This window comes from Sedimenticola selenatireducens DSM 17993, from assembly GCF_000428045.1.
Taxonomy (GTDB): domain Bacteria; phylum Pseudomonadota; class Gammaproteobacteria; order Chromatiales; family Chromatiaceae; genus Sedimenticola; species Sedimenticola selenatireducens.
Window position 1 is genome coordinate 115,344 of sequence record NZ_ATZE01000011.1, and the last position, 57,671, is coordinate 173,014.

At 58.8% G+C, this 57,671-nt stretch carries 55 protein-coding genes and 1 riboswitch (1 of these 56 only partly in view); of the genes, 30 read left to right on the top strand and 25 right to left on the bottom strand.

Annotation, left to right across the window (positions count from 1 at the left end; all coding sequences use genetic code 11):
* Positions 1-30 precede the first annotated feature (30 nt).
* From A3GO_RS0110435 to A3GO_RS0110495, 13 genes are all read right to left on the bottom strand, one after another.
* A complete protein-coding gene (locus A3GO_RS0110435; RefSeq protein ID WP_029133346.1) occupies positions 31-1,335 on the bottom strand; it encodes a DUF58 domain-containing protein in 1,305 nt (434 codons plus the stop codon).
* Positions 1,332-2,330 carry an AAA family ATPase gene (locus A3GO_RS0110440; protein WP_084609995.1) on the bottom strand — a complete coding sequence of 333 codons (999 nt, stop codon included), beginning with the start codon at positions 2,328-2,330 and terminating at the stop codon, positions 1,332-1,334. Before A3GO_RS0110440 ends, A3GO_RS0110435 begins: the two co-directional genes overlap by 4 nt.
* The gene (locus A3GO_RS0110445; protein ID WP_029133348.1) at positions 2,323-3,549 is read right to left on the bottom strand and encodes a DUF4350 domain-containing protein; all 1,227 of its coding nucleotides are present in this window, start codon (positions 3,547-3,549) and stop codon (positions 2,323-2,325) included. Before A3GO_RS0110445 ends, A3GO_RS0110440 begins: the two co-directional genes overlap by 8 nt.
* The gene (locus tag A3GO_RS0110450) at positions 3,536-5,056 is read right to left on the bottom strand and encodes a DUF4129 domain-containing protein (protein WP_029133349.1); all 1,521 of its coding nucleotides are present in this window, start codon (positions 5,054-5,056) and stop codon (positions 3,536-3,538) included. Before A3GO_RS0110450 ends, A3GO_RS0110445 begins: the two co-directional genes overlap by 14 nt.
* Complete coding sequence (locus A3GO_RS0110455; protein WP_029133350.1) at positions 5,043-6,032, bottom strand: stage II sporulation protein M; 990 nt, start codon at positions 6,030-6,032, stop codon at positions 5,043-5,045. The genes A3GO_RS0110450 and A3GO_RS0110455 overlap by 14 nt, the downstream gene beginning before the upstream one ends.
* A 1-nt stretch (position 6,033) precedes the next feature.
* Complete coding sequence (locus A3GO_RS0110460; protein ID WP_051302157.1) at positions 6,034-6,717, bottom strand: RDD family protein; 684 nt, start codon at positions 6,715-6,717, stop codon at positions 6,034-6,036.
* A 10-nt stretch (positions 6,718-6,727) separates the two neighbouring features.
* Positions 6,728-7,999: a BPSS1780 family membrane protein gene (locus tag A3GO_RS25335; protein ID WP_051302158.1), complete on the bottom strand. Its 1,272-nt coding sequence runs from the start codon at positions 7,997-7,999 to the stop codon at positions 6,728-6,730.
* Positions 8,000-8,218: 219 nt separating this feature from the next.
* Entirely contained in the window at positions 8,219-9,283 is a 1,065-nt protein-coding gene (gene fba, locus A3GO_RS0110470) for a class II fructose-bisphosphate aldolase (protein WP_029133353.1), read from the bottom strand.
* Positions 9,284-9,422: 139 nt separating this feature from the next.
* Positions 9,423-10,856, bottom strand: a complete 1,434-nt coding sequence (gene pyk / locus A3GO_RS0110475) for a pyruvate kinase (protein ID WP_029133354.1) — start codon at positions 10,854-10,856, stop codon at positions 9,423-9,425.
* A gap of 52 nt (positions 10,857-10,908) precedes the next feature.
* The gene (locus A3GO_RS0110480) at positions 10,909-12,090 is read right to left on the bottom strand and encodes a phosphoglycerate kinase (protein ID WP_029133355.1); all 1,182 of its coding nucleotides are present in this window, start codon (positions 12,088-12,090) and stop codon (positions 10,909-10,911) included.
* Positions 12,091-12,260: 170 nt separating this feature from the next.
* Positions 12,261-13,259 carry a type I glyceraldehyde-3-phosphate dehydrogenase gene (gene gap, locus A3GO_RS0110485; RefSeq protein WP_029133356.1) on the bottom strand — a complete coding sequence of 333 codons (999 nt, stop codon included), beginning with the start codon at positions 13,257-13,259 and terminating at the stop codon, positions 12,261-12,263.
* An 84-nt stretch (positions 13,260-13,343) separates the two neighbouring features.
* A complete protein-coding gene (gene tkt, locus A3GO_RS0110490) occupies positions 13,344-15,329 on the bottom strand; it encodes a transketolase (protein ID WP_029133357.1) in 1,986 nt (661 codons plus the stop codon).
* 344 nt (positions 15,330-15,673) lie between these two features.
* Positions 15,674-16,231, bottom strand: a complete 558-nt coding sequence (locus A3GO_RS0110495) for a thioredoxin family protein (RefSeq protein ID WP_029133358.1) — start codon at positions 16,229-16,231, stop codon at positions 15,674-15,676.
* Positions 16,232-16,504: 273 nt separating this feature from the next.
* Here A3GO_RS0110495 and metK point away from each other — a divergent pair, with 273 nt between their 5' ends.
* The 6 genes from metK (at position 16,505) to A3GO_RS0110525 (ending at position 23,561) form a co-directional block, all read left to right on the top strand.
* On the top strand, positions 16,505-17,677 hold the full coding sequence (metK, locus tag A3GO_RS0110500; protein WP_037375137.1) for a methionine adenosyltransferase: 1,173 nt from the start codon (positions 16,505-16,507) through the stop codon (positions 17,675-17,677).
* 19 nt (positions 17,678-17,696) lie between these two features.
* Positions 17,697-17,778, top strand: a riboswitch (S-adenosyl-L-homocysteine riboswitch).
* Positions 17,779-17,791: 13 nt separating this feature from the next.
* Positions 17,792-19,207 carry an adenosylhomocysteinase gene (ahcY, locus tag A3GO_RS0110505; protein WP_029133360.1) on the top strand — a complete coding sequence of 472 codons (1,416 nt, stop codon included), beginning with the start codon at positions 17,792-17,794 and terminating at the stop codon, positions 19,205-19,207.
* 121 nt (positions 19,208-19,328) lie between these two features.
* Positions 19,329-20,186, top strand: a complete 858-nt coding sequence (metF, locus tag A3GO_RS0110510; protein ID WP_029133361.1) for a methylenetetrahydrofolate reductase [NAD(P)H] — start codon at positions 19,329-19,331, stop codon at positions 20,184-20,186.
* Between the two features lie 113 nt (positions 20,187-20,299).
* Positions 20,300-21,424 carry a hypothetical protein gene (locus tag A3GO_RS0110515; protein WP_051302159.1) on the top strand — a complete coding sequence of 375 codons (1,125 nt, stop codon included), beginning with the start codon at positions 20,300-20,302 and terminating at the stop codon, positions 21,422-21,424.
* A 48-nt stretch (positions 21,425-21,472) separates the two neighbouring features.
* Positions 21,473-22,825 (top strand): adenosylmethionine--8-amino-7-oxononanoate transaminase, encoded by a 1,353-nt coding sequence (locus tag A3GO_RS0110520; protein WP_029133363.1) that lies wholly within the window; start codon positions 21,473-21,475, stop codon positions 22,823-22,825.
* 1 nt (position 22,826) lies between these two features.
* A complete protein-coding gene (locus tag A3GO_RS0110525) occupies positions 22,827-23,561 on the top strand; it encodes a 16S rRNA (uracil(1498)-N(3))-methyltransferase (RefSeq protein ID WP_029133364.1) in 735 nt (244 codons plus the stop codon).
* A gap of 579 nt (positions 23,562-24,140) precedes the next feature.
* On the opposite strand, the gene ttcA is transcribed toward A3GO_RS0110525, so the two are convergent.
* From ttcA to A3GO_RS25740, 3 genes are all read right to left on the bottom strand, one after another.
* The gene (gene ttcA / locus A3GO_RS0110535) at positions 24,141-25,016 is read right to left on the bottom strand and encodes a tRNA 2-thiocytidine(32) synthetase TtcA (RefSeq protein WP_029133366.1); all 876 of its coding nucleotides are present in this window, start codon (positions 25,014-25,016) and stop codon (positions 24,141-24,143) included.
* 107 nt (positions 25,017-25,123) lie between these two features.
* Complete coding sequence (locus A3GO_RS0110540; RefSeq protein WP_029133367.1) at positions 25,124-25,594, bottom strand: chemotaxis protein CheW; 471 nt, start codon at positions 25,592-25,594, stop codon at positions 25,124-25,126.
* A complete protein-coding gene (locus A3GO_RS25740; RefSeq protein WP_084609999.1) occupies positions 25,591-30,444 on the bottom strand; it encodes a hybrid sensor histidine kinase/response regulator in 4,854 nt (1,617 codons plus the stop codon). Before A3GO_RS25740 ends, A3GO_RS0110540 begins: the two co-directional genes overlap by 4 nt.
* On the opposite strand from A3GO_RS25740, the gene A3GO_RS26110 reads away from it, so the two are divergent.
* Complete coding sequence (locus A3GO_RS26110; RefSeq protein WP_157606781.1) at positions 30,403-30,705, top strand: hypothetical protein; 303 nt, start codon at positions 30,403-30,405, stop codon at positions 30,703-30,705. The two genes, A3GO_RS25740 and A3GO_RS26110, sit on opposite strands and share 42 nt — an antisense overlap.
* Here A3GO_RS26110 and A3GO_RS0110550 read toward each other — a convergent pair.
* From A3GO_RS0110550 to A3GO_RS0110580, 7 genes are all read right to left on the bottom strand, one after another.
* Positions 30,640-31,527, bottom strand: a complete 888-nt coding sequence (locus tag A3GO_RS0110550; protein ID WP_029133369.1) for a FimL-related protein — start codon at positions 31,525-31,527, stop codon at positions 30,640-30,642. The two genes, A3GO_RS26110 and A3GO_RS0110550, sit on opposite strands and share 66 nt — an antisense overlap.
* An 82-nt stretch (positions 31,528-31,609) precedes the next feature.
* Complete coding sequence (locus tag A3GO_RS23540) at positions 31,610-33,664, bottom strand: methyl-accepting chemotaxis protein (RefSeq protein WP_037375138.1); 2,055 nt, start codon at positions 33,662-33,664, stop codon at positions 31,610-31,612.
* A gap of 118 nt (positions 33,665-33,782) precedes the next feature.
* A complete protein-coding gene (locus tag A3GO_RS0110560; protein WP_029133370.1) occupies positions 33,783-34,325 on the bottom strand; it encodes a chemotaxis protein CheW in 543 nt (180 codons plus the stop codon).
* A 10-nt stretch (positions 34,326-34,335) separates the two neighbouring features.
* Positions 34,336-34,758 (bottom strand): response regulator, encoded by a 423-nt coding sequence (locus A3GO_RS0110565; RefSeq protein ID WP_051302160.1) that lies wholly within the window; start codon positions 34,756-34,758, stop codon positions 34,336-34,338.
* A 48-nt stretch (positions 34,759-34,806) separates the two neighbouring features.
* The gene (gene pilG / locus A3GO_RS0110570) at positions 34,807-35,202 is read right to left on the bottom strand and encodes a twitching motility response regulator PilG (RefSeq protein WP_029133372.1); all 396 of its coding nucleotides are present in this window, start codon (positions 35,200-35,202) and stop codon (positions 34,807-34,809) included.
* A 109-nt stretch (positions 35,203-35,311) separates the two neighbouring features.
* Positions 35,312-36,040, bottom strand: coding sequence for a rhodanese-like domain-containing protein (locus A3GO_RS0110575; RefSeq protein ID WP_029133373.1), 729 nt, complete (start codon positions 36,038-36,040; stop codon positions 35,312-35,314).
* Between the two features lie 119 nt (positions 36,041-36,159).
* On the bottom strand, positions 36,160-36,534 hold the full coding sequence (locus tag A3GO_RS0110580) for a hypothetical protein (protein WP_157606782.1): 375 nt from the start codon (positions 36,532-36,534) through the stop codon (positions 36,160-36,162).
* 267 nt (positions 36,535-36,801) lie between these two features.
* Between A3GO_RS0110580 and gshB the strand changes: the two genes are divergently transcribed.
* The 9 genes from gshB (at position 36,802) to A3GO_RS0110630 (ending at position 44,569) form a co-directional block, all read left to right on the top strand.
* Positions 36,802-37,752 (top strand): glutathione synthase, encoded by a 951-nt coding sequence (gshB, locus tag A3GO_RS0110585; RefSeq protein WP_029133375.1) that lies wholly within the window; start codon positions 36,802-36,804, stop codon positions 37,750-37,752.
* Positions 37,749-38,804, top strand: coding sequence for an FAD:protein FMN transferase (locus A3GO_RS0110590; RefSeq protein ID WP_029133376.1), 1,056 nt, complete (start codon positions 37,749-37,751; stop codon positions 38,802-38,804). Before gshB ends, A3GO_RS0110590 begins: the two co-directional genes overlap by 4 nt.
* A 14-nt stretch (positions 38,805-38,818) precedes the next feature.
* Positions 38,819-39,718 carry an energy transducer TonB gene (locus A3GO_RS0110595; protein WP_029133377.1) on the top strand — a complete coding sequence of 300 codons (900 nt, stop codon included), beginning with the start codon at positions 38,819-38,821 and terminating at the stop codon, positions 39,716-39,718.
* A 50-nt stretch (positions 39,719-39,768) separates the two neighbouring features.
* On the top strand, positions 39,769-40,332 hold the full coding sequence (locus A3GO_RS0110600; RefSeq protein ID WP_029133378.1) for a YqgE/AlgH family protein: 564 nt from the start codon (positions 39,769-39,771) through the stop codon (positions 40,330-40,332).
* Between the two features lie 138 nt (positions 40,333-40,470).
* Positions 40,471-40,872 (top strand): Holliday junction resolvase RuvX, encoded by a 402-nt coding sequence (gene ruvX / locus A3GO_RS0110605; protein WP_029133379.1) that lies wholly within the window; start codon positions 40,471-40,473, stop codon positions 40,870-40,872.
* 7 nt (positions 40,873-40,879) lie between these two features.
* Complete coding sequence (gene pyrR / locus A3GO_RS0110610) at positions 40,880-41,404, top strand: bifunctional pyr operon transcriptional regulator/uracil phosphoribosyltransferase PyrR (RefSeq protein WP_029133380.1); 525 nt, start codon at positions 40,880-40,882, stop codon at positions 41,402-41,404.
* Positions 41,401-42,378, top strand: coding sequence for an aspartate carbamoyltransferase catalytic subunit (locus tag A3GO_RS23545; protein ID WP_037375139.1), 978 nt, complete (start codon positions 41,401-41,403; stop codon positions 42,376-42,378). The genes pyrR and A3GO_RS23545 overlap by 4 nt, the downstream gene beginning before the upstream one ends.
* On the top strand, positions 42,375-43,679 hold the full coding sequence (locus tag A3GO_RS0110625; protein ID WP_029133382.1) for a dihydroorotase: 1,305 nt from the start codon (positions 42,375-42,377) through the stop codon (positions 43,677-43,679). The genes A3GO_RS23545 and A3GO_RS0110625 overlap by 4 nt, the downstream gene beginning before the upstream one ends.
* Positions 43,680-43,687: 8 nt before the next feature.
* A complete protein-coding gene (locus tag A3GO_RS0110630) occupies positions 43,688-44,569 on the top strand; it encodes a dihydroorotate dehydrogenase electron transfer subunit (protein WP_029133383.1) in 882 nt (293 codons plus the stop codon).
* A 147-nt stretch (positions 44,570-44,716) separates the two neighbouring features.
* Here the strand turns inward: A3GO_RS0110630 and A3GO_RS0110635 are convergent, their stop codons facing one another.
* Complete coding sequence (locus A3GO_RS0110635) at positions 44,717-45,874, bottom strand: PilT/PilU family type 4a pilus ATPase (RefSeq protein WP_418064555.1); 1,158 nt, start codon at positions 45,872-45,874, stop codon at positions 44,717-44,719.
* Between the two features lie 14 nt (positions 45,875-45,888).
* The gene (locus A3GO_RS0110640) at positions 45,889-46,929 is read right to left on the bottom strand and encodes a type IV pilus twitching motility protein PilT (protein ID WP_029133385.1); all 1,041 of its coding nucleotides are present in this window, start codon (positions 46,927-46,929) and stop codon (positions 45,889-45,891) included.
* A 189-nt stretch (positions 46,930-47,118) separates the two neighbouring features.
* On the opposite strand from A3GO_RS0110640, the gene A3GO_RS0110645 reads away from it, so the two are divergent.
* The 14 genes from A3GO_RS0110645 to A3GO_RS0110710 form a co-directional block, all read left to right on the top strand.
* Positions 47,119-47,817: a YggS family pyridoxal phosphate-dependent enzyme gene (locus A3GO_RS0110645; protein WP_029133386.1), complete on the top strand. Its 699-nt coding sequence runs from the start codon at positions 47,119-47,121 to the stop codon at positions 47,815-47,817.
* 78 nt (positions 47,818-47,895) lie between these two features.
* Complete coding sequence (gene proC, locus A3GO_RS0110650) at positions 47,896-48,723, top strand: pyrroline-5-carboxylate reductase (RefSeq protein ID WP_029133387.1); 828 nt, start codon at positions 47,896-47,898, stop codon at positions 48,721-48,723.
* Positions 48,723-49,301 (top strand): YggT family protein, encoded by a 579-nt coding sequence (locus A3GO_RS0110655; RefSeq protein WP_211245090.1) that lies wholly within the window; start codon positions 48,723-48,725, stop codon positions 49,299-49,301. Before proC ends, A3GO_RS0110655 begins: the two co-directional genes overlap by 1 nt.
* A gap of 18 nt (positions 49,302-49,319) precedes the next feature.
* Positions 49,320-49,610, top strand: coding sequence for a DUF167 family protein (locus A3GO_RS0110660; protein ID WP_029133389.1), 291 nt, complete (start codon positions 49,320-49,322; stop codon positions 49,608-49,610).
* A 118-nt stretch (positions 49,611-49,728) separates the two neighbouring features.
* Entirely contained in the window at positions 49,729-51,711 is a 1,983-nt protein-coding gene (locus A3GO_RS23550; RefSeq protein WP_037375142.1) for a dynamin family protein, read from the top strand.
* Positions 51,712-51,831: 120 nt separating this feature from the next.
* Positions 51,832-52,278 carry a DUF4426 domain-containing protein gene (locus A3GO_RS0110670; protein ID WP_029133390.1) on the top strand — a complete coding sequence of 149 codons (447 nt, stop codon included), beginning with the start codon at positions 51,832-51,834 and terminating at the stop codon, positions 52,276-52,278.
* A 1-nt stretch (position 52,279) separates the two neighbouring features.
* The gene (locus tag A3GO_RS0110675; protein ID WP_029133391.1) at positions 52,280-52,465 is read left to right on the top strand and encodes a hypothetical protein; all 186 of its coding nucleotides are present in this window, start codon (positions 52,280-52,282) and stop codon (positions 52,463-52,465) included.
* Positions 52,466-52,610: 145 nt separating this feature from the next.
* Positions 52,611-53,633, top strand: coding sequence for a calcium/sodium antiporter (locus A3GO_RS23555; protein WP_051302164.1), 1,023 nt, complete (start codon positions 52,611-52,613; stop codon positions 53,631-53,633).
* Positions 53,630-54,628: a KpsF/GutQ family sugar-phosphate isomerase gene (locus tag A3GO_RS0110685; protein ID WP_029133392.1), complete on the top strand. Its 999-nt coding sequence runs from the start codon at positions 53,630-53,632 to the stop codon at positions 54,626-54,628. Before A3GO_RS23555 ends, A3GO_RS0110685 begins: the two co-directional genes overlap by 4 nt.
* A 52-nt stretch (positions 54,629-54,680) precedes the next feature.
* On the top strand, positions 54,681-55,205 hold the full coding sequence (gene kdsC / locus A3GO_RS0110690) for a 3-deoxy-manno-octulosonate-8-phosphatase KdsC (protein WP_029133393.1): 525 nt from the start codon (positions 54,681-54,683) through the stop codon (positions 55,203-55,205).
* 42 nt (positions 55,206-55,247) lie between these two features.
* On the top strand, positions 55,248-55,817 hold the full coding sequence (gene lptC, locus A3GO_RS0110695; RefSeq protein WP_051302166.1) for an LPS export ABC transporter periplasmic protein LptC: 570 nt from the start codon (positions 55,248-55,250) through the stop codon (positions 55,815-55,817).
* On the top strand, positions 55,801-56,316 hold the full coding sequence (gene lptA / locus A3GO_RS0110700; protein WP_051302168.1) for a lipopolysaccharide transport periplasmic protein LptA: 516 nt from the start codon (positions 55,801-55,803) through the stop codon (positions 56,314-56,316). The genes lptC and lptA overlap by 17 nt, the downstream gene beginning before the upstream one ends.
* Before the next feature lie 7 nt (positions 56,317-56,323).
* On the top strand, positions 56,324-57,049 hold the full coding sequence (lptB, locus tag A3GO_RS0110705; RefSeq protein ID WP_029133396.1) for an LPS export ABC transporter ATP-binding protein: 726 nt from the start codon (positions 56,324-56,326) through the stop codon (positions 57,047-57,049).
* A 120-nt stretch (positions 57,050-57,169) separates the two neighbouring features.
* A protein-coding gene (locus tag A3GO_RS0110710) for an RNA polymerase factor sigma-54 (protein WP_029133397.1) crosses the window boundary here: on the top strand, positions 57,170-57,671 show its 5' end (the start). It continues 1,001 nt past the right edge of the window; the window shows 502 of its 1,503 coding nt (coding positions 1-502); it begins with the start codon at positions 57,170-57,172; the stop codon falls past the right edge of the window.

Sequence of the window (57,671 nt, forward strand, 5' to 3'; positions counted from 1 at the left end):
GGTAATCTGTAGTTTGTTCCCGTAACCTGATCAGAGTGAACCCGACGCCTTGATCATCAGATAGCCATTCACCAGGGCCACCGGCAACTGGGGCGCCTGCAGGTCCAGGGTCAATACCCCCTGGTGGCGCAGATTCTCCAGACTCTTCCGCCGACTCTCCAGATACTCGTTGACCGTATGAAACTCCAGCGCCCCGTCCAGATCACTCACCGGTCGTTCCAGGACCTCGTCCAGTATCGACTCGCGCAGATTGGCCACTACCACCAGATGGCGCCGTTTCAGCAGCTGAATCGCTCCAATCAGGTCGGCATGCTCTTCATCCCGGGTGTTGGTCAGCAGCACCACCAGCGCCCGGCGCTGCTGCAGCGACATCAGCTGTTTTGCGGCCAACAGGAAATCGGCCGCGTCCTGCCCCGCCATCAGGTCATAGGTACGCGACAGCAGTTCCCTGACCACTCCAGCCCCTTTGCGTGGCGGCAGCCAGCGGTCGGTGCCACCAAAGGTGAGCAGACCCACCGCGTCCCCCTGCTGTGCTGCCACATGGGCCAGCAACAGCATGGCGTTCAGCGCCTGATCCAGATGTACCCGGCCGGACTCCTCGTGATGCATGCGACGACCACAATCGAGCAGAAACAGCACCTGCTGATCACGCTCGTCCTGGTACTCCTTGGAGATCAGCTTGCGATAGCGCGAACTGGCCTTCCAGTCGATCTGACGCAGGGCATCGCCGGCACGGTATTCGCGCAACTGATGAAAATCGTTACCCTGCCCGCGCCGCTGGCGCCGCCGTACGCCCATCTGGCTGAGCCGATGATCGGTTGCCAGCAGGGCATAACGCCCGATCTCCTGGAAATCGGGGAACACCTTGACCCGTTCGGCCAATGGATAGAAGTGCCGTTTACGCCAGAATCCCAGTGGAGACACGGCGATTACATCACACCCGTTGAACTCGGCATCGCCGCGCCGGAGCGGCTTGACCCGATACTCGACCCGCCCCGTGCAGTGCGCCGGGAGATCCAGTGAACAGGGCATGGATTGGCTGTCGAATCCGGGCGGATAATGGTCATGCAGCGACAGCCTGAGGGGGCGCGAGTCCACATTCTCCAGGGTCAGGCCCACTTTCGACCAGACTCCGACCGGAATACTGTGTCGCAGGGTACGACTGACCGTCATCCCCGGGGTCTTTCGTGCCAGCACGGCATCCAGCAGCAGCACGCCGCCAATTACCCAGCACAGCACCTGCCAGGGGTCATACAGTGCCGGGTAAAAGACCGCCAGCAGGGCCGTCAGGCTGACGGCGAGAGCGGTCCAGAGCAGTGACCGGCTGGGGGTCATACCCGGGGCGCATCCACGTTAACCAGGATATCGGCCAGTACATCATCGGGACGGTAGCCTTCGATCTCCAGATCGGTGGCCAGCTTCATGCGATGGCGCAACACCGCGGTCGCGACCCCCTTCACATCGTCCGGGGTGACGAAGTTGTTTCCCGCCAACAGGGCATGGGCACGGGCGGCGCGCAGCAGGGAGATACTCCCCCGCGGTCCCGGCCCCACCTCCACGCCGCTCCAGTCCCGTGCCGTGCGCACAATCCGCACCGCGTAGGCGACAATCTGCTCATCCACCCGCAGTCCCGCCGCCGCCCGCTGCAGGTTCAGTACCTGGTCCGGTTGCAGTAGCGTCTGCACTTGCGAGATATCCAGCTGATCACCCACCGCGCCGTTGGTAACATGCTGCACCAGCGCCTGCTCTTCTTCCTGAGCGGGATAATCGATGAACACCTTGAGCAGGAAACGGTCCAGCTGGGCCTGTGGCAGGGGATAGGTGCCCTCCTGCTCGATCGGGTTTTGTGTCGCCAACACCAGAAACGGCAGTTGTAGCGGATAAGAGTTGCCCTCAATGGTGACCTGCTGCTCCTGCATCACTTCCAGCAGGGCGGACTGGGTCTTGGCCGGCGCGCGGTTGATCTCGTCCGCCAGCAGGAAATTACAGAATACCGGCCCCTTGCGCACCCGAAAGGCATCCCGCTTCATATCGAACATCACATGTCCGCTGATATCGCTGGGCATCAGATCCGGGGTGAACTGTACCCGGCTGAAATGGCCACCCACGGCGGCCGCAAGCGCCCGCACCAGCAGTGTCTTGCCCAGTCCCGGGACCCCTTCCACCAACACATGCCCGGCCGCCAGCAGACCGACAATGACCTCCCGGATCACCCGGATCTGGCCGATAACGGCGCGTTGCACCTCACGCTCCAGCCCCTGGACCTGGTCCTGTATTTCCTGAGACAAACCGCCGGCTGTCTGATCGGTCCCGTTCGTTTCCTCATCCACTGTCCTTCTCCCCGTTTGAAGTCTGTTCTTTCTGTATCCGCAGCTGTGCCGCCAGCCTCTGTTGTATGGCCGTCACCTGGATAAATCCCTGCTCCCCCTGGTATTCGCCATAGAGCGCCTGCTCCACCTGCTGCGTGGGCAGCCCGACATGTCGCGCAATCCATTGACAGCGCGCGGCCTGTTCCATCGCCCCCAGCACCGGATGGCGCCGTCGCCATGCCTGCTCCAGCGCCGCCTGGGAATGCAGGAAGGCCCCGGCTGCCTGATCGGTGCGCCAGAGGTAGCCCCCCACTGCCGCCAGGTGTTCCATCAGGTTACGCCGGACCGGCCGCCCTACCGACCTGACCGGCCCGCTGCGCAGGGTCAGCGACCAGACCAGCAGCACCCCCAGCGCGAGCAGCGATATAACCAGGCCGGGGGCCCGTCGCCAGAGCAGTATCGGCAGGGCCGGCATGGCGCTGCTGTATAGCAGCCAGGCATGTTGCTGATCACCCACCAGCAGGGCAAGCAGCAGGGCGTGATCATGCTCACCAATCGACGGATTGGAAAACGGCTGCAGATCACTGATCACCGTGATCCTTCCCTGTCCAAGCGCGTATTGCAGCAGATGCCCACCCTCGTTGGTCTCAACCTTCCAGTCCGCGTGCCCTAGGCTGTCAAACAGCACGCGCCGCTCGCTAAAAGCCACGGCAATCGGCTCGTCTACCCCGGGCATCTCGAAGCGTAGCGGCGCTGGTTTGTCCGAACCATCGGCGGACGACTCCGCATCCGGCTCATCGGACTGATCCTGCCCGCTGTCCCGTAAAACCAGCTGGACGCCCAGCGTATCCAGCAGGCTGTTGCCACTGGTTTCCGCCTCTTCGTCCCAGGCATCCTGTGGCGTGATCAACAGATGACCGCCCTGCCTCACCCACGCCAGCAGTGTCTGCTCGCGCTCGGCCGGCAGGCTCACGCCCAGCCGGTAGACCAGCAGCAGGCCCGGTTCCGCCGGTGGATTCAGCAGCCGATCCCGGCCACTGACACTCTCGGTCACCACATGGATGCGATTCAGGAAACGCTCGGCCGCCAGCAGCGGGTTTCTTTTTGCCGCCGGCGACATCCCTTCAACCACCTCCCGGGTACGCTGTTCAAAGTTGGCGGAAAACCACCGCATTCCCCAGCCTGCGAGCAGTAACAGCAGCGCGGCAATCGACGTCCATATCAGCTTATTCCGCACCATCAGTCACCCGGCCAAACAGCCGCTCCCATTCACCGCAGAGCCCGCTCACCTGCCGCTCATCCGGTGCCTGATGGCCATAGGCGGCCCCTATCCATAACCCCGTGAGGCGCACAAAGTATGCACTCTGGTCCTCGGGACAGACCGCCCGCACCCGCTCGATACACTCCCCCTCTGTGGCACTGTCCGGTATCTCCAGGCGGTCATGCTCCAGCAGCGCCATCAGCACGCCCCGGTAGAGCAGGCTCAAGCCCCCCCGAACATCCCCTTGCTGCAACAAACTTCGACACTCCCCGGCAATATCGGCTGGCAGTGACCCGGCATCCAACGGCAGGCCGAACAGGCGGGCCGGCCGCTGCCGCTGCCTTGCGGTTGGCGGCTGACGGATGACCAGGTACTCCCGATTGGCCCAGGCCTTATACAGCAGCCAGGTCAGCAGCACCCCCGCCACGATCAGCAGCAGTGCCTTGCCAAACGCGGCAAAGCCCTGGGTGAAACCCTCCAGCACTTCCAGTATCCACTTCACCAGCCAGGGCAAATCCTCCGGGGCGCCTGGTGCTTCGTCTTTTGCGCCGATATATTTCCAGTAAGTCACTTGTTTGCGCTGGCCGAACGCCTCGTCCGCCAATACTTGATCGATCACCGTCTTCGCCTCTGCCGCCTCCATTGCCGCGGCCTGCAGATCGGATGTATAGCCAGCGGACAGTAGCGTGCCACACAGCAGCAGAATAATTGCCCTGCCCGACAACCCGACACGACGGGTCTGCCTTCCGCCGTGCTTTCTACCGATCAGGCGGCGGAAGGCGATCTCGATATCCCACGCCTCCAGATCGGTACGCCGGGTCAGGTAGAGTGAAAAACCGGCCGCCACGTAGAACGGGGCAATCAATGACATGGCGAGCAGGTCTCCCAGATGCTGCAACCATTGCTCCAGTGGTCCGGGGTTAAACAAAAAGCCGTCCAGATCCAGCCAGCGCAACTCCTCCGGCAGCATGACGATGATCAGAAAGATGAAGGAGAGCTGCAGTATGAGTTCAAACACCAGCCCAACGATAGTCAGCCAGGTACTCGCCTGCTGTCCCCGGCTCAATACCGCGATGCGCTTTTTTCGCGCCTTGCCCTTGAGTTTTTCCAGTACCGTCACCGGCATGTTGAACGAGCGATTCGGATTGAAGCGGCGCCAGGTCAGGTTGGCGATCAGCTGCGGACGGATGACGCTGAACGCCTGCCGGATCAGGGTGCGGGCGCCGATCCTGTCGGCAAACAGGGCGCGACTCAGCCAGAACAAAAGCAGCGGTTCGTAGACCGGTTTACACCACCAGACGATGAGAATCGCCCAGGACGGCTGGTCGGCAAAAAACAGTGCGGACAGCAGATAGACCGGCAGTGCCAGGGCCAGCCAGAGCAGCCAGAGCGGAACAAACCAGGACCGGGCCATGGCAAAGCCGAGGTCAACCGCCTCCCAGGAGGTGCGGGGACGAACGATCACCGCAATCCTATCCAGTTCCATGGGCTTTCCTGCCGGCAAGTCCCAGATAGAGCAGTACCAGTATCCAGAACAGACCGGCCACGCCATATTTGATTTCACCGGCCACCGGACTGGAGGACCAGAACGCCTCGATAAAGGCAGCGATCAGCAGCATGAAGGCGGCCCCCATCACCAGCGGCAGCGCTTCCCGGGCGCGCAGTTTCAGCGCCTCCAGCCGGGTCAGCGGCCCCGGTGCGATCAGGGCATGTCCGAGCAGCAGCCCGGAGGCACCGCAAATCACAATGGCGGTCAATTCAAACGCGCCGTGACCGCTGACAAAAGGCCAAAACGTGTCCTGATAACCGATCCGGGTCAAATGACCCGCCACGGCACCGATGACCACACCATTGAACAGCAGCAGCAGCGCGGTCCCCAGGCCAAACAGCATGCCACCGGCAAAGGTGCGAAACCCGATACCGATATTATTCGAGATATAGTGACCGAACATCATCAGGTCGGTCTCCGCGCCGCGCTCCAGCGACCGGCCCGGTTTACGGTTCGCCGGGTCATACATTGATTCCATGCCGGCCACCTGATCCTCATCCATTACACTGTAGATCAACTCGGGTTGCAGATAGCAGAAGCTGCCCACCAGTAATCCTGGCAGGGTCAACAGTGCCGCCGCGAGCCAGAAGTAGCCGATATGACGGCGCAAGGCGCGGGGAAAGCCATAAGCGATGAACTGCACCAGGCGCCACAGCTCGGCGCTGCGGCCCGAATAGAGCTGGCGATGGCCGCGCAACACCAACTCGTGCAACTGCTGCTCCAGCGCCGGACTGTAGTGGCGGCTTCGGGCAATCGCATAGTGATTACAGAGTTCCCGGTAGAGTTTGGGCAGGGATGCCAGCTCAGCAGCCGTGTGCTGGCGTTTGCGTCGCGCGCGATCAAGGTCATCCAGCAGCAGCCTTAACCGTTCCCAATGGTCCCGATGCTGCTGCTCGAAGCCCAGTTGCCGCATGCTAGCGCCCTTGTCCCTGCGCCAGCCAACTGGCGTAGGCTAGCAGCTCGGACACCGCCGGCTCACCCCTTCGACCGCTCAGATCGGTCAGAATTTCCGCCAATTCAATGCGCCGTGCCGCGGTTAACAGCGGCGCGCGTTCGGCAAATGCCAGCAGGGTTTGTTTCTCTTCACTGGTAAAGTGATTGGGCGGCTGGACGGGCGGTACAGACTGCATTTCATGACGCACGGAGGCCTTGTCCCTATAGACCACCAGGGTGCCTGCCGCCAGATCACCCAGACGCTGAAAGTTTCGGCTCAACAGCATCGAAATCAGTCCGGTGGCATATAAGAAAGGGAGAAAGTCGGCCGCCCGTAACAGATTCCTGATCAACGATGCAGACCAGGATACCGGTGTCCCATTGTCATGGATCACCTCAAGTCCCATAGCCTTTTTCCCCGGCGTGGCGCCCTGCCGCAGTTCAAAGAACACCGGGTAAAACCATTCGATGACAAAGAACACCACCAGGCTGATACCAAACCCCAGGCCACCAAGAAACGAGAACGGGATGGCAATCGCCAGATAGAGTCCGGCGCGGATCAGCATATCAATGGCCCAGGCGCAGCTACGTACTACCGGTCCGGCAATGCGCAGACTCAGCGCAATCCCCTCCGGCGTCTCATAGCTGCGGCTGGTGTCGAGCATCAAACAGCGTTCATTGATAATAGATATCGCGATAGGCGGTGTACATGGAGGCGGTAATTACCGGCATCACCACCAGCAGACCCAGGCCCACCGGTATGGCGCCTATGAAGAACATCACCAGCGCCACAACACCATACAGCAGGAACGGCAGGATATTCTTCAGGCAGCCGGAAAAACTCATTTTCATGGCGGCGAGGGCCGACATCCCTTCCATCGCAATCAGCGCGGGCGCAAACCAGTAAGCCATCATCAGCGGGATGGAGAGACCAAACGCCACCAGCATCACCAACACCACCGAACCAACCCCCATGGCAGACTGCAGCGCATCCGGATCGGAATTCTGCATGGCATCCATTCCCCCCAACATACCGATCATCACCCCGCCACCGACCATGGCCATTACAAAGGCAATGGCGATAAAGCCGACCAGATAGAGCAGACCGACCAGCACCAATTGACCGACGCTGGAGGAGAAACCGGCAAACAAGTGACTGATTTCAAAGTCACCTCCATGCTCCTGGGCGGCACACCCCAGCATCAGGCCGGCCAGGATCACCGGTGAAACCAGGGTAATCACCAGCGAACCGATAAACGGCACCAGACTGAGCACCACCGAGAGCACCACCCAGACCACCAGGGTGATAATCCACGCCAGCGGGTTCTGCTTGAAATGCCAGAAGCCCCGGCTGATCCACTGCCAGCCGTTGCCTATCGGCCGGGATATCGGGCCGGACAGCTCGCCTCGTTCCGCCTCACCCACCAGCTCGGCCCGGGGTGCGGCATAGGGGTCTTCCGCCTCACTCGCCGATTCTACAAAAGTGGTCTGTTCGGCCGCAGCCGCCTGTCTGGCTAGGTATTTGGGTATCACGATACCGCAACTGAGGCAGGTGTCGTTCTCCAGCTGTTCCGAGCCGCATTTGGGGCAGGTCGGGGTCGCCCGCTGGGAGCGTTCTTTCCCGGTATTCAACGAGGCCACGGTAGGGCTGTCCGCTTCCGCTTCTCCATCCTCCAGTGGCACCAGTGAGAGTGCATCCGACTTGGCCGTCTGCTCCATCGGTTCCAGGCGCACGATCATGCCGACCGCCTCCAGCGCCTGCAGGTATTTTTCCGCCTTCTCTTTTTCCAGCGCCTTCTTCAGTATCACTTCACGGGCTGATGAAAGAACCTTCCTGGCCTTCTCCTCGGACACCTTGAAACGTTGGCAAAAATTCTCTATCGCGTCGCTTATTTCGGTGCCAAGCCGCAACTGGCCGGTATAGATCACTTGGTAGTGCTCAACCACAATCTTTTCTCCTTCCTGTTGTCGTTGTTATGTTGCGGGCCGCCCCAGACGACCGCTCACCATGCCCTATTCCTCGCCTCCGCAATCCGCTAGCCTTGCCACCGACAGAGCACTATCGATGGATTCTATGACATAGGAGTAAAAATCTAAATCCTGATTCCCATAAAAAAAGGGGTGCTTTTGGGCACCCCTTCGAAAAAACGACTGGAAGATCGCGGATCAGCTGATCTTCGGGTCCAGTTCGCCACTCTCGTACAGACCGAACATGGTTTCCAGGGATCGGGCACGAATCTTCGATGCGTGGCCGCTGCAACCAAACGCCTCATAGCGCGCCTTGCAGATCTCCTTCATGCCCTTGGTCGCCTCTTTGAGGAACTTGCGTGGGTCGAAGTTGGAGGTATTTTCGTGCAGGTGGCGACGGATGGAGCCAGTCGATGCCATGCGCAGATCGGTATCGATATTGACCTTGCGCACTCCGTGCTTGATACCCTCGACGATCTCTTCAACGGGCACGCCATAGGTCTGGCCCATATCACCACCGAAGTTGTTGATAATGGCCAGCCACTCCTGCGGTACCGAGGAGGAGCCATGCATCACCAGGTGGGTGTTGGGGATGCGCTGATGGATCTCCTTGATCCGGTCGATGCGTAACACCTCGCCGGTCGGTTTCTTGGTGAACTTGTAGGCGCCGTGGGAGGTGCCGATGGCGATGGCCAGGGCATCCACCTGGGTCTGCTTGACAAAGTCGGCCGCCTGCTCGGGATCGGTCAGCAGCTGGTCCATATCCAGCTTGCCAACGGCGCCAATGCCGTCTTCCTCGCCCGCTTCGCCGGTCTCCAGGGAGCCGAGACAACCCAGCTCGCCCTCCACCGACACGCCACCGGCATGGGCCATCTCCACCACCCGGCGGGTGACATCCACATTGTACTCGTAGGAGGATGGGGTCTTGCCATCGGTCATCAGCGAGCCGTCCATCATCACCGACGAGAAGCCGGACTGAATGGAGCGCAGGCAGACGGCCGGGGAGGTGCCGTGATCCTGGTGCATGACGATGGGGATATGCGGATAGGCTTCCAGGGCCGCCAGGATCAGGTGCCGCAGGAAGGTCTCACCGGCATAGGCACGCGCACCCGCGGAGCCCTGCATGATGACCGGACTGTCGGTCTCGTGCGCAGCCTGCATGATGGCATGCACCTGCTCCATATTGTTGACGTTGAACGCGGGCATACCGAACTGATGGTCGGCGGCATAATCCAGCAGCTGTCGCATGGAAATAAGAGGCATGATGTTCTCCTTCTCTAGATAATTTTTTGTTTAATCCGCCGGACGAAATCCCGTCCGTCTAGTAAATCAAGCGCGTAGGGTGGGCACAGAAGAGGCACCCCCCTTACCCTCTGTTATTCGTAAAACAAACCAATCCGGCTCAACAGTGCTCCCCGACGCGTAAAATCTTCATCACGTTGGTGCCCCCCATGACCCCGTTGGTATCACCTTTGGTGATAATCAGGAGATCGCCGTTGCGCACGGCACCCCGCTGCAGCATCTCGTCCACGATTGCCTTGTTGATATCCTGGGCGCTATCGTTGGAGACATCAAAGCTGACCGGATAGACGCCCCTAAACAGGGTCACCTTGCGCCGGGTTGCCACGTGTGAGGTCAGGGCGTAGATCGGGATGCCGGAGCTGATGCGTGACATCCACATCGGCGTATAGCCGGTCTCGGTCCAGGCCGCGATAGCCGCCACATCCAGATGATTGGCGGTATACATGGCGGCCATGGCGATTGCCTCATCGATACGGCCGAACACGCTGTTCAGACGATGATGGGATTTACGCACCTTGCGCTGCTTCTCCGCCTCACGGCAGATCTTGCCCATCGCCTCCACTGTCTGCACCGGGTAACGGCCGGCGGCCGTCTCCGCCGAGAGCATCACCGCGTCGGTACCGTCCAGGACCGCGTTAGCCACGTCAAACACCTCGGCCCGGGTCGGGATCGGATGTTCAATCATCGATTCCATCATCTGGGTGGCGGTGATCGCCACCTTGTTGCGCGAACGGGCCAGGCGGATCAGTCGCTTCTGCACCGCCGGAAGCTCCGCATCGCCAATCTCGACGCCCAGGTCGCCCCGGGCGATCATGATCGCCTCGGATGCGGCGATGATCTCCTCGATCACCTCCAGCGCCTCGGCCCGCTCCACCTTGGAGACAATGCCGCCACTTCCGCCCGCCTCGCGCAGCAGCGCCCGGGCCTGATCCACATCCTCGGCACTGCGCACAAAGGAGACAGCCAGATAGTCGGCCTCGATACTGGCGGCAAACCGGATATCCAGCTTGTCTTTGTCGGTCAGCGCCGGAGCCGAGAGACCGCCGCCCTGCTTGTTGATCCCCTTGCTGTTGGAGAGCTCGCCACCGGTCTCCACCTTGCAGTGAATCTCGGTCTCATTCACCTCGTTAACCCAGAGCACGATGGCCCCGTCGGCCAATACCAGGGTGTCACCCCGTTTCACATCCTTGATCAGTTCGGGAAATGTCAGACCGACCCGCTGCTTGTCGCCCTCCTTGGGGCCACACCGGGTATCCAGGATGAATGGATCACCCTGCTCCAGAAAGACCTTACCCTCACGAAATCCTGTGATGCGGATCTTGGGACCCTGCAGATCCACCAGTAAACCCACCTGACGGCCGCTGGCGCGCGCCCGGTCACGGACTATCTCGGCACGCTGCCGGTGCTCCTCATGGGTACCATGGGAGAGATTCAGCCGGACCACGTCCACCCCGGCACTAATCAGTTGATCCATTACCTTGGGGTCATCGGTAGCCGGACCCAGGGTAGCCAATATTTTGGTTCTTCTTAACATAGTTTCTCCGGAATCACCGTCCGATCCTCACAGACGGTGATTCCTCAGGTTGTCAGCCAGCCGCGCGTGACTCGAGCATCTCGACAGCCGGCAGTTTTTTGCCTTCCAGAAACTCCAGGAAGGCGCCACCGCCGGTTGATATATAAGAGACGCGATCGGCAATGGCATATTTATCCACAGCAGCCAGGGTATCGCCGCCGCCTGCAATCGAAAACGCCGAAGAGTCGGCAATTGCCATACCCAGGGTCTGGGTACCGGCACCAAACTGATCGAATTCAAACACACCCACCGGCCCGTTCCAGACAATGGTGCCGGCGGATTTCATCATCCCGGCAAAGCGGGCCGCTGTCTCCGGCCCGATGTCAAAAATCATATCGTCGTCCGCCACATCCTCGACCCGCTTGACGGTCGCCTCGGCCGATTCGGAGAACTCTTTGCCACAGACCACATCGGTAGGCACCGGAATCTCGCCACCCTTGGCCTTGGCTGCCGCCATCAGGCGCTTGGCCTCCGGAATCAGGTCGGCCTCATAGAGCGACTTGCCCACGTTGTAACCGGCCGCCGCAATAAAGGTGTTGGCGATGCCGCCACCGGGAATCAGCTGATCGACGATCTTGGACAGGGCGTCCAGCACCGTCAGCTTGGTGGACACCTTGGAGCCGCCGACGATGGCCGCCATGGGACGGGCCGGGTTGTCCAGCGCCCGCCCCAGGGCATCCAGCTCGCCCGCCAGCAGCGGACCGGCACAGGCGGTCGGCGCGAAACTGCCGGCGCCATGGGTTGAGGCCTGGGCACGATGCGCCGTACCGAAGGCATCCATTACATAGATGTCACACAGGGCGGCATAGCGGCGCGACAGGGTCTCGTCGTTTTTTTTCTCGCCCACATTGAAACGGACATTCTCCAGCAGGACCACATCGCCGTTATTCATCTGTGGAGGAGTCTCCAGATAATCACTGACCAGCCGCACATCCTTGCCCAGGGCTTCACTCAGGTAACCGGCTACCGGTTGCAACGAAAATTCCTCGGCATACTCACCCTCGGTGGGTCGGCCCAGGTGGGACATCAGCATCACCTGCGCCCCCGCCCTGACGCAATGTTCGATGGTCGGCAGGGAGGCGCGAATGCGCTTATCCGAGGCCACCTTGCCCGCCTTGATAGGCACATTCAGATCCTGGCGGATCAGCACCCGTTTTCCGGCAAGGTCAAGGTCGGTCATTTTGATTACGGACATGGAAAAGATCTCCTGAGAACGCGTGTTTATTATTTAAAAGGGATTAGGTGAAACCAGCATTTCAACTAATGCCTCTGGTCGTAATCGACGGCCCCGGTACGATCGGTTCGTACCGGGGCGCCGTCTGCCGGCGGTTCAGGGGCATTCCCCCGCCCCGCCAAGTCACGCGACTATTTCTGCATGACGCGGACCATCTCCAGCACCTTGCTGGAGTAGCCCCACTCATTGTCATACCAGGAGACGACCTTGACGAAGGTCTTGTCCAGGGCGATACCGGCTTCCTCATCAAAGGTGGAGGTACAGGACTCGCCGCGGAAATCGGTGGAGACCACCTTCTCGTTGGTGTAGCCAAGAACGCCCTTCATCTTGCCCTCGGAGGCGTCCTTCATGGCGCTACAGATCTCCTCGTAAGAGGCTTCACTGTTCAGCTCGACGGTGAGGTCAACCACCGACACGTCCGAGGTCGGCACGCGGAACGCCATGCCGGTCAGCAGGCCGTTCAGTTCCGGGATCACCTTGCCAACCGCCTTGGCGGCACCGGTGGAAGAGGGGATCATGTTCTCCAGGATGCCACGTCCACCGCGCCAGTCCTTCATCGACGGACCGTCCACGGTCTTCTGGGTAGCGGTCGCCGCGTGCACGGTGGTCATCAGGCCACGCTTGATACCGAAGCTGTCATTCAGCACCTTGGCAATCGGCGCCAGACAGTTGGTGGTACAGGAGGCATTGGAAATGATGGTCTCACCGGCGTATTTCTCGTGGTTTACGCCGTACACGAACATCGGTGTGTCGTCCTTGCTGGGCGCGCTCTGGATCACCTTCTTGGCGCCGGCTGCAAGGTGCTTCTCGCAGGTCTCCTTGGTCAGGAACAGGCCGGTGGATTCCACCACCACCTCGGCACCCACTTCGTCCCACTTCAGGTTGGCGGGGTCACGCTCGGCGGTCAGGCGGATGCGGTTGCCGTTGACGATCAGGGTGTTGCCGTCGACGGCGATCTCACCCTTGAAGCGGCCATGCACTGAATCGTATTTCAGCATATACGCCAGGTACTCGGGATCCAGCAGATCATTGATACCAACGACCTCGATATCGTCAAAATTCTGTACGGCGGCCCGGAACACCATGCGACCGATTCGACCAAAACCGTTAATGCCTACTTTGATAGTCATTAGAAAAACCTCCAGATAAGTTGTTATTTACTGCAATCGGATCTTCAGGCCGGGGACGCCCGAGGCGCCCCGGCACTATTTCAGTTAAAGTGTCTCTTCCACTGCCTTGACGACATTTTCAACGGTAAAGCCGAACTCCTTGAACAGTTGATCAGCCGGCGCAGACTCGCCAAAGTGGTTAATACCCACCACCTTGCGTGCATATTTGTACCAACCGTCTGTTACACCCGCCTCGACCGCAACGCGGGCAGTCACCGACGCCGGCAAGACCGACTCCCGGTAGGCCTCATCCTGGGCTTCAAAGGCATCCACCGACGGCATCGAAACCACCCGCACCCGGGTGCCCTTGCCGGCCAGTTCCGCCGCCGCATCCACCGCCAACCCAACCTCGGAACCGGTGGCGATAAGGATGGCATCCGGTGTGCCGTCACAATCCCGCAGCACGTAGCCACCCTTGGTGATATCAGCGATCTGCTGCTCATTGCGCTGCATGAACGGCAGTCCCTGGCGGGAGAAAATCAGGCAGGACGGTCCGCCACTTCTCTCGATTGCGGCCTTCCAGGCCACGGCGGTCTCCACGCTGTCACAGGGACGCCACACCGACATGTTGGGGATCATGCGCAGGGTGGCAATTTGCTCGATCGGTTGATGGGTTGGACCGTCCTCACCCAAACCAATGGAATCATGAGTATAGACAAACAGCGAACGCTGTTTCATCAGCGCCGCCATGCGCAGGGCATTGCGGGCATATTCGGAAAACATCAGGAAGGTGGCGCCAAACGGGATCAGACCGCCATGCAGGGCCACACCGTTCATGATGGCCGACATACCGAATTCCCGCACCCCGTAGTTGATGTAGTTGGAGTCGGGCGACTCGGCCCGCATCGGCTTGTAGCCGGACCATTCGGTCAGGTTGGAACAGCCCAGGTCGGCGGAACCGCCAAACAGCTCCGGCAACAGGGCGGCATAACCCTCGATGGCAGCCAGCGAGGCCTGACGGGTCGCCGGACTCTTCGCCTCGGCATTCATCTTGGCGACAAATTCAGCGGATTTGGCCGCCCAGTCTTCCGGCAGATCACCTGCCATGCGCCGCTTGAACTCAGCGGCCAGTTCCGGGTGGGCTTCCTGGTAGGCGGCAAATTTGCTGTTCCAGGCCGCCTCGGCGGCAGCGCCCTTCTCCCGCGCATCCCAGCCGGCATAGATATCCTCCGGGACCTCGAAAGGCCCATGATCCCACCCCAGCGCAGCCTTGGTGAGATTGATCTCCTCGTCACCCAGCGGCGCCCCGTGACAGGCGTGACTGCCGGCCTTGTTGGGGGAACCAAAACCGATGGTGGTCTTACAGCAGATCAGAGTCGGCTTGTCGGTCATCGCCCTGGCGAACTCCAGCGCCTTGTTGATCGCCTCGGGGTCGTGTCCGTCCACATCAGGGATCACATGCCAGCCGTAGGCCTCGAAGCGCTTCGGAGTGTCGTCCTGGAACCAACCCTCAACATGACCATCAATGGAGATGCCGTTGTCATCCCAAACGGCAATCAGGTTGCCCAGCCCGAGGGTACCGGCCAGCGAGCAGGCCTCGTGGGAGATGCCCTCCATCAGACAGCCATCGCCGAGGAATACGTAAGTGTTGTGGTTGACAATAGTGTGGCCGTCGCGATTGAACTCGGCCGCCAGCGAACGCTCCGCGATGGCCATGCCGACGGCATTGGTGATGCCCTGGCCGAGTGGGCCGGTGGTGGTTTCCACTCCCGGCGCATAACCGTACTCCGGATGCCCCGGAGTCTTGGAATGGAGTTGGCGGAACTGTTTCAGGTCCTCAATGCTCAGGTCATAACCGGTCAGATGCAGCAACGAGTAGATCAGCATCGAACCGTGCCCATTGGAGAGGACAAAGCGGTCCCGGTCAGGCCACTTGGGATTCGCCGGATTATGCTTCATGTAGTCGTTCCAGAGGACCTCGGCGATATCGGCCATACCCATGGGCGCACCGGGATGGCCCGACTTGGCCTTCTGGACCGCATCCATGCTGAGGGCACGGACGGCGTTTGCAAGATTTCTGCGTGAGGACATATGTCTCTCCTGTCTTTAGGATGGTTTAATAATTCTGTATTCCGCCCGGCCGGGATTGCCCTGTACCGGCGGCAGGAATCGCCTGCACGGCAGGCGACTCCCATTAATTCATTGGCTGTAGCGATCCGGTCATATTTCCGACCCGAACCTGTCGCGTGGAGAGACCCCACCCGGGCGACACCACACCCGAAAACCGGCCCGGGGTGTCATTCTTGCGCCATCATCTTCGCAGGGCAAGCCAGATCCGCTTATGGGGGTAAAAACAGCATCCCACAACCGATATAAAGCATTGATTTCAATGCATATACGCTGTTTGCAACATGAATAAACGGTATGCGCGCCGGTTATGCGTCACGCCATTTTATCGAACAACCGATACTGGGGATTTGATCCTCCGGCCCCTTTCCTGTCATGGCAACCTGCCGCATCGCCTCAAACAGTTCACGCCGCGCATCGTCAGGCGCAGCCGCCTTGCCACTGGCATCCAGTCGCCCCCGGTACTGCAACTGCAGGTCGGCGTTGTAACCGAAAAAATCCGGCGTGCAGACTGCGCCATACTGCCTGGCCACCGCCTGGCTCTCATCCAGCAGATAGGGAAAAGGAAAGCGATATTGCCGGGAGACCCGAATCATATTCTCGAACGAGTCCTCTTCGTAGAGCGCGGGATCATTCGACATAATCGCTACCGCGTTGACCCCCAGGCTTGTAAGCTCCGCGGTATCTCGTACGATCCGTTCCCGCACCGCCTGAACATAGGGACAGTGGTTACAGATAAACATTACCAGCAGCCCTTTCTCGCCACGGCAGTCCGCCAGAGTCCAGCGTTTCCCGTCCACACCCGGGAGATCGAAATCGATCGCCGGCTGGCCAAAGTCACATACCGGAGTTTGCAGAGAGACCATGTTGCACCCTCCCGATCTTATTAGGCGCAAAAACAACGGAACATAATCCTACCTTAAAAGAATGGCAAGATTGATATAAAATTCTTATGGAAGCTATTACTGTGGATTAATTGACATTGATAGAGGCTGAGGCTAACTTAGGGCAGCGCCAATTTGACTCAGATTGCGGGCGCTCTATAAATACAGCTAAAGCGAGGGAACAGTTAAAGATCACTGTGAACCCGTCTTTAGCAATCGCTAGACGGGTTTTCTATTTTCTGGAAGAAATAAATTATGAGTGACTACATCTTTACTTCTGAATCGGTCTCCGAAGGCCATCCCGACAAGGTTGCAGACCAGATCTCCGATGCGGTACTGGATGCCATCCTTGCCCAGGATCCCAACCCGGAACATGCCCGGGTGGCCTGTGAGACCATGGTGAAGACCGGTGTGGTCATTGTCGCCGGCGAAATCACCACCGACGCCTGGGTCGACCTCGACGACCTGGTGCGCAAGGTGATCTGTGACATCGGCTACACCAGCTCGGACGTGGGCTTTGACGGCAGCACCTGCGCCGTCATGTCGTTGATCGGCAAGCAGTCCGGCGATATCGCCATGGGCGTGGATCGCAAGGCGCCGGAAGAACAGGGCGCCGGTGACCAGGGACTGATGTTCGGTTATGCCACCAACGAGACCGATGTGCTGATGCCCGCCCCCATCACCTATGCCCACCGCCTGGTGGAGCGTCAATCGGAGATGCGTAAAAAACGGGTACTGCCCTGGCTCCGTCCCGATGCCAAGAGCCAGGTAACCCTGCGCTATGAGAATGGCGTGGTGACCGGCATCGATGCTGTAGTGCTCTCCACCCAGCATGACCCCGAAATCAAGCAGAGTGATCTGTACGAAGCCGTGATGGAGAACATCCTGCAGCCGGTGCTGCCGAAGGCCTGGCTGGACAAATGCCCGCAGAACAAGATTCATATCAACCCCACCGGCTCCTTCGTGATCGGCGGTCCGGTGGGCGACTGCGGCCTGACCGGGCGCAAGATTATCGTCGACACTTACGGCGGCATGGCTCGTCACGGCGGTGGCGCCTTCTCCGGCAAGGACCCCTCCAAGGTGGATCGTTCAGCCGCCTATGCCGGGCGCTATGTAGCCAAGAATATCGTCGCCGCCGGACTGGCGGATCGGTGTGAGATTCAGGTCTCCTATGCCATCGGTGTGGCCGAGCCCACCTCCATATCCATAGAGACCTTCGGCACCGCCAAGATCGACGAGGCGAGGATTGCCCAGCTGGTGCGTGAACACTTCGACCTGCGTCCCTATGGTATTCTGCAGATGCTGGATCTGGTGAAACCGATCTATCAGAAGACCGCCGCCTACGGACATTTTGGTCGTGAAGAGCCGGAGTTCACCTGGGAACGCACCGACATGGCCGAGGCGCTGCGGGCAGAGGCCGGTCTGTAAAGATCCATAAAACACTCCTCCTCCTGAGAAGCGCTGCAACAGGTTCACCCTGCCAGGCTCAGGAGGAGGCTTCAAAAACCCATGAACGGCGCTTAGTTTTTTCGGAGACTAATCATGAACGCCGTAGTAGAAAACAGCTTTACCGATTACAAAATCGCCGACCTCTCCCTGGCCGAATGGGGCCACAAGGAGATCGCCATCGCCAACACCGAGATGCCGGGCCTGATGGCGCTGCAGGAGAAATACGGGGAGAGCAAGCCCCTTAAAGGCGCGCGCATCGCCGGCAGCCTGCACATGACCATCCAGACTGCCGTGCTGATCGAAACCCTGGTGAAACTGGGCGCCGAAGTGCGCTGGGCCTCCTGCAATATCTTCTCCACCCAGGACCACGCCGCGGCGGCCATCGCCGACCAGGGCATTCCGGTCTTCGCCTTCAAGGGTGAGAGCCTGGAGGATTACTGGGCCTATACCCACAAGATCATGGAGTGGCATGACGGCGGCACCCCGAACATGATCCTGGATGACGGCGGCGACGCCACCGGCCTGCTGATCCTCGGCAGCAAGGCGGAAAAAGATATCAGCGTGCTGGACAACCCGGGCAGCGAGGAGGAGAAGGTGATGTATGCCGCCATCCGCGCTCGCCTGGCGGAGCAACCCAACTGGTATTCCAGCAACCTGAAGAACATCAAGGGCGTTACCGAAGAGACTACCACCGGTGTGCACCGGCTCTATCAGATGCAGGAGCGTGGCGATCTCCCCTTCCCGGCTATCAATGTCAACGACTCGGTGACCAAGTCCAAGTTTGACAACCTCTACGGCTGCCGCGAATCCCTGGTCGACGGCATCAAGCGCGCCACCGACGTGATGATCGCCGGCAAGATCGCCCTGGTGCTCGGCTACGGCGATGTCGGCAAGGGTTGCGCTCAATCCCTGAAAGGACTCGGTGCCACCGTCTGGGTCAGCGAGATCGATCCGATCTGCGCCCTGCAGGCGGCGATGGAAGGTTATCGGGTGGTGAACATGGACGAGGCCTGCGCCGAGGCCAATATTTTTGTCACCACCACCGGCAACTACCACGTGATCCAGCATGATCACATGGCGAGGATGCGCGACCAGTCCATCGTCTGCAATATCGGCCACTTCGACAACGAGATCGATGTCGCCAGCCTGGAGCAGTACCAGTGGGAGAACATCAAGCCCCAAGTGGATCACATCATCTTCCCGGACGGCAAGCGGATTATCCTCCTGGCCGAGGGCCGGTTGGTCAATCTGGGCTGCGCCACCGGCCACCCCAGTTTTGTCATGTCCAACAGCTTCACCAACCAGACCCTGGCACAGATGGAGATCTGGAATAACACCGGCGGATACGAGAACAAGGTCTACACCCTGCCGAAGAAGCTGGATGAAGAGGTCGCCCGCCTCCACCTGGAGAAGATCGGCGTCAAGCTGACCACCCTGAGCCAGGAACAGGCGGACTACATCGGTGTACCGGTAGAAGGGCCCTACAAACCCGAGCACTACCGCTACTGATCGGCAACCGATCCGGCCCCGCTGGTACAGCGGGGCCATCCTGATTTCACTATGGCAGCCCCCACCTTCGAACACTGTTCATCAAGGTGGCCCGCCGATTTTCATAGATCCATAGAAACCGATGCATTCACAACAGACCGATCAGAAACTGTTCAGCTTTGAGCTCTTCCCACCCAAGACCGAGGAGGGCATGGAGAAGCTGAAGACCCAGGTCAGAAAACTGGCCCGGGTCAATCCGCTCTATGTCTCCGTCACCTTTGGGGCCGGCGGGTCCACCCAGCAGCGCACCTTCCAGAGTGTCGAGTGGCTGGTGTCCGAGGGCATCGAGGCGGCGCCTCACATCTCCTGTATCAGCAGCAGTGTGGCTGAGATAGTGCAGCTGCTGAACCGTTATAAAGAACAGGGCATCCACCGCCTGGTCACCTTGCGCGGCGACCTGCCATCAGGCACCGGATTGGGCGGCCGGGGTGAACTCAACTATGCCAATGAACTGGTGGCGCTGATTCGTCGTGAATTCGGTGATTATTTCCACATTGAAGTGGCCGCCTATCCCGAGTTCCATCCCCAGGCAGCCAACGCCCGGGCGGACCTGAACAACTTCAAGCGCAAGGTGGATGCCGGGGCGAACGCCGCCATCACCCAGTATTTCTACAATGCCGACGCCTATTTCCGCTTTGTCGACAGTTGCGAAAAAATGGATATCGGGATTCCCATCGTGCCGGGCATTATGCCGATCACCAACTACGGCAACCTCAGTCGTTTCTCGGACGCCTGTGGTGCGGAGATACCGCGCTGGATACGCAAGCGCCTGGAGGCTTATGCCGATGACGTGGAGAGCATCCGCGCCTTTGGCGTGGATGTGGTCAGTGAACTGTGCCGACGCCTGCTCGATCACGGCGCGCCCGGCCTGCACTTCTACACCATGAACCAGTCGGCGGCGACTTTGAAGATCTGGGATAACCTCGGACTGACCGAGTGAGCATTGCCATGGAACGGTACCGGGATCGGAGACAAACCAAACAGCCTTTACCGCTGTTTTCCCGGGTATTACCCGGTTTGACACCGACCCCTTGGGTGTTTCAGGGATAACTGGTGAAACTGCACCCGCTGCTGATAGTTCTGCTGTTGACCACCCTGGCGGGATTCGCCTCGGGACTGCTGCTGCCGTACATGCTGCCGCTGCGCCCGTCCGCACCGCTGCACCTGATATTCGCCCTGGGTATCATGCCGCTGATCATGGGTGCCATGACCTATTTCGTGCCGGTACTGACCCGTACCCGCGCGGCGGAGCCCCTGTCACTGGTTCCGGCCCTGCTGGCACTCGGCGCGGGCATAGTGCTCAGTTTCAGCCTGTTTTTCTCTTTCGCCCTCTATCCATTTGGCGCCGTGGCCGGACTGATTGCCGCACTCTGGCTGAGCATCTGGATGCAACGGCGCAAACGGCAGACCCTGGGGCGCCCCCACCCCGGACTACTCTGGTATCAACTGGCCCTGCTGGCGCTGATACTTGGTCTGCTCTCCATTCTGGCCGGTTATCTGCTGCCGGATCAGTGGACCCAGTTGCGGCGACTGCACCTGCACCTGAATCTCCTGGGATTTGTCGGCTTGACTGCCCTGGGCACCCTGCGGGTGCTGCTCCCCACCACTGGCGGCTATGCCGATCCCGAGGCAGGCCCTTGGCTGATGCGTCAATGGCCCTGGATCACAGCCGGCGCCGGATTGATTGCTGCGGGTGCCGCCTGGTCTCCCGCCCTTTCACTGCTTGGCCTGCTGCTATGGCTGCCCCCGCTCGGTCAACTGCTGAGATCACTGCTGATCACCCATCGACGGGCAGTGTGGCAGGCACATGGCGCCAGCACCTCACTGGCAACAGCGGTATCCGGCCTGCTGATCCTGCTACTGAGCGGCACGGCCCACGCCTTTGGCTTGCTCAACGCAGCAAACACTACCCAGGCATTCATTCCGCTGTTTCTGTTACCGCTGGTGACCGGTGCAGCTACCCATCTGCTGCCCCTCTGGATCACATCGGCTGGTGACAACAGCCGGGAACAGGCCTTGCGTTCACGATTGGGACGCCACAGCGCCGTGCGCGCCGCGTTGTTCCTCCTGGGGGGCGCGCTCATACTGGCCGATCAAAACTGGGGTATGGTACCGATTCTGCTCGCGCTTCTGCACTTCCTCAGCGCCGTGCTTTTCTCCCTTCGCTCGAAATCATGAGCGCAACTGTTATCATCCTCCCTGAGATGCAGATCAGGTATTAACCGTATGAGTAACAATCAGCAAATCGCCCGGCGCGACCTCTCGGTGCTTTGGCACCCCTGTACCCAGATGAAAGATCATGAGTGGCTACCGATGATCCCAATCAAAAGAGGCGAAGGGGTCTGGCTGGAGGACTTCGACGGCAACCGCTATATCGACGCGGTCAGCTCCTGGTGGGTCAACCTGTTCGGCCACGCCAATCCCAGGATCAACGCCGCCCTCAAGGCCCAGGTAGACCAGCTGGAACATGTCATGCTGGCCGGTTTTTCCCACGAGCCGGCAATACAACTGGCAGAAAAACTGGTTGCACTCACCCCACCAGGACTGGATCGCTGCTTCTACGTGGACAACGGCTCCTCCGCCATCGAGGCCGCACTGAAGATGAGTTATCACAGCTGGCGCAACCAGGGCCACAAAGGCAAGCACCGTTTTGTCACCCTCTCCAACAGCTATCATGGCGAGACCCTGGGCGCCCTGGCGGTGGGCGACGTATCTCTCTACAAAGAGACCTACGAGCCGTTGCTGATGGAGGTCTTTACCGCCCCCTCACCGGACTGCTTTAACCGGGAGCCGGGAGAGTCCTGGGAGGCCTACTCGATTCGGCGATTTGCCGAGATGGAAACGCTACTGGCCGAGCACAGCCGTGAGATCAGCGCGGTGATTGTCGAGCCGCTGGTACAGTGCGCCGGCGGCATGCGCATGTACCACCCGATCTATTTGAAGCTGCTGCGTGAGGCATGCGACCGCCACCAGGTGCACCTGATCGCCGATGAGATCGCCGTCGGCTTCGGCCGCACCGGCACCCTGTTCGCCTGTGAGCAGGCGGACATCACCCCGGACTTTCTCTGCCTCTCCAAGGGGCTGACTGCCGGCTACCTTCCCCTCTCCCTGGTACTCACCAGCGAGCAGACCTACCAGACCTTCTACGACAATTATGAAAATCTGACCGCCTTTCTGCACTCCCACAGTTACACCGGCAACCCGCTGGGTTGCGCCGTCGCGCTGGCCAGTCTGGAAATTTTCGAACAGGACAGCGTGATCGAAAACAACCAGAAACTGGCCCAGGTGATGACAGAGGCGACGGCGCACCTGAATGACCATCCCCGAGTGGCCGAGGTGCGCCAGCACGGCATGATCCTCGCCATCGAGATGGTCAAGGACAAAGCCAGCCGTACCCCCTACCCCTGGCAGGAGCGACGCGGCCTGCGGGTTTACCAGCATGCACTGAGCCGTGGCGCACTACTGCGCCCGCTGGGCAATGTCACTTACTTCATGCCGCCCTACGTCATCACCCCGGAGCAGATCCGGGAACTGGCAACCATTGCCACCGAAGGCATCGATCTGGCGACCCGGGACTGACATGCAGCAGCACCGCATCTACACCGGTCAGCCACTCCAGCCAGGCGTTGTAGTGATCCTGGAAGAGAGTCCGGCCCGGCACCTGACCCAGGTGCTGCGGTTGAAGGCGGGTGCAGAGATCACCCTGTTTAACGGCGACGGCCACGACTACAGCGCCCGCCTGAACGAGGTTTCCCGCCGCGCCACCAGCGCACAAGTGGACCGGTGCCTGGAACCCGCCGAAGCGCCTGCGCCCCTGCAAATCCACCTGGCCATCGGCATCTCCAGGGGCGAGCGGATGGACTTCGCCATCCAGAAGGCGGTCGAGCTGGGGGTTGCCGACATCACTCCGCTGATCACCGAGCGCTGCCAAGTGCGACTACCCGGTGAGCGTCAGGAGAAGCGACTGCAGCATTGGCAGCAGGTGATCATCGCCGCCTGCGAGCAGTCCGGGCGCCGCTATATTCCCGCGCTCAATCATGTGATGGAGCTGAATGAATGGCTCCGGCACCGGGTCACACGGGGTGGCATCCTGCTGGATCACCGCGCCGAAAGCGCTCTGCATGAACTGCCCCCGCCGTCGGGTGAAGTGACCCTGCTGATCGGTCCCGAAGGCGGCCTGTCGGGGGATGAACGTGAACAGGCCACTGCAACTGGATTCAACGGCGCGCGACTGGGCCCACGGGTACTGCGTACCGAAACCGCACCGTTGGCCGCCATCGCCGCCATCCAGACCCTGTGGGGGGATTTTCGATAATTCGGGAATTACCCTCGGAATCTCTCAAATTCAGGCTTACACGATCAGGTCGCTTTAAACACAATGCAATACGTGGCTAAAAATCCGCTTTAAATCACTGTAATGGAGGACATATGTATAACTGCGATAGCTGCACCATTTGTTGCAAATTTATGGGAGTCGAGGAGCTTGAAAAGCCACGAAACCTTTGGTGTCAACATTGTAAAATTGGGGAAGGGTGTACTATTTATGAAACCCGCCCAGAATCTTGTCGGGTGTACGAATGTGTCTGGTTGAAGACCCAGGTACTGGAAAATCCTATGCCCTTGGCGCTTAGACCAGATAAGTCACGTGTTGTCATTGGTACAGCAAACAAAGGAGAAGATCTTATTCTCTATGTTGGCCCAGACCGACCTGACGCATGGAACAAGGGTGGTTTTAGGGAATTTATTACCAATTTCCAAAAAAAAGGCGTCAACTTCACAGTATGCTGTGGAGAGATTATGACGAAAATTTGAATGTAGTGAAATAAAGACCCATTTGGTGGGCCCGCTTTTTATTTCCATACTGCGAGACTGTAGTATTTCTTTACTTGGCGATTCAGCCGATCTTGTAGATACCCAACGCCGGCCCGGCAACCTCGGGCGGGTCAAACACCGTATCGCCCTCACCGTCCGCAGCCCCCAGATTCTTGAAATCATACAACGCGGCATCGGCCAGATGGGATGGCACCACGCTGGACAGGGCGCTGAAGATGTTGGCGGTGCGGCCTGGATACTGCTGCTCCCAGGCCGCCAGCATCTGTTTGATCTGCTTGCGCTGCAGGTTCTCCTGGGAGCCGCAGAGATTGCAGGGAATAATGGGGAATTCACGGGTCCGGCTGTAGCGGGCGATATCCTTCTCGGCACAATAAGCAAGCGGTCGGATCACCACATGGCGGCCATCGTCGGTGTGCAGTTTTGGTGGCATCGCCTTAAGTTTGGAGCCAAAGAACATGTTCAGGAACAGGGTCTCGACAATATCATCCCGGTGATGGCCGAGGGCGATTTTGCTGATTCCCATCTCACTGGCAACCCGATAGATGATCCCACGGCGCAACCGGGAGCAGAGCGAACAGGTGGTCTTGCCCACCGGAATCTTCTCCTGCACCACGGAGTAGGTGTCCTCCTCCACGATCCGATACTCCACACCGAGCCGTTCCAGGTAGGCCGGCAGCACTTCCGCAGGAAAACCAGGCTGTTTCTGATCCAGGTTCATGGCGATCAGGGTAAAGTCAATCGGTGCCCGGGCCTTCAGGGTAAGCAGGATATCCAGCAGGGTATAGGAGTCCTTGCCGCCGCTCAGGCAGACCATGACCCGGTCGCCCGCCTCGATCATGTTGAAATCGCCGATCGCCTTACCGACTTCCCGCTCCAGCCGTTTTTTCAGTTTGTTGAAATTATTGGAGCTTCGGGTCTTTTCCGGGAGTTCTGACATGGGACTTATCGCAGTGGTGGGGTAAAGCGGGGGATATTACACGCGCCCGCCGAAAAAAAACAGCGCGGCGCCTCAGTCGGCGGAGACATCGATGCGTCGTTACAAGATTACAACGGAAATGCGGACAGCGCTGACTCCAGGGCATCCAGATCCGGGATCCAGGCATCCACGCCGTTGATGATCACCCGGCTGGCGACCATTTCATGCTGTGGCTCTTCCCCGGCAAACGGCACAATCGCCGCCTCGGTTACCCGCACCAGATGGGGCGCCGAACGGAGTAAAATCCCGATATAGGGCAGTTGGTCATTTCCGTTCAGGGTATTGCAAACGGCCACCCGGGCACGCAGGCCGACCTCACCGGCATCCCGGCCCAGCAAACGCTCAAAGGCGATCAACGGCAGAGCATGGTTACGCCATACAAATGTTCCCAGGAGCCAATCGGGTACTGTTGTGGAGGGGGTATCCGGAGTTCGATAACTGACCACTTCGCATACCGCCGCGTTCGGCAGCAGCAGCTGTCCCTCCTGCAATGGCAGCAATACACCCCTTACCTCCGCAGAGGCCTGGCCGCTGCTCATATTGCCCCCTCATTCAGGACCGAATAGATGTTCTCCAACAGCTCACTCTCTTGATAAGGTTTTCCAAGGTAGCGTTTCACACCCAGCTCCATGGCAAGATTGCGATGTTTGTCACCGGTGCGCGAGGTGATCATGATAATCGGTATTCCTTTCAGTTCAGCCGAATTACGCATATGTCGGGCAAGCTCATAGCCGTCCATTCGAGGCATCTCGATATCCAGCAGCATGATATCCGGCCGCTGCTCCTGCAGCATTGCGACGGCATCCACACCATCCTTCGCCGTCACCACATTCATGCCATGCCTCTCAAGCAGTCGCCCGGTCACCTTGCGCACAGTGATCGAGTCGTCCACCACCATGACCGAACGACCAACTCCCGGTTCCGGAGCGGCCATATCGACCCGCGCGACCTCGGGTTGTGGGGCCGCGGTCTGGGCCACATCGGACCGCACCAGTGCGGTCACATCCAGAATCAGCGCAACCCGTCCATCGCCCAGGATCGTACCGCCGGAGATCCAGCGCACGGTGGAGACCTGTACGCCGACTGACTTGACCACAATCTGGCGATTACCCAGCAGACCATCCACCTGCATGGCCACATGATGTTCGCCAGCACGCACCAGCAGCAGCGGATACCATTTGCGCTGATCGGAGAGATTGACCTGACCCACATTAAGCATGCTGCCCATGTAGCGAACCTGATAATCCTGTCCGGCGTAGCTGTAGACCCGCTGCCGTCCGCTGTAGCAAGCCTCAAGTTCTTGCCGGGAGACCCGCACCACGCCCTCAACACTGGTGTGAGGGATAGCGTAAATCTCTCCGCCGAGCTCCACCAGCAGGGCATCGGTGATGGCCAGCGTAAGTGGCAGACGTATGATAAAGCTGGCTCCCTGGCCCACCTGTGAGCTGATATCCAGTGAGCCGCCCAACTGCTTGACCTCACTCACCACCACGTCGAGTCCCACGCCGCGCCCGGAAATCTGGGTCACTTCCTTGGCGGTAGTGAATCCGTGCTCCAACACAAATGGCAACACATCGGAATCCGCCACATCGGCATTGGGATCGAGCAGGCCGCTCTTGATCGCCTGCTCCCTGATCCTGGCCATATCAACCCCGGCGCCGTCATCGGAGATCACGATCTGTACATCCGATCCCTCCCTGGAAAGCCGCAACTGGATCTGTCCGGTCTCCGACTTGCCCGTCTCCACCCGCCGGGCGGGTTTCTCAATGCCGTGGGCGATGGCATTTCGCAGAATATGTTCCAGCGGGCCGATCATGCGCTCCAGGATGCCACGATCGATCTCGCTTTCAGCACCCTGTATCACCAGTTCAGCGGGTTTGTTGAGTTGGTTACTGGTCTGCCGGACCACCCGATGCAGACGCGGCACAATCTGCGCAAACGGCACCATGCGGGTGCGCATCAGCCCGTCCTGCAGATCAGTGGTGATCCGTGATTGTTGCAGCAGCAGGGTATCTGTCTCAGCCTGCAACTCCTCCAGGAAGCCGTTGATATTGGCCAGGTCGTTCACCGTCTCCATCAGGCTTCGTGAGACCTGCTGCATGGCGGAGAATCGATCCAGCTCGAGGGGATCAAACGAGGCATCATGGGACGGCTCGTCACCCCGGTCCTGCTCATAACGGAACAGGATCTGTGCCTCTGTCTCAATTTCCAGCTGCCGAAGCTGATCACGCAAGCGGCTTACAGTCTGTTCCAGCTCGGACAGGTTGAATCCCAACTGTCCGTTCTGCTGCTCGATACGGGTACGATAGATACTCACCTCACCCGCATAGTTGACCAGCCGGTCCAGCAGATCCGAGCGGACACGCACCTGCTCGCGCTGAGCACGCCCTGGCAGCGAACCTGCCTCCTCGGCGACCACGCTCATGGTGGTATCGGACGGGACCGACTTATCAACTTGCGCGTTTGGCGTGGAAATGGCCTCATCGGCAATCTCCAACGCAGGCGCCTCCGGCTCCTGCAGTTCCGCTTCCACATCCGACTCTTCGGTTTCGAGCAGCCCTGTCACCGGGGAGTCCGGGATGGACTCGACCGGGACCGGCGCTGTCTCGTCTTCGGCACCGACAACCGGCATCCCGGAATCGTCACTGCCAGCAGGCAGATCGGCGGTGGTTGATGGTGGCCCGCCCGCAACCAGCCACTCATCCATCTTCTGGACCAGATCATCCGCCACGCGCAGCCGGGGGCCACCGGACAAATCGTCAATCTGTTCCGCCAGACGATCTACCACCTCATGGGTCAACTTGACCAGTTGATCCCCGGTAGCGACCTTCTCCTGGTCGACGGCTGTCAGAAGTGATTCAAAACCATGACTGAGATCGCCAATCGGCATCGCCCCCGCCAATCGCGCACCCCCCTTGAGGGTGTGCAGGGTGCGCTGCAACTCTTCCGAAAGCTTTTTGTCGGAGAGGTCGAACGCCCCCGCCTGCAGCGACCCCTCCAGGGATTCGTGCAGCTCTCTCGCCTCTTCCAGAAAAATATCCACCAGTTCGGGATCACCGTCCAGGTCCACCATGAGCGGGCCGGCCATCTCCATGCCTGCTTCCTGGCTGACAACTGGCGGGATCTGTTCCGTGGCTGCTGATACCGGCTCTGTCGCCTCATCCGGGGCTTCTACCAGGATTGCTTCATCCAACAGCGGTGGTGACAGATCCTGCGCTTCTAGTTGATCTGCGCGTTCACCGACGCTCTCCAACTCTTCGGTCGGCGCCTCGGGGGCGGTGAAGGCCGTTTCAGCAGGCATGGATTCCGCTACCACCGGCTCACCCGCCTCGCCACCTGATTCAATCTGCGACGGGTCGGCGCTCGACTCTCCTGCAAGCGCTTCCAGGGGCTGGATAGAATCTGTTTCCGTCACGTCCCCATCGTCGGCCTCATCCAGCCACTCTTCCTGACCGGCGACATCCTCAATCACCTCATCAGGCTCTTCGGACAAATCGACAAGGGAGACATCATCGTGGACCGAAGCAGTCGACACGACTGCCGGACGGTCATTTTCATCCGGCGGCGACTGTGGGACGGTAGCAGCGCGTCCGTAGGCGTAAATATCACCTACCAGCACCTGCCAGTCCGGCAATTGCGCCCCGGGGACATTGATCGCGCCAAGTATTGTTCCGAATTGATCAACACTGCGGCCTATCAGATCCAGGGCCACCGGATCAGCGGGCCGGTTCATGCTTTTCAGATCCGCCGCCAGGGATTCGAGCGCCGAGCTGACCTGGGCGATGGAATCAACCCCCGCCATCTCGGCACTCCCGTGCAGGGTATGCAGCGCCCGGACCATCTCCTTGTCGATTCTGCAGGCGATCGGGTTGCCGCTACACGCCTCGTGAAACTGACCCAGGGTCTCGATATGGGTCCTGGATTCCGCCTCAAATATCTCCAGCAGCATCTCGTCCATGCTGATCGGAGCCGCCGCGATTTCAGCGCCATCGTCAGCCTCGGCCTCGACTGCCAGTTCGATTTCGGCCGCATCCGACTGCGGCAACAACTCTTCGTCAACGGCCGGAGATTGCGCCACCTGTTCCGCGGCCGTTTCCATATCCAGATCGTCTGAAGCGGTAAACTCCAACGACTCATCCGCGCTGATCTCGTCTTCAAGCGCATCCAGTTTTTCTTCAGACGTCAGCGGTTCATCCACCCCACCAACAGCATCATCGGATGTTGGCACGGCCGCTGCCCGACCCGGCTGGGCCAAGGCCTCGGCCCGATCCATCAGCGGTTGCGTGGCCACCGCGGGAACAACCCCGCGTTTCTGGCAATCAATCAACTCGGGCAGTATCTCGACCGCCTCGTTCAGCAACTGGATAACTGCGGGCGATACGTCAATCGTCTGGTCAATGACACGATTGAGCAGGTTCTCGATCGCCCAGGAAAATTCGCCGATGGTTTTTGCACCGACCAGCCGCCCACTCCCCTTCAGGGTGTGAAAAGAGCGGCGGAAGGTCGTCAGCGCATCCCGGTCATCCTGATTTTTACACCAGCGCGGCAGGTACTCCTGAATGACCGCCAGCTCCTCTTCCGATTCCTCGATGAAGATCTCAAGGATCTCGGCATCGATATCCTCAAGCGCGGGCTTGTCGGCTGAGGGCGTATGGGCGGGCGCGGCTTCCGTTACAGCATCGACCGGACTTTCGCTCGCCACTGACAACGGGGCAACAGTATCCTCATGCGGTGTCGCTTCAACTTGATCAAACTCGTTTTCGGCGGCTTGTGATTCCGTCTGAACAGGCGATTCCGGCACCCCGAGACTCGCCAGGGCATCCCGGGTAACATCAAGGATTTCCAGGTGAATGCCACGCCCTTCGGTAACCGCTTCCATGAAATACTCGATACCGGTCACGGCATCGGCAAAGGCGTCCAGATCATCGGCACTGGGAATGCCGCCGTCGCCGAGCAGGGTCTGCTCGACATAGCGGTTCAACCGCCCCATCAGGGCCGCCGCATCAGTTAGTGAAAGCACGCTAAAGGCGCCGGCAATCCCATTGAACCGGCGTGGCACATCCACCAGGAGCGCCCGGTTATCGGGCGTTTCGATATAGCTGATAATGGCCTCTTTGTTGCGGGCCATATCGATACCAGCCTCGTGCATCACCGAGTCGACCAGGCGTTCGAACTCGCCTTCGGGCAAACTGGATTTTGCCTGGTCGCTCTGGGGCTGGGCATAGCGCCTGACGACCGAGAGATTATTCAACGAGGTTTCAATAAACAGGATATCGCCTGCCATGGCCATCAGGTCCTGTTCATCAGGCTGGCTGTTGGCGGCGACGATTTCCTCGATCTTGTCGGCTTGACGCTTCAGGCGCGAGCGCAACTCACCCTGGCCGACCATACCAAGGGTATCGGCAAGTTTCTTCAGTGGTTCCTGTTGCGCCTGCAGTCGACTGAGATCACCGCGCTTGCCGCGGATAAACAGGTCGAGCTGATCCTTGATCGTCGTCAGGTCGGCACTGATGGCGGTACGCAGGGATTCAAGCAGGTCTCGGCCGGGCGCGTGCAGGTCAGCCTGCTCTCCCGCCAGGCCTGGCTAGCCGTGCGGGCCATGAGTCAGATCAAACTCCTGACGAATCTGCGCCACCACCGGATCGGATGAGTCCGCACAGGCGGTGTAATACAGCAGATTTTTCATCAGGTCATTGGCCGGCGTTTCAGCAACAACCTGTTCCCCTACATCGATGACCCGCTTGATCTCCCGGTCAATTTTGCCCACCAGTAATTTGGTGGCAATACCCGAATCAAGGCCTCCGTCACGCAGGGCATTGACCACCGCCTGCCCGACCCGGAACAGGCGCTTGACCTGATCGGTCCAGGCGCTCTCTTCAAGATCCCGAAATATCCCGGCAATGCGCTCCAGACCACCCGTGGCATCTTCACCCCGGTACCAGTCGAGCAATGCCTTGTGATACTGGTACCGGAGTTTTCTGGTGACCGCCGGCAGTTCGGGGTTGGCATCCTGAGTCCCGTCGGCAGGCAGCAGTTTGCCCTCCAGATCCGGTGCAAACAGCGCCACTTCGGATAACAGGGAGGCATCCCGCGCCGCCCGCAGTTCATTCATCAGGGGCAACAGCAGAATCGGACTGTCTGCTGAACCTGACTCGATTTTTTCGAGATACTCGGGCAGTTGCGCCAACCCGACCATCAGCGCCTCAGCGGACTCCTTGCGCCGCTTCTCACCGAGCGATCCCAGGGCCTTGGCCACCAACTCCATCTCTTCCGCCAGCATGGCCGCGCCGTACAACTGCATCAGTTGCAGGGTTCCGCGCACCTGGTGCAGTTGAGCTATGCAACCATCCAGTTCCGTTTCCGGACCCGATTCATCCACGTACGACTCTAATGCATGCCGAGCCAGCTCAAGAGACGAATCAAGTTCACCCCTGATCCATTTCAGCACACTATGATCTTGGACATCACTCATACCAGGCCTTCATATCCGCCAGTGGTCGTTCATCGTTACCAAAGTACTGCCACTGAATCCTTCCATCTGAAACAAGCGCCCGTTAGTTGTATTCAGGGAGACGGAAACCGGCAACCGATCGCTGCAGTTCATCCGCCATATCCGCCAAGGTTCCAATCGCCGCAGCCGTCTGGTTGGTGCCATCCGATGCCTGGGTGGTGATTTCCTGGATAACACTCATGGTGTCATTCACGCGGGCCGCTTCTTCCGACTGTGTCTGTGCGGTATCGGCAACGCGCTGAATACGCTCGGAGATGTGATTCGAAACACTCTCGATCTCCTTCAACGCCTCACCGGCATCCTCAGCCAGTTGAGCACCGGTCACCACTTCGGTAGTGGTCGCTTCCATGGAAGAGACCGCCTCATTGGTATCGGCCTGAATGGTCTTCACCAGCGCTTCAATCTGCTTGGTTGCATTACCGGAACGTTCCGCGAGTCGCTGTACCTCGTCCGCAACCACCGCGAAACCACGACCGGCCTCGCCAGCCATCGCCGCCTGCATGGCTGCGTTCAAGGCCAGGATATTGGTCTGGTCGGCAATGTCATCAATCAGTTCCACGATATCGCCAATCTCCTGGGAGCTTTCACCCAGCCGCTTGATTCGTTTTGAAGTCTCCTGGATCTGCTCGCGGATAGTGTCCATACCCTTGATGGTTTTCCGCACCGTCTCATTACCCTTGGCGGCAATGTCCACCGAGTGCTGTGCCACCGTTGCCGACTCGGTTGCCTCCTGGGACATCTGATCAATGGTCGATGCCATCTTGTTAATGGCGGTAGTTGCGGAGGTGATCTGGTCGGCTTGATGTTCACTCGCTTCCGCCAGGTGCATGGCGGTAGCACGGCTCTCCTGCGCAGACGTGGATACCTGTTCGGAAATCTCGTTAATGGTGGTTACCAGGCTGCGCAGCGCCTCGATAGCGTAGTTGATGGAGTCGGCGATGGCGCCGGTCACATCTTCGGTCACAGTCGCCGTCACCGTCAGGTCACCATCCGCCAGGTCACCCATCTCGTCCAGCAGTCGCAAAATAGCCTGCTGGTTTCGCTCATTCAGCTGATTACTTTCCACCTCACGTCGACGGGCGGTCAGCAGCAGCACATAACCGAGTGAGATGAGCATGGCAATGGAGAGACCACCCAGCACCGCAATCAGTACCGGCCCCGCCTTGACGCCCATGATACTGATCAGCCCCGGGCTGTCGCCGTAGGCCTCTACCAGCCGTAGCGCTGCATCATTCACCCGGTCAGATACCGAGGTCACCTGACCGGCTGCCTCGAGCGCCGGCAGCACTGCGGGAACCGTCTCGATGATCTCGTCCGCGTGATCATTGATTGAGCTGAACAGCATCGCCGCTTCACGCAGCTTCTGTACCACCCCGGGGTTGGTGATCTTGGCAATGCCCAGCGACTCACTACCCTCCAGCATGCCGTCGAGTACCCGGCCCAGATGATCGGAGTCACGGCTGAACTGGTCGATGGCTGCCGCCGTCGCCTGGCCGCCCGCCAACACCTTATTCACGTTTTTATCGATACGTTCAGAGAGCATCAATTGGCGGGAGGCAATGGATATCTGTACCGGGTCCGCATTGGTTGCCACCAGATCGCTGACCACCTGTTCGGAAAGTTCCTGCAACTGCGGCATGAACTCGGTAATCACACTGATAAACTCCTGCACCGACAGAATGGCATCCCGGTTTGACAGGATGTCATCAGCATTCTGGCGCAACTCCAGCCAGGCGTTTTCAACTTCGCGCAACTGCGCAGAGACCGGTTCAGGCGAGGGCGGCAAATTCACCGCCGGGTCGCCCTGTTTCAACTCCGACATGATGCGTTCGAACTTGTCCCGGGCTTCCCGCAACTGAGCGAAAGCCGCCTTGTTGCCAGCCGCCGCTGAGAGCGCGCTTTTGGCGATCTCCTGGGAGACCACGCGCTGCTCTTCAGAACGGATAATGTAGATTTCGTCATTGGCCGCCCATTTTGCCACATTGGCAAATGCCAGCAGTGTCACTAGCAGCGTGACCAGCAAGCCGATTGACAGCACAACCACCAGCCTGTTTGAGGCCGCTCCACCACCTGTACGTCTGGTAACCCTGGTATTCATTTAGTCTCTCTCCCGCAAGAGGCTTGTTCTTGGAAGGTTTCCGTTGCCACAAAAGACAAAAGTTCACACACAGAAATCGCCTGGAAAAAAATCATCCTGGAATCCGCAGATACCAGGTTCATAGCGAAGCCACCCTGAACTCGGTGTTTTCCGCCAGCAGATTCATACTGAACACCGGCCTGACCGCGTCCTCAACCTGGTACGCACCCTGGACAAACTGCCGAATATACTCCGGCAGGATGGGAACCCCGGTGCGCTGCTCCTCAAGGAAGTGACGCATGCCCTGAACATTCCCTACCAACAATCCGGAATACACCCCCTGGTGATTGATGACCAGCACCCGGCTGCGCCGCCCGATCACTAACGGCGCCCCGCCCAGGAACTGCTGAAGATCAATAATCGGCAGCAGATTTCCACGAATATTCGCCATCCCGAGCAGCCAGGCCTGTGTACCGGGCACCTGGGTCAGCTCCTCCGGATAGTTGAGAATCTCCTTGACCTCCTGGAGCGGCGCAATCACACCCAGACCGGAAATACTGAACAGCACACCTTCCCAATACTGCTGAATCTTGTGCTTGGGCAGACCCACCGCATACTGGTGACTTCTGTTTTCGATAGTCTGCAGCAGCTGCAGCAGATCGGCCGATGTAGTTTCCGTCATATTCTTCTTATCAGCCGGCAAGAATGTTCCTGATCTTACCGAGCAGATCCTCTGCCGCCACGGGTTTTACCACATACTCTTTGGCACCCTGCCGCAATCCCCAAGCGCGATCAGTCTCCTGATCCTTCGTGGTCACCACGATAACCGGGATGTCCTGGGTCTCCGGCAACTTGCTGAGCTGACGCGTCGCCTGGAAACCGTTCAATCCCGGCATCACAACATCCATCAACACAAGATCAGGTCTTGATTCTTTTGCTGCTGCAACACCCGACTCGCCATCCGAGGCGGTAATCACCCTGTACCCGCCACTCTCAACAATCCCTTTAAGAATGTGCGTCTCCGTCGGGGAATCATCGACAATCAAAATGGTTGCATCCACAGCAGCATTTTCACCGGATTGTTCTGCACTGTTTTTCTTAAAAAAACTTCTCATAATCTAATCTCTGCGGCTTTATTGGGATACGGGCTCAGGAGCGGCTCATCAGGCGGCCCTGGCGATGTGTTTTCGAATGGCACCCAGTAGCTCATCTTTGGTAAACGGTTTGGTAAGATACTCCTCGGAGCCGACAATGCGTCCCCGGGCACGATCAAACAGGCCATCTTTGGAAGAGAGCATGATGACCGGGGTCTTTTTGAACTCACTGTTATGCTTGATAAGGGCACAGGTCTGATAGCCGTCCAGACGCGGCATCATGATATCCACGAAGATGATATCCGGATTGGTGTCAGCGATTACCGAAAGCGCCTCGAAACCGTCATTGGCGGTGAACACCTCACACCCGGCTTTTTTCAGCAGGCTCTCGGCGGTCCTGCGAATTGTCTTGCTATCATCGATGACCATCACCTTCCGACCGGAGATATCGACATCTTCATTCATTACCCAGCTTCCTTTGATTCGCACAACCCTTGGTATGGACGATACAGCACCGTCCCTGCCGTTGGCCGCGGTGATATATTTACCCATCCGCATCCAACAGGGATCACATTCAATTTACCGTGGTCAGTCCCCACAACTGCCAGAGCTGCATCCCACCACGATAGTAATATATCTTTTCTGCCGGATAACCCACTGCCAGCAAGCCGCGAATTGCCCTGGGTGATTGCCCGCATTCAGGACCGTTACACCAGAGCACCAGTTCCTTGCAGTCGGTGAAGTCCCACTTGTCCGTCATATGTTCGGCGTCCAGCACACCCCACTGCTCCAGTGTCTGCGTCAGCGCCCCGACCGGCTCCCTCTGCTTGGCGCCGAACAACAATAGCGCCTCTACCATTTCTATGTCTTCGACGTCTTTACTCAAATCTGTAAAGGGAATATTGATCGATCCAGGAATGGTACCCTTGGCGTACCACTCCGGTGTTCTGGCGTCGATCAGGAGTCCCAGACCATCCCGCAACTGATTCTCCATAAAGTGAAAAACTTCAATTTCACCGATCGTCTTGACCGACTGATCCACTTCCATCGGTCCGATGCAGAACGGCGGGCAAGGCCGGGCGGTCTTGGCGTAGTAGCCGCGCAGTTCATAATCAGGGTCCTGCACCCGCTGTACCTTGACCGAACGACCTTTGTGAATCACATGAAGATAGGGCTTTCCCTTGTAGAGCATGATCGCGCCATCATCCGCGCCCACCTTCACTTCATCTTCGGCACCAAACCCCGTCCCCGCCGCCAGCGACAGGACAGCAAAAACGGCCAGAAAGACCATTAACTTCCTCATACATTACCCCCATTGAGACCTGCTATCTGACGTAGCTTAATTATTGAAACTTCACTGTTACTTTCAGCTGTATCGTCCGGTTATCGTCTAACCTGAATATTTTTTTTCTGTTTTTGCCATCATCGATGCAGAAAACGATCCATGATCTTTTTTCTCAGCTCAGAAATAGTCGCGCCGGATTGATACTCCTGATATATCTCTTCCTGGCTGCTAGGTCCCAGCTTGCTGTAAAACACAGCGCTGCCGGCATATTTTTCCTTCAACTCACTCTCAAAGGATTCACGGGAAAGTCGGTCACCCGCCACCTCTGCGGAAGCCACGCCTGCGGCAGGCTTGTCAACCTTGCCAGCCTCCTGTTGAAGAGCGCTCAGATAATCATCTTCTCCGGCCGCACTCACTGAGAACGAGATCACAAAACCGAAAATCACCCGGCAGGACCAGCGCAGTGTCGGGACAACCCGGCCTGTTTCACCACGAAATTGCCACATCCTCATAACACATCACACCTCCCAAACCACACATACACTAGAGATTCAAAATCCCACGCCTGACAGCCTTTCATTGCCCTCAAACGCCCATTCCATTGGGTGTAATTGTAATAATCGGGTCCCTGTATGAATCTGATTTTTTCTAGCCATGGCGCTTTATTACGATCATAACCTGAGAGAAAATAGCAACAGATAACCCCCACTGCAACCATGAAAAAGGAAAGTTGCCACAAGGTCGCCGACAAACAGACCGTCCTCGGGTATTATTGGAAAATGACTATTACTCTCGGTGTCGTGATGGATCCGATTGATTCCATCAACATAAAAAAAGACAGCACCTTTGCCATGCTGCTGGAAGCCCAGCGACGTGGCTGGGGGGTGCGATACATGGAGCAGCAGGATCTGTATCTGGACAACGACCGGGCCTGTGCCCGGGTCCGGACTCTGCTGGTTGAAGAGAATCCCCAGGAGTGGTTCCGTTTTGTAGGTGATGAAACTATCCCACTGGATGAACTTGATGTCATCTTGATGCGCAAAGACCCACCTTTCGACATGGACTATATCTACTCCACTTATCTGCTGGAGAAAGCGGAAGAGCGTGGTGTATTGATCGTCAATCACCCGGCCAGCCTGCGAGACTGTAACGAGAAGCTGTTTACCGCCTGGTTTCCCCAGTGCTGCACACCTACTCTGGTCACCAGCAATCGGGAACGAATTCTTCGCTTCATGGAGCAGCAGAAAGACATTATTCTCAAGCCACTGGACGGGATGGGCGGCAGCTCGATTTTCCGCATACGCCAGGGAGATCCCAATGCCAATGTGATTATCGAAACCCTGACCAGCCACGGCAAACGGCTCAGCATGGCGCAACGCTTCGTACCCGAGATCAGTCAGGGCGACAAACGCATTCTGATGGTGGATGGCGAGCCGGTTCCCTATGCCCTGGCGCGAATCCCCAAGCCGGGTGAAACCAGAGGCAATCTGGCGGCCGGCGGCACCGGCCAGGGTATTCCGCTGTCAGAACAGGATCGCTGGATTGCCCTTCAGGTAGGCCCCAGCCTGAGGCAGCGTGGCATACTGTTCGCAGGACTGGATGTAATCGGTGATTATCTTACCGAGATCAACATCACCAGCCCGACCTGTATCCGCGAACTGGATAGCCAGTTCGGACTCAATATCAGCGCCCAACTGATGGATCGTATTGAAGAGAAATTGGCTGCATGAAGTGTCTGAAAACCGTTGCCTGGCTGATATTACTGCTACTCCTGACCGGCTGCGACACGCCCCCCCCGATCTACAAGGGAAAATTCCTGGCCTTTGGCACCCTGGTGGACATCTCTATCGCCGGACTGCCTGAGCGGGAGGCCCAGGCCGCCACCGACATCATAGAAGATGACTTCAAGCGCATGCACCGCTCCTGGCACGCCTGGGATCCGGGCCCGCTGGGTCGGGTCAATCGACTGATTCAGACCGGCGAGACCTTTTCCGCGCCGCCTTCCGTGCTGCCGTTGATCAAACACGGCATCAGGTTGTCAGACAAAAGCAATGGCCTGTTCAATCCGGCCATTGGCCAATTGATCGATTTATGGGGTTTTCACAGCAACGATCCGAACGGACATCGCCCTCCGCCACAGGCAGCCATTGACCGGATGCTGGCTGACGCACCAAAGATGAGCGACCTGCAGCTGGACGGTATACAGATGCGCAGCAACAATCCCTCGGTCAAACTGGATTTTGGCGCCTTCGGGAAAGGCTACGGAATTGATCTCGCCATGGAGCACCTGAAAGAGCTGGGCATTCAAAACGCCATTCTTAATGCTGGCGGAGACCTGCGGGCGATAGGCAACAAGAACGGTGAGCCCTGGCGCATCGCCATACGTCACCCGAGCGGTGAGGGTGTGCTGGGCGTTATAGAGACAAAGGGGAGTGAAAGTATCTTCACCTCGGGCGACTACGAGCGAAATTTCACCTGGGAGGGCAAACGCTATCACCACATCATTGACCCCAGAACCGGCTATCCTGCCATCGGCACCCGCTCGGTGACCGTGATCCATGATGACGCCACCACGGCGGATGCGGCCGCTACCGCCCTGTTTATTGCCGGCCCCTCAAACTGGTATGAGATCGCCCAGCGCATGGGAATAGGCTATGTACTACTGGTCGACTCGGACGGCATCCTGCACATGAACCCGGCGATGCAGGAACGGGTTGAACTGACCGACAATAGCTACACCATCAAGCTGAGCCCCCCGCTCACAACGAAACCCGGACATTGACCGGCCAAGGCATAATGAAGCGTTCCGGCATAATCACCTCGATAGACCGACTGGGACTAACGCTGTTCGTGGCGGTCACCCTGCATGCCATCATCATTCTGGGCATCAGCTTCACCCTGGAGACACCGAAAAAGCCCCCCACACCTGATCGTACCCTGGAGATCATGGTGGTGCAGAATCCCAAAAAACCCGAGATAAAAAAGCCGATAGAGAAGGCAGACTTTCTTGCCCAGTCCAGCCACGAGGGCGGCGGAGACCAGACCGAGAAGGTACGTCCCAAAACCGAGATAACGCCTCCAACACCACCCCAGCGGCGGGAGCAGGTCCAGGCGGCACCTACATCACCACCGACACCCGAAACAACGGCAAAAAAACCCAGGAAGGTGCTTACCCGGCAACAGCCGACAGAACAGAAGATCGAAACCACGCCCAAGCAGCAGCCGAAGCCGTCCACACCAAAAAAGGTGACCGCGGCACAGTTGCTGGCCAGCACCAACCAGGAGATCACCCGGCTGACCGCCGAACTGGACAAAAAAACCAAGGCCTACGCCAAGCGCCCGCGCCGCAAAACCCTTATGGCAAGCACCCAGGAGTACAAATATGCCAGTTACCTGGATGCCTGGCGACGCAAGGTGGAGCGGGTCGGCAACCTGAACTATCCGGATGAGGCGAAACGGCGCAAGCTGTATGGCAACCTGGTACTGCACGTGGCGATTCGCCCCGATGGTAGCGTCAGGGCAATCAATGTGCGCAAATCCTCAGGGCACAAGCTGCTGGATGACGCGGCCATCCGCATTGTCAAGCTCTCCGCCCCGTTCGCCCCCTTTCCGGCCGAGATCAGAAAAGAGACCGATATCCTCGATATCATCCGTACCTGGCAGTTCCGCAACAACGACCAACTTTTTTCAAAATAGTATCCGCTGGTGGTTGCGGAGCACACCCCCGCATCCGATACTATATAGCCATGAGCAACCCTGAATCCCTGACCAACCAGTTTCTCATCGCCATGCCGGGGCTGGATGATGCCAACTTTCACCACACCGTGACCTATCTCTGTCAGCACGGACTTGAGGGCGCCATGGGTATAGTCATCAACCGACCTTCCGGTTTGCGCCTCAATGACATTCTCGAACAGCTTGAGATCAGTGACAGCGCCCTGCCATCTGCCGAACAGCCGATCTATATAGGCGGGCCGGTACAGACTGACCGCGGTTTCGTGCTGCACACCAGCGGAGGCGAGTGGGATTCAACACTGCAAATCACCTCTACCATCAGCATCACCACCTCTCGGGACATCCTGGATGCCATCGCCAAGGGCAAGGGACCGGAAAAGTCCCTGATCGCTCTCGGTTACGCCGGTTGGGGAGTAGGTCAACTGGAACAGGAGATGAGTGCCAACGCCTGGCTGAACGGGCCGGCGCCGGAGAATGTGCTGTTTGATCTGCCGGCGGAGGCGCGCTGGGAAGCCGCCGCAAAAGCTCTCGGGATTGACCTGAACCTGCTGTCGGGTGAAGCCGGGCATGCCTAGGAACCCGGCCGATTTCAAACTGACCCACCCGGTTCAGGATTCCCGCTCCGCAGTTGATCCCCTATCTCCGGGGCCGCATGGAATTTTCGGCAGTCATTCAGACGCCTGCCGAACTGCACGCTGATCCAGCGCGAAAAAATGGGTACACTACTGGGCTTCGACTACGGCACCGCCAAGATCGGCATTGCCGTCGGCCAGACCGAGACCGGGACCGCCAATCCACTCACGACCCTGCGGGCCATCCAGCAAAAACCTGACTGGACAGCGATCGGCAGACTGATCGACGACTGGCTACCGGAGGCACTGGTGGTAGGCCTGCCGTATGACATGGATGACACAGAGACCGAGATTGCGCCCCTTGCGCGCCGCTTTGCCCGGCAATTGGAAGGTCGTTACCGGCTCCCTGTGCACATGGCGGACGAGCGGCTTACCTCACAGGTAGCCCGGCAGTTACTGGGGCGCAAGATAAAAAAATATGAAGAACTGGACGCTATTGCAGCAAAACTGATACTGGAAACCTGGCTAAGTGAACGACGATAAAATCTATATGCAGGCCGAAGCGATTAATGAGCTGATCGGCGAAATGACACAAGCCATCAAAACCCGCCTTGAAGTTCAGCAAATCAAGGACCCGGTCATGATCGGCATTCACACTGGTGGCGTCTGGCTGGCGGAGCGACTGCACAAACTGCTGGGAATCAAACAACCGCTGGGCACCCTGGACATCTCATTCTACCGGGATGATTTCACCCGTATCGGCATGAACCCGAAGGTCAAGCCGTCACAGATCCCCTTCGAGCTGGAGGACCGCCACATTATCCTGGTGGATGATGTGCTGCAGACCGGCCGCACCATCCGCGCCGCCATGAACGAGATTTTCGACTACGGCCGCCCCGCCTCGATCACCCTGGCCACCCTGGTGGAGCGCAGCGGTCGAGAGCTGCCGATACAGCCCAGCGTGGTGGGCGTACGGCCGCCCCTGACCAGCGAACAACAGATAACATTGACCGGGCCGGACCCGCTCAAGCTGATCATCGGCACCTCGAAACAGGAGACCAGGGGAACATCGTGAGCAAGCCCAATATCCAACTCGACAGCCACGGCAGACTCAAACACTTCCTCACGATTGACGGCCTCAAGCGGGAGATGCTGACCGAAATACTCGACACCGCCGAATCCTTCACCGGGGTATCGGAACGGGTGGTCAAGAAGGTACCGCTGCTGCGCGGCAAGACCATCTGCAACCTGTTCTTCGAGAACAGCACCCGCACCCGCACCACCTTCGAAGTGGCGGCCAAGCGGCTCTCGGCGGATGTGCTCAATCTCAATGTCAGCACCTCCTCCACCACCAAGGGCGAGACCCTGCTGGATACGCTGCGGAATCTCGAAGCGATGCACGTGGACATGTTCGTGATCCGCCATTCAGACAGTGGTGCCGCGCACTTTTTCGCCACCCACGCCGCACCTCATATCAGCGTCATTAACGCCGGCGACGGCCAGCATGCACACCCCACACAAGCGATGCTGGACATGTTCACAATCCGGCGCCACAAAGAGGAGTTCACCGGACTGCGGGTGGCCATAGTCGGGGATGTGCTGCACTCCCGGGTGGCCCGCTCACAGATCCTGGCCCTGAACACCCTGGGCACATCCGAGGTCCGGGTGATTGCCCCGCGCACCCTGCTGCCACCCGACCCCCGCACCCTGGGGGTGCACATTTTCCATGACCTGGAAGAGGGCATCCGGGATGTGGATGTGGTGATCATGCTGCGTCTGCAGAAAGAGCGCATGACCGGCGCCCTGCTACCCAGCGAGCATGAATACTTCCAGCTCTACGGACTCACCGAAAAGCGCCTCAAGGCGGCCAAGCCGGACGCTATCGTAATGCATCCAGGCCCCATCAACCGGGGTGTGGAAATGGATTCCCAGGTGGCCGACGGGCCGCGCTCGGTGATCCTCCAGCAGGTGAGTTTCGGTATCGCCGTGCGCATGGCGGTGATGTCCATGACCATGGGTACCCAGGCCCAGGGAGCAGCGGCACGATGAACGCCCCCAACAGCACCTCTATTCTCGGCGGACGCCTGATTGATCCAGCCAGCGGTATCGACAGCGTCACGGACATTTTCATACACAATGGAAAAATCCTGGCCATTGGCGAGCCACCCGAGGGCTTCACCGCCCACCACACCATTGATGCCAGCGGCCAGATTGTCTGTCCCGGCCTGGTGGACCTGAGTGCCCGGATGCGCGAACCCGGTCAGGAACATATCGCCACCATCGCCAGCGAAACCGCGCTGGCGGCCCGATCCGGCATCACCACCCTCTGCTGCCCACCGGACACCGATCCGGTTATTGACACACCGGCGGTTGTCACCCTGCTGTTGCGCCGCGCCAAACGCTCGGCGCGGGCGCGACTGCTGCCGATCGGCGCTATGACCCAGCAACTGGCTGGCGAACACCTGAGCGAAATGGTGGCCCTGAAACGGGCCGGCTGTGTCGCCATGAGCAACGGCTACGCCCCGCTCGCCAACACCCTGGTTGAACGGCGCGCCCTGGAATATGCCGCCACCTTTGGCATTACAGCGATTCTGCGCCCGGAAGACCGTCATCTGCGTAACAACGGCTATGCCCACGAAGGACCGGTGAGCGCCCGCCTGGGTTTACCTGGCATCCCGGAAGCGGCCGAGTCGGTGGCGGTGGCCAGGGATCTGGCACTGGCCGAGCACACCGGCTGTCGCATCCACTTCCACCTGCTCTCCAGCGGCACGGCGGCACGCATGATCGAACAGGCCCAACAGCAACGCCTGCAGGTGTCCGCCAATGTGGCCGCCCACCAGTTACACCTGACCGAGATGGATATCGAGGACTTCGACAGCAACTGTCATCTGAACCCGCCCCTGCGCAGCCTGGCAGACCGGGAGGCCTTGCGTGCAGCCCTTGCCAAGGGGGTAATCGGCGCCATCTGCTCGGATCACCAACCGCTGAAAGCAGACGCCAAGGAGGCGCCCTTTCCCTCCACCGCCACCGGCATGGCCGGTTTGCAGACCCTGCTGCCGCTGACCCTTAAACTGGTGGATGAGGGGGTACTCGGCCTCTCCGAGGCGATTGCCCGCATCACTTGCGGTCCGGCGGATATGCTGGGCCTCCCCTATGGCAGGCTCCAGCCGGGCAGCAGCGCGGACATCTGTATATTTGATCCCCACAGACACTGGGTCCTCAAGCGGGAGGAGATGCCAAGCTCGGGACGCAACACCCCCTTTATCGGCTGGGAGTTCCAGGGCCAGGTGACCCATACCCTGTTTGAAGGGCGCATCGTTTTCCACTCCGACAGTACAACCCAGGCTTGAGCCAGCACATGACAGACAGCAGACCCCACAGAGACACCATCTTCCTGGAAGAGGCGGAGATCATCTCCCACCAGGCGTTCGAAGGCGATCAATACATTCTCCGCCTGCGGGCGCCCCGCTGTGCTGAAAAGGCGCTGCCCGGCAGTTTCGCCCATATCCAGTGCGACAGCTCCAGGCCGCTGCGCCGACCGATTTCCATCATGCGCACCTCGGCAGAGCAGGGCTGGGTGGAATTCCTGTACAAGGCCGTGGGTGAAGGCACCCGCCTGCTGGCCCGACGCAAACCGGGCGAGCGGATCAGCGTTCTCGGCCCCATCGGTGTCCCTTTCAAGTTCAATCCGGAGCGCTCCCGGCCGCTGCTGATCGGCGGCGGGGTCGGCATGCCACCGATGGTTTTTATTGCGCAGGCACTGGCGGGCAATGCCGAGTTCAAACCGCTGGTGATCCTCGGCTCCGAGGTGCCTTTCCCCTTCAAGCCCCAGCCTTCGGCCCTGCTGATGCCAGAGATGCCGGACGGGGTCATCGCCAGCATGCCGCTGCTGGATGACTGGCACATACCGAGCCGGCTGGCCAGCCTGCAGGGTTTCCCCGGCTGCCACGAAGGCTACGTGACCGATCTGGCGCGTCACTGGCTACAGGCATTACCTGCGGATGAACTGGCCCAAGTGGAGATCTTCTCCTGCGGGCCCCATCCGATGCTGGAGAGCGTGGCGCGGCTGGCAGGTGAATTCAGCCTCCCCTGTCAGGTCTCGCTGGAAGAGTTCATGGCATGCGGCGTGGGCGGTTGCGCCGGTTGCGTAGTAGAGGTGCAGACTGGCCAGGGTCCTGCCATGAAGCGGGTCTGCGTGGATGGGCCGGTGTTCGACGCGCGCGCGGTGTTTCCGTCCTGAGAGCCGGCCACAGCAGGCGGGAACCGATCCCGCATCCCGATGCATTCCCACGCGGAGCGTGGGAACGAGGGGCTCCCGGGATCTCAAGGTGACGTAGGTTGGGTTCCGACGCTCGCAGTTTCGTAGGTTGGGGTGAGGAACGAACCCCTAGATATCTTCCTCATCCAGCAGTGAGACCGTATTCATCCTCGCCGCATGGCGCTCCGCATCACCCCCTCCCAGCTTGATCATCAGACGCACCTCGTTGGCCGAGTCGGCATACAGGATGGCATCTTCATAGGTGATCTCGCCGTCGGTATAGAGCTTGTAGAGCGCCTGATCGAAGGTGACCATGCCCTGCTCGGTGGAGCGCTTCATCAGTTCCTTCAGCTTGTGCACCTCACCCTTGCGGATCAGGTCGGATGCCAGGGGGGTATTCACCAGGATCTCCACCACCGGCCGGCGGCTCTTGCCATCCGGACGGCGAACCAACTGCTGGGCGATAACCGCCCGCAGATTCAGCGAGAGGTCCATGAACACCTGGTCACGGCGATCTTCCGGGAAGAAATTGATCATCCGGTCCAGTGCCTGGTTGGCATTGTTGGCATGCAGCGTGGAGAGCACCAGGTGGCCGGTTTCCGCGAATGCAATCGCATGCTCCATGGTTTCCCTGGTGCGGATCTCACCAATCAGGATCACGTCCGGCGCCTGACGCAGGGTGTTCTTCAGCGCCACTTCATAGGACTCTGTATCTATACCCACCTCGCGCTGGGTAATGATGCAGCCGTCATGATTGTGGATAAACTCGATCGGGTCCTCAATGGTGATGACATGGCCTGAACTGTTGCGATTCCGGTATCCCACCAGGGACGCCAGCGAGGTGGACTTGCCCGTTCCCGTGGCACCGACAAAGAACACAATCCCCCGCTTGGCCATTGCCAGCTCCTTCAATATGGGGGGCAACAGCAGATCATGGATCTCCGGGATACGGGTCTCGATACGCCGCAGCACCATGCCGACGGCATCCCGCTGCACGAAGGCACTGACCCTGAACCGGCCCGCCCCCTTGGAGCTGACCGCAAAGTTACACTCATTGGTCTGGTTAAACTCTTCCCGCTGGGCCGGCGACATGATGCTCATCACCAGCTCCCTGGACTGCTCATCGCTGAACTTGGTCTTGGCCACCGGCATGATACGGCCATTGACCTTGATGCAGGGCGGCATGCCCGCGGTAATAAAGAGGTCGGAGGCCTTTTTCTGGGCCATCAGATTCAAGATTGCATTAAAGTCCACTTTATCCTCGCTACCGATTTCCACCGGCTCCATGATTCACGCATGCATTAACTACTGAATATCTCTTTGTTCATCGCCTTGGAACGTGCATCCAGCCGACTGATCATTCCCTTCTTCACCAGCTCCTGCAGATGCTGATCCAGCGTCTGCATGCCATGGGCCTGTCCGGTCTGGATCGCCGAGTACATCTGCGCCACCTTGTCCTCGCGGATCAGGTTGCGGATCGCCGGCGTACCGACCATGATCTCCCAGGCGGCGGTACGGCCACCCCCTACCTTCTTCAGCAGGGTCTGGGCGATCACTGATCGCAGCGATTCCGACAGCATGGAGCGGACCATCGATTTCTCACCGGCCGGGAACACATCGATAATACGATCGATGGTCTTGGCCGCCGAACTGGTATGCAGGGTACCGAACACCAGGTGTCCGGTCTCGGCCGCCGTCAACGCCAACCGGATGGTCTCCAGGTCACGCAGCTCACCGACCAGAATAATATCCGGGTCCTCACGCAGTGCCGAACGCAACGCCTCGGAAAAACCCAGGGTATCCCGGTGCACTTCACGCTGGTTGATCAGGCACTTCTTGCTGGTGTGTACAAACTCGATCGGATCCTCGATGGTGAGGATATGGGCATACTCATTGTCGTTCTTGTAATCCATCATCGCCGCCAGCGTGGTGGATTTACCCGAACCGGTGGGCCCGGTCACCAGCACCAGCCCGCGTGGCACATTGACAATATCCTTGAAAGTTTCCGGACAACCCAGATCTTCCAGCGTCAGCACCTTCGACGGAATGGTACGGAAAACCGCGGAAGCACCGCGATCCTGATTGAAGGCATTGACACGAAAACGGGCAAGACCCGGTATCTCGAAGGAGAAGTCCGTTTCCAGAAACTCCTCGTAATCTTTCCGTTGCTTGTCGTTCATGATGTCATAGACCAGACCATGAACGATCTTGTGGTCCAGTGCCGGTACATTAATCCGGCGAATATCCCCGTCCACCCGAATCATGGGTGGCAATCCCGCCGAAATATGTAAGTCCGAAGCCTCATGCTTGACGCTGAAGGCAAGAAGCTCAGCAATATCCATACAACACTTCTCCCGTTATTTTGTTATCTGTATGGCACGCCGTGACACTATCCCCACTGCCCCGGTTGTGCCTGCCGTTTACGGATTAGCGGCCGCTATTGGGGAAACTGGTATTTATTTGTTTTAATATCCAAGCTGCAACCGCACCCCATTACCAACCCATTATAGACACACAGGCCTATCAAGATCATGCCCTCTATCCAATCCCGGCTCGAATCCGTCAGACAGCAGATCCAACAGGCTGAACAGAAGTACCATCGCGACGCCGGTACGGTGCAACTGCTGGCTGTTAGTAAAACCCGCCCTGTGGAAGATATTCTCCAGGCCGTCGAGGCCGGGCAACACCGGTTTGGCGAGAGCTATATCCAGGAGGCCCTCGACAAAATCGAACAGCTCGGCAATCTGGCTCTCGAGTGGCACTTTATCGGCAGGATACAGGGAAACAAGACACGAGCCATAGCGGAAAACTTCGACTGGGTTCACAGTATCGACAGTGCCAAACAGCTGAGACGCCTGAATGACCAGCGTCCAGGGTCGTTGGCTCCTCTTAAAATCTGTCTGCAGATCAAGATAGACGAAGAAGAGAGCAAGGCAGGCATCCGGCCAGATGAGGCGCGAGAACTGGTCAAAGCGATGCACCACTACCCCAGGCTCTCGCTGCAGGGGCTGATGACCCTCCCGGCGCCTTCGGAGCAGTTTGATGCCCAACGGAAGCCATTCAGGCAACTGAGGGAGCTCAGGGATGAACTGGCCAGCGCTGAATTACCGCTCACCATGCTCTCCATGGGGATGACGGATGATCTTGAGGCGGCCGTTGCGGAAGGCTCGACCATGGTACGTATCGGTACCGCCATCTTTGGCCCGAGACACTATCCCGACCAGTCATGATCCGGCATATATCAGCCGATCCGAATGCGCTAGGATATAGGGTCAAATCAACCACAACAACCAACTACGATGACTGACATGAGCAGCAAGACCATCACATTTATCGGCGCCGGCAATATGGCCACCAGCCTGATCGGCGGCCTGGTCGCCGATGGCTACGACCCGAAAAGAATTATTGCCAGCGACCCTGACAGTGGCAAACTGGCCGATCTCTCGGCGCGCTTCGGCATCCAGTCAGCGACGGACAACGGCACTGCCATCCAGCGGGCGGATGTAGTGGTACTGGCGGTAAAGCCCCAGGTACTGGAGCGGATATGTGATGAGATACGGCAAGCCGTGCAGCAGCGGCAGCCCTTGCTGGTATCGATCGCTGCAGGCATCCGGGAGGCGGACATGCAGGCATGGCTGGGCGGCGACATCGCCCTGGTACGCACCATGCCCAACACACCCGCCATGCTGCAGGCCGGCGCCACCGTGCTGCATGCCGGCCGTGGCGTATCAGAGGCACAACGGGATCTGGCGGAATCCATTCTGCGCGCGGTGGGGCTGACCCGCTGGGTCGACAACGAAGCCTTGATGGATATCGCCACCGCCCTCTCCGGCAGTGGCCCCGCCTACTTTTTCCTGGTCATGGAGGCGATGGAGGCAGCCGCCATCAGCAACGGCCTGCCCGCCGATACGGCCCGCCTGCTCACCATCCAGACCGCCCTCGGTGCGGCGCGCATGGCCATCGAAAGCAGCGACGGCCCGGCAACCCTGAGACAGAAGGTCACCTCGCCGGGCGGCACCACCGAGCGGGCCCTGTCGATTCTGGAACAGGGCAATCTCAGGACCCTGTTCGAAGAAGCCATTAGCGGTGCCTGTGAACGCTCCCGGGAGCTGTCAGAGATGTTGGGGAATCACTGATGGGCAGCAATTACCTGACCGATCCGCTGGCGTTCCTGATCCAGGTCATCTTTGACCTGATGATTCTGGTGGTGATGCTGCGCTTCATCCTGCAACTGGTGCGGGCCAACTTTTACAATCCGATCTCCCAGTTCACGGTCAAGATGACCACGCCGCTGTTGCGTCCACTGCGTCGGGTCATCCCCGGGATGGGCGGTATCGACATCGCCTCGATCGTACTAATGATCCTGCTCAAGACCCTGGAACTGATCCTGATCATGCTGGTCTCGGGAACGGGGGTCCAACCTCTCGCCGCCATGGCCATCGCCATACCTGAGCTGATCAGTCTGGCTATTAACTTCTTCCTGATTGCCATTCTGATCCAGGTGATCCTGAGCTGGGTCAATCCGGGCAGCTACAGCCCTGCCACTGACCTGATCCAGAGCATCACGGCACCCCTGCTGAGACCGGCCCAGCGCCTGATCCCGCCCATTGGCGGCATCGACCTCTCTCCCATGGCGGTACTGGTGGCGCTGCAACTATTGAAAATGCTGCTGATCCCTCCATTGCAGATGTTAACCGCAGGCCTGCTCCTTTGACCGGGGACGATGGCCATCTTGAGCGCTGACTGGTATCGCTGGGAGGGGGATGACCTGCTGCTTCGCCTGCGGGTGCAGCCCAGGGCGGGGAGAGATCAGTTTGTCGGCCCTTACGGTGACCAGTACAAGGTGCGCATCACTGCTCCACCCGTGGAGGGCAAGGCCAACGAGCACCTGTTGCGTTTCCTGGCCAAGGCCTTCGGGGTCAGCCGGGAGCAGGTCAGCCTGATCAGTGGTGACAGCTGCAAAAACAAGGGATTCCGCATCCAGGGGCCGCGCAAATTCCCAATCTCCCTCACAAAACCATAAAAAACACCTGCGGTTTATTTGAAATTTCAACGCAGTAGCCGTGAAACTACCTATAATTTCTCGAAACCTCAGCCAACCCTGTAGTAAGATCGGCCAATAAAAACAGAAGGAGCGTCCTGTGGAGCGATCGCGACTGGAAACACAGTTGAAGGCCTACGAGCAATGGAAAGCGGATATTATTCGTACGGTCAAGCTCTACTACAGCTGGTTGAGCAAACATCGCCTGGCGACGGATGAGAGTGAAAAACGCATCCGGGAGTGCCTGGCATCGCTCTATAGTGATCGTTTGACCATCGCGTTCGTGGCCGAGTTCTCCCGCGGCAAGACCGAGTTGATCAACGCCATTTTTTTCTCTGACTTTGGCCGCCGCCTCCTCCCCTCCACCGCCGGCCGCACCACCATGTGCCCAACCGAGCTGTTCTATGATCAGCAGGCAGACCAATCCTATGTCCGGCTGTTGCCGATCGAAACCCGTCTGCAGGACACCAGCATTCGCGATCTGAAGCGTAAACCGGCGCTCTGGGTGACCTATCCGCTGAACCTGGACTCGGCGGATCAGGTCGAAGATTGCCTGCAGGAGGTGGTCAAGACCCGCAAGGTCACTTTGGCCGAGGCGGTTCGCCTGGGCATGTATGACCCCCAGCAGCACCCCAATCAGAGCCGGCCCCCCGATTTCGTCGAGATACCCAAGTGGCGTCATGCCATGATCAGCTTCCCCCATCCCTTGTTGAAACAGGGGTTGACCATCCTCGACACCCCGGGACTCAATGCCCTGGGCAGCGAGCCGGAACTGACCCTGAAGATGCTCCCCTCCGCCCAGGCGGTGCTGTTCGTACTGGCCGCCGATGCCGGCGTCACCCGCAGTGATCTCGAGATGTGGCAGAACCATATCAAGGGCTTTCAGCGCAGTCGCCAGCGCGGCCTGATCGTGGTGCTGAACAAGATCGACACGCTCTGGGATGAACTACAGGATGAGACGAGTATCAATGACGCCATCAGCCGCCAGCGCAATCACACCGCCCAGATACTTGGGGTCAACCGCAAGGCGATATTCCCTGTCTCTGCCCACAAGGGCCTGCTGGGTAAGATCAAGGGTGACGACAAGTTAATGGAGCAGAGTCGCCTGCTGAATCTGGAGCACTACCTGTCAAACGATATCCTCGACTCACGCCAGGAGATCATCAAGGATACGGTGACGGCCGAAATCAGCCAGATGGTCGAAAACACCCGCGGCATTGTCGCCACCAAACTTAACGGCATCCAGGCACAACTGGATGAACTGCGCCAGCTCAGCGGTAAAAGTCAGGAAGTGATCGAACACATGATGACCAAAACCCGCGCCGAACAGGCGGACTACATGCGCAACGTCAACAGCTTCCAGGCCAGCCGCAAAATCCTGAAAGAGCAGGCCACTACGCTGCGGGACGCCCTGGATCTGAAAAAACTGGAGCGCTCCATCACCGCAACCCACAACACCATGGCGGACAACTGGACCACTCTCGGCCTCAAATCAAGCATGCGCAGCCTGTTCGACGGCATGCGCAGCGATATGCAGGTGGTGGTGGAACAGAGCGAGCAGGCACGCAAGCTGATCCGCAGTATCTATCGGCGGTTTCAGAATGAGCACGGCTTCTCCGTGGTGCAACCGAAGATGTTCTCTATCATGCGTTACCGGGTTGAGCTGGAGATGCTCTATCAGGAGGCGGAAATTTTCCGCAAGAGCCCGGTTACCGCCATGACCGAAAAACACTTCGTTGTGAAGCGGTTCTTTGTTGCCATGGTGAGTCGGGCCAAGGATATCTTCTTCCAGGCCAGACAGGAAGTGGACAGCTGGCTCAGCACCGCATTGGAACCCCTCACCTTCCAGATCCGCGAACACAAGGAACAGATGGAACGCCGCCTGCTGGACCTGCAGAAGATCAGCCGCTCCCGGGACACCCTGGACTCCAGGGTGACTGAACTGAAGAATCAGCACAATGCAGTGGCTAAGCAGCTGACCATTTTACGAAATATCCACAATACGTTGAATACCAGCTATCCGCTGGCGGAAGAGGCGCGACCGAAACCCAAACTGGTATCGACCAGAAAAACCGCCAGTTGAGCCAGTCCGCCAGAATCAACTGCTGCCAGCAGCGCATTTTCATAAAGGCGCTTTAGCGCTATCCTTTAAGACAGAATGAGTTACCCCTCACACCGATGGACCCAGAAGAGAGGCAGCACCATGCGAGTCCGGATTTCCACGATTGCCGTCACCCTGCTACTGCTGCTTACCGCCACATTGGTGGCTGCCGAAAACAGTACCCGGGCCAACGGTTACACCATCCATCACAACGCCATTCCAACGGCGCTGCTGAGCCCCGAGGTGGCAAGCAATTACCGGATTGTGCGCAGCAAGTACCGTGGGCTGCTGAATATCAGCGTAATCCGGGATGTCCCGGGCACGACCGGTCAGCCGGTGACGGCCAAGGTGTCGGCCTACGCATTGAATCTGATCGGCAGGCGCCATGGCATAGACCTCCGGGAGATCCGCGAGGCGGATGCCATCTACTACATCGGGGATTTTCCCATCGTCGACGGGGAGACCTTGAATTTCATGCTTGAAGTGACCCCTGAAGGCAGCTCACGCCCGATCGACGCCACCTTGTCCCAGGATTTCTACATCGACTGAAATGGGCAACATACTCCCGTTCAAAAAGATCCGCGCCAGCGAACGCCACAAGGGCAATACACTTTGCCGCAACGGCCACCACAAATGGACACTTGATCAGTCCCAGGTATTCGATGTCAAGCAGGGCCGGCTGGTCAGTCGCTACCGCTGCAATCGTTGCGGCATCGTCCGCAACCGGGCGGAATAAGCCCGGCAGAGGATCTGCCCGACCAGACTGTAACCGGCACGCTCCGGCAGCAAGAGGCTTGGACAATCCGGGCAAGGTCTGAAACAATGCCTGCGCTAAAAAAAGCTGTTGAATTTTAACCATATCGTCCCCCACGACTCTCTTTATGCTGTTAGATATTGTTGCCATCATTGCCGGTATTACCCTGCTGGTCTGGGGTGCCGACCGGTTTGTCATCGGCGCGTCCGGCATTGCCAGCAATCTGGGGCTGCCGCCGATGATCATCGGACTCACCATTGTCGGTTTCGGAACATCGGCCCCCGAGATACTGGTCTCCGGCATGGCCGCCGTGCAGGGAAACACCGGACTGGCCATCGGTAACTCTCTCGGTTCCAACATCGCCAATATCGGTCTGATCCTGGGTATCACCGCCCTGATTGCCCCCTTGAATGTCCAATCGGATACCCTGCGCCGGGAATATCCCATCCTGCTGGCGGTCTGTCTTGGCACCCTGCTGCTGATGCTGGATGGCACCCTGGGGAGAATCGATGGCATGGTCCTGCTGGTGGGGCTGGTGGCGATGCTCTTCGCCATGGTGCGCATTGGCATGCGCAGTCTCGCCAGCGACCCGATAACCGCCGAGATCCTGGACGAACTGCCCGAGGCGATGACCACCGCCAGGGCGGTGGTCAACTTCAGTCTAGGCCTGGCCCTGCTGCTGTTCAGCTCCCGCATCCTGGTCTGGGGTGCAGTCAATATTGCCACCGCCTACGGCGTCAGCGACCTGATTATCGGCCTGACCATCGTCGCCTTGGGCACCAGCCTGCCGGAACTGGCAGCCAGTATCGCCAGCGCCCTGAAGAATGAGCACGATATTGCCATCGGTAATGTCATCGGCTCCAATATGTACAATCTGCTGGCGGTCCTGGCGGTGCCGGGACTGATTGCCCCCGGCCCGTTCGATCCGCTGGTATTGACCCGGGACATGCCGATGATGATCGGTCTGACGCTGGCGCTGTTTATCATCAGTTACGGCTTCGGCGGTACCGGGCGCATCAACCGGATTGAAGGATTCCTGCTGGTACTGGCCTTTCTCGCCTATCAGGGGGTACTCTTCATGCACACCGGCAGTGTCAAGGCCGCTGAACCCGCGGCATATCAACAGACAGTAGAGCAGCAAGCCACATGAACAAGGACTGCAAGCCCTCTCCCGAAGAGGCAAAAAAACTCCAGGCCCTGGGACTGGCGGTGATTCATAACGAAGCATCAGCCATCCAGGCGCTATCTGATCGGATCAATGGCGATTTTGCCCATGCCTGCGGCATTATGCTGAACTGTGAAGGCCGTATCGTGGTGACCGGCATGGGTAAATCGGGCCACATCGGCAGCAAAATCGCCGCTACCCTGGCCAGCACCGGAAGTCCGGCCTTCTTTGTCCACCCGGGCGAGGCCAGCCATGGCGATCTGGGCATGATCACCGCCAAGGATGTGGTACTGGCCCTCTCCAACTCGGGAGAGACCAGCGAGCTGCTCACCATCCTGCCGCTGATCAAGCGCCTGGGCGTCCCGTTGATTGCCATGACGGGTAATCCTCAATCCAACCTGGCCCAGCAGGCTGATGTCCATATCGACGTCAGCGTGGCACAGGAGGCCTGCCCACTCAATCTGGCACCCACATCCAGCACCACCGCCACCCTGGCCATGGGGGATGCGCTGGCCATCGCGCTACTGGAGGCGCGGGGCTTCACCGAGCAGGATTTTGCCCGCTCCCATCCCGGCGGCAGTCTTGGTCGCCGGCTACTGCTGATGGTGAGTGATGTCATGGTAACGGGCGAACAGATACCCCGGGTGTCCGACCGGGCGAGCCTTAAAGATGCATTGCTGGAGATGACCAGGAAGGGGCTGGGCATGACGGCGATAATTGATGAACAGGGTCGTCTCGCCGGGATCTATACGGATGGCGACCTGCGCCGCACCCTTGACCGGCCGATCGATATACGTAACTGCCTGATAACCGACGTCATGACCCACGGCAGCACCACGGCCAGAGCCGACATGCTGGCAGCCGAGGTGCTGAAAATCATGCAGGAGAAGAAGATCAACTCCCTGTTTATAGTGGATGACCGGCAGATACCGATCGGCGCCCTGAATATGCACACCCTGTTGCTGGCGGGCATCGTCTGAGCGATGAATGCCTTGTGGCAACTTACTTAATGCGGTAGGAAAGATTTAAAAGATGCAGGAGATCCTGAACCGGGCGAAACAGATCCGCCTGATTATCTTTGATGTGGACGGGGTCCTGACCGACGGCGGCCTCTACCTGGGGGATGACGGGCAGGAGTACAAGGCGTTCAACTCCAAGGATGGCCTTGGCATGAAGCTGCTGCAGAAGAGCGGCGTGGAGATCGGCATTATCACCGGACGCACCTCCAACGTAGTAACCATTCGCATGGAGAGCCTGGGTATCCGCGATGTCTATCAGGGACAACGCCACAAGGTCCCGGCCTTCGAAGAGCTGCGGGACAAACTGGGCCTCAAAAATGAACAGATTGCCTATGTGGGTGATGACGTGGTCGACCTGCCCATCATGCGTCAGGTCGGGTTGGCGATTACCGTACAGGACGCCCACCCGCTGGTAAAACAACATGCCCACTGGCAGACTTTGGCCGGTGGTGGCCGTGGGGCGGCACGCGAGATCTGCGAAATGCTGATGGAGGCGCAGGGAACCCTGGAGCAGGCATTTGAAAAATATCTCAAGTAAAGCATCGATCACCCCGGTACCGCTGGCGGGAAGCAACGCCTTATGATCGATCAGAAAAACCTGATGATCGGCGGCATCCTGCTGCTACTTGTCGCGGGCACCTTCTGGCTGTCCAGACAGAACACAGCGGAAGATCCGGGGTACACCACCCGTGAACACAGGGCCGATTACTACCTGGAAGGGGTTGACTCCACCTTGATGGATCTCTCCGGCAAACCAGGCAAACGCCTGGTTGCCGAACGCATGACCCATTTTATGGACGACGACAGTACCGAATTGAAGTTACCCCGCCTCACCCTGTATGACCTGGACCGGCCGCCCTGGCGGGTCAACTCCGAAACTGGCTGGCTATCGGGGGATGGGGAGGTGCTTCTTTTGCAGGGTGCGGTTAAAATCGACCGTTCTGCGGCACTTGGGGTACGCCCGATGCGTATCAGAACCCGGGATCTGCGCGTGCAGCCGGGCGACAACTACGTGGAGACCGACGCTGAAGTGAACGTCCGCAGCAACAAGGACCACATCGACGCCAAAGGCATGCAGATATGGCTCCAGCAGCCAATCCGCATCAAACTACTTGCCAATGTACGAGGACGCTATGAAGTCAATCCCTAAGCCCCATCACACTGGCCGGCGCTGGTTCGCCATTGCCCTGCTGCTGATACTGCCGGGAGTTGTATCCGCCCTGCAGTCGGACAAGGACCAACCCATCTATATCGAGGCCGACGCGGTCGATATCGATGACCGAAGCGGCATCAGTACCTATAAAGGCAATGTGGAACTGACCCAGGGAAGCATCATTATCAAGGCCGACAAGGTAACAGTTACCCAGCGCCAGAACGAGACTGATCAGATCGAGGCGGTCGGCAAGCCGGTCACTTTTCAGCAGGATACTGAAGACGGCAAGGGCACTATCAAGGGCCGCGCCAAGAAGACCGAGTACTCTGCCAACAGCGAAATCATCAATATGATCGGTGACGCCGTACTCACCCAGGGTCAGGACACCTTCAAGAGCGACCGGATCATCTATGATCGCGCCCGGGCGGTAGTGAAGGCAGGTGCCAGCGCCAAGGGCAAAGAGCGCGTCAAGGTCACCATCGGTGGAAAAAAGTAATCGATCCATGACCCTGCTGGCTGCTGACAATCTGGCGAAACACTATCGCCGCCGCGCCGTGGTGAACGGTGTCTCCCTGAACGTTTTGAGCGGTGAAGTGGTGGGGCTGCTGGGACCCAACGGCGCCGGCAAGACCACCTGCTTCTACATGATTGCCGGACTGGTTCCCTCGGAAGGTGGAACCATCCGCATAGACGGTCATGACATCACTGCCCTGCCGATGCACGCCCGGGCGCGCCTCGGCCTGGGTTATCTGGCCCAGGAACCCTCCATCTTCCGCAAGCTGACCGTATTCAATAATATTTTCGCCATCCTGGAGACCCGCAAGGATCTGCGACGCCCGGAACAGATCGAGGCCTGCGAAGCACTGCTGGTGGACTTTAACCTCACCCATCTGCGCAACAACCAGGCGATGAGTCTCTCCGGGGGTGAACGTCGCCGCCTGGAGATCGCCCGATCACTGGCCATGGAGCCCCGCTTCATACTGCTTGACGAACCATTCGCCGGTATCGACCCGATCTCGGTCAAGGACATACAGAATATTATCCGTACACTCTCATCCCGGGGGATCGGCGTACTGATCACCGATCACAATGTCCGGGAGACCCTCGGCATCTGTCAGCGCGCCTATATTATCAGCGAAGGCAAGGTGCTGGCGGAGGGCGAACCGGAGCAGATTCTGGCCAATCAGGAAGTGCGCTCCGTCTACCTGGGAAAAGAGTTCAGTCTCTAGAGTTGATCATCAGTTGATTGACGGCAATAAACCATTTTCTCCTTGTGCGTCTGGTGATTTTTTACGCTAGAATGAAACTGTGAAAACCATACAAATTACGTACCAGATCCAGATACCCGCATGAAGCAAACGCTCCAGCTTCGCCTTGGCCAACATCTCACCATGACGCCGCAGTTGCAGCAGGCCATCCGCTTGCTGCAACTCTCTACGCTGGATCTCAAGCAGGAGATTCAGGAGGCGCTCGACTCCAACCTGATGCTGGAGACCGAAGAGGAGAACAGCGCCCGCGAAGAGGCCCGTGGGAATGAACAAGAGCGCACCATCGAGCGGCTCAATGGCGATGGCCTGAAAGGGGACAAGGCCAGCAGCAATGACCTCAACAACGAAAAAGAGGTCAACGGCGAGGCAAACTCCATACCGGAAGAGCTGCCGGTGGACAGCGGCTGGGACGATGTCTACGACAGCACGCTACCACCCTCTTCCGGACTGGCATCCCGGGACGCCGGCGACAGTGACTACCTGGCCCAGCGCCGCAGTGCCCGCACCCTCTATGACTATCTCACCTGGCAGTTGAACCTGACCCCGTTCAGCGATCTGGACCGCGAGATTGCCGTCTCAATCA

Excerpts from the sequence above, each read along its gene's own strand:
- A3GO_RS0110540 (WP_029133367.1), bottom strand. The coding sequence starts at position 25,594 with ATGAGCAGCGGCCAGGCCTCTGCGGAGGTAAGGGGTGTATTGCTGCCA.
- A3GO_RS0110590 (WP_029133376.1), top strand. The coding sequence starts at position 37,749 with ATGAAGTGTCTGAAAACCGTTGCCTGGCTGATATTACTGCTACTCCTG.
- A3GO_RS0110455 (WP_029133350.1), bottom strand. The coding sequence starts at position 6,032 with ATGCGGCAACTGGGCTTCGAGCAGCAGCATCGGGACCATTGGGAACGG.
- A3GO_RS0110625 (WP_029133382.1), top strand. The coding sequence starts at position 42,375 with ATGAACGCCCCCAACAGCACCTCTATTCTCGGCGGACGCCTGATTGAT.
- A3GO_RS0110600 (WP_029133378.1), top strand. The coding sequence starts at position 39,769 with ATGAGCAACCCTGAATCCCTGACCAACCAGTTTCTCATCGCCATGCCG.
- A3GO_RS0110580 (WP_157606782.1), bottom strand. The coding sequence starts at position 36,534 with ATGAGGATGTGGCAATTTCGTGGTGAAACAGGCCGGGTTGTCCCGACA.
- ttcA (WP_029133366.1), bottom strand. The coding sequence starts at position 25,016 with ATGTCAGAACTCCCGGAAAAGACCCGAAGCTCCAATAATTTCAACAAA.
- pyk (WP_029133354.1), bottom strand. The coding sequence starts at position 10,856 with ATGTTAAGAAGAACCAAAATATTGGCTACCCTGGGTCCGGCTACCGAT.
- A3GO_RS0110520 (WP_029133363.1), top strand. The coding sequence starts at position 21,473 with ATGAGTAACAATCAGCAAATCGCCCGGCGCGACCTCTCGGTGCTTTGG.
- A3GO_RS25740 (WP_084609999.1), bottom strand. The coding sequence starts at position 30,444 with ATGGTCGGCCAGGGTGAGTTGCGCTCGCGCCTGAAGCGTCAAGCCGAC.
- lptB (WP_029133396.1), top strand. The coding sequence starts at position 56,324 with ATGACCCTGCTGGCTGCTGACAATCTGGCGAAACACTATCGCCGCCGC.
- metF (WP_029133361.1), top strand. The coding sequence starts at position 19,329 with ATGCATTCACAACAGACCGATCAGAAACTGTTCAGCTTTGAGCTCTTC.
- A3GO_RS0110640 (WP_029133385.1), bottom strand. The coding sequence starts at position 46,929 with ATGGATATTGCTGAGCTTCTTGCCTTCAGCGTCAAGCATGAGGCTTCG.
- A3GO_RS0110435 (WP_029133346.1), bottom strand. The coding sequence starts at position 1,335 with ATGACCCCCAGCCGGTCACTGCTCTGGACCGCTCTCGCCGTCAGCCTG.
- A3GO_RS0110575 (WP_029133373.1), bottom strand. The coding sequence starts at position 36,040 with ATGAGGAAGTTAATGGTCTTTCTGGCCGTTTTTGCTGTCCTGTCGCTG.
- A3GO_RS0110445 (WP_029133348.1), bottom strand. The coding sequence starts at position 3,549 with ATGGTGCGGAATAAGCTGATATGGACGTCGATTGCCGCGCTGCTGTTA.
- lptC (WP_051302166.1), top strand. The coding sequence starts at position 55,248 with ATGATCGATCAGAAAAACCTGATGATCGGCGGCATCCTGCTGCTACTT.
- gap (WP_029133356.1), bottom strand. The coding sequence starts at position 13,259 with ATGACTATCAAAGTAGGCATTAACGGTTTTGGTCGAATCGGTCGCATG.
- pilG (WP_029133372.1), bottom strand. The coding sequence starts at position 35,202 with ATGAATGAAGATGTCGATATCTCCGGTCGGAAGGTGATGGTCATCGAT.
- A3GO_RS0110670 (WP_029133390.1), top strand. The coding sequence starts at position 51,832 with ATGCGAGTCCGGATTTCCACGATTGCCGTCACCCTGCTACTGCTGCTT.
- metK (WP_037375137.1), top strand. The coding sequence starts at position 16,505 with ATGAGTGACTACATCTTTACTTCTGAATCGGTCTCCGAAGGCCATCCC.
- pyrR (WP_029133380.1), top strand. The coding sequence starts at position 40,880 with ATGCAGGCCGAAGCGATTAATGAGCTGATCGGCGAAATGACACAAGCC.
- gshB (WP_029133375.1), top strand. The coding sequence starts at position 36,802 with ATGACTATTACTCTCGGTGTCGTGATGGATCCGATTGATTCCATCAAC.
- A3GO_RS0110675 (WP_029133391.1), top strand. The coding sequence starts at position 52,280 with ATGGGCAACATACTCCCGTTCAAAAAGATCCGCGCCAGCGAACGCCAC.
- A3GO_RS0110560 (WP_029133370.1), bottom strand. The coding sequence starts at position 34,325 with ATGACGGAAACTACATCGGCCGATCTGCTGCAGCTGCTGCAGACTATC.
- ruvX (WP_029133379.1), top strand. The coding sequence starts at position 40,471 with ATGGGTACACTACTGGGCTTCGACTACGGCACCGCCAAGATCGGCATT.
- A3GO_RS0110595 (WP_029133377.1), top strand. The coding sequence starts at position 38,819 with ATGAAGCGTTCCGGCATAATCACCTCGATAGACCGACTGGGACTAACG.
- A3GO_RS0110550 (WP_029133369.1), bottom strand. The coding sequence starts at position 31,527 with ATGAGTGATGTCCAAGATCATAGTGTGCTGAAATGGATCAGGGGTGAA.
- A3GO_RS0110645 (WP_029133386.1), top strand. The coding sequence starts at position 47,119 with ATGCCCTCTATCCAATCCCGGCTCGAATCCGTCAGACAGCAGATCCAA.
- A3GO_RS0110480 (WP_029133355.1), bottom strand. The coding sequence starts at position 12,090 with ATGTCCGTAATCAAAATGACCGACCTTGACCTTGCCGGAAAACGGGTG.
- proC (WP_029133387.1), top strand. The coding sequence starts at position 47,896 with ATGAGCAGCAAGACCATCACATTTATCGGCGCCGGCAATATGGCCACC.
- ahcY (WP_029133360.1), top strand. The coding sequence starts at position 17,792 with ATGAACGCCGTAGTAGAAAACAGCTTTACCGATTACAAAATCGCCGAC.
- kdsC (WP_029133393.1), top strand. The coding sequence starts at position 54,681 with ATGCAGGAGATCCTGAACCGGGCGAAACAGATCCGCCTGATTATCTTT.
- A3GO_RS0110655 (WP_211245090.1), top strand. The coding sequence starts at position 48,723 with ATGGGCAGCAATTACCTGACCGATCCGCTGGCGTTCCTGATCCAGGTC.
- tkt (WP_029133357.1), bottom strand. The coding sequence starts at position 15,329 with ATGTCCTCACGCAGAAATCTTGCAAACGCCGTCCGTGCCCTCAGCATG.
- A3GO_RS0110630 (WP_029133383.1), top strand. The coding sequence starts at position 43,688 with ATGACAGACAGCAGACCCCACAGAGACACCATCTTCCTGGAAGAGGCG.
- A3GO_RS0110495 (WP_029133358.1), bottom strand. The coding sequence starts at position 16,231 with ATGGTCTCTCTGCAAACTCCGGTATGTGACTTTGGCCAGCCGGCGATC.
- A3GO_RS0110635 (WP_418064555.1), bottom strand. The coding sequence starts at position 45,874 with ATGGAGCCGGTGGAAATCGGTAGCGAGGATAAAGTGGACTTTAATGCA.
- A3GO_RS23555 (WP_051302164.1), top strand. The coding sequence starts at position 52,611 with ATGCTGTTAGATATTGTTGCCATCATTGCCGGTATTACCCTGCTGGTC.
- lptA (WP_051302168.1), top strand. The coding sequence starts at position 55,801 with ATGAAGTCAATCCCTAAGCCCCATCACACTGGCCGGCGCTGGTTCGCC.
- A3GO_RS0110685 (WP_029133392.1), top strand. The coding sequence starts at position 53,630 with ATGAACAAGGACTGCAAGCCCTCTCCCGAAGAGGCAAAAAAACTCCAG.
- A3GO_RS0110565 (WP_051302160.1), bottom strand. The coding sequence starts at position 34,758 with ATGAGAAGTTTTTTTAAGAAAAACAGTGCAGAACAATCCGGTGAAAAT.
- A3GO_RS23540 (WP_037375138.1), bottom strand. The coding sequence starts at position 33,664 with ATGAATACCAGGGTTACCAGACGTACAGGTGGTGGAGCGGCCTCAAAC.
- A3GO_RS0110460 (WP_051302157.1), bottom strand. The coding sequence starts at position 6,717 with ATGCTCGACACCAGCCGCAGCTATGAGACGCCGGAGGGGATTGCGCTG.
- A3GO_RS0110450 (WP_029133349.1), bottom strand. The coding sequence starts at position 5,056 with ATGGAACTGGATAGGATTGCGGTGATCGTTCGTCCCCGCACCTCCTGG.
- fba (WP_029133353.1), bottom strand. The coding sequence starts at position 9,283 with ATGCCTCTTATTTCCATGCGACAGCTGCTGGATTATGCCGCCGACCAT.
- A3GO_RS0110525 (WP_029133364.1), top strand. The coding sequence starts at position 22,827 with ATGCAGCAGCACCGCATCTACACCGGTCAGCCACTCCAGCCAGGCGTT.